Annotated in this window: 23 protein-coding genes and 1 pseudogene; 4 read left to right on the forward strand and 20 right to left on the reverse strand. The window is 71.4% G+C overall.

Going from position 1 to position 54,240, the window contains the following annotated elements:
* Positions 1–8,036, reverse strand: an 8,036-nt coding sequence (locus EAO72_RS16060; protein ID WP_148018024.1) for a non-ribosomal peptide synthetase, incomplete at its 3' end; no start/stop codon positions are given.
* Between the two features lie 21 nt (positions 8,037–8,057).
* On the opposite strand from EAO72_RS16060, the pseudogene EAO72_RS16065 reads away from it, so the two are divergent.
* Positions 8,058–8,453 (forward strand): annotated as a pseudogene (locus EAO72_RS16065) (recombinase RecA); the annotation flags it as partial.
* Between the two features lie 54 nt (positions 8,454–8,507).
* On the opposite strand, the gene EAO72_RS16070 reads toward EAO72_RS16065, so the two are convergent.
* Complete coding sequence (locus tag EAO72_RS16070; protein ID WP_148018025.1) at positions 8,508–9,833, reverse strand: PP2C family protein-serine/threonine phosphatase; 1,326 nt, start codon at positions 9,831–9,833, stop codon at positions 8,508–8,510.
* A gap of 368 nt (positions 9,834–10,201) precedes the next feature.
* Positions 10,202–10,567, reverse strand: coding sequence for an ArsR/SmtB family transcription factor (locus EAO72_RS16075; RefSeq protein WP_148018026.1), 366 nt, complete (start codon positions 10,565–10,567; stop codon positions 10,202–10,204).
* Between the two features lie 93 nt (positions 10,568–10,660).
* Here EAO72_RS16075 and EAO72_RS16080 point away from each other — a divergent pair, with 93 nt between their 5' ends.
* The 3 genes from EAO72_RS16080 (at position 10,661) to EAO72_RS16090 (ending at position 13,470) form a co-directional block, all read left to right on the forward strand.
* Positions 10,661–12,646: a heavy metal translocating P-type ATPase gene (locus EAO72_RS16080; protein WP_148018027.1), complete on the forward strand. Its 1,986-nt coding sequence runs from the start codon at positions 10,661–10,663 to the stop codon at positions 12,644–12,646.
* Between the two features lie 172 nt (positions 12,647–12,818).
* Positions 12,819–13,184, forward strand: a complete 366-nt coding sequence (locus tag EAO72_RS16085) for a VOC family protein (protein ID WP_148018028.1) — start codon at positions 12,819–12,821, stop codon at positions 13,182–13,184.
* Positions 13,185–13,200: 16 nt separating this feature from the next.
* Positions 13,201–13,470: a DUF1905 domain-containing protein gene (locus tag EAO72_RS16090; protein WP_261991507.1), complete on the forward strand. Its 270-nt coding sequence runs from the start codon at positions 13,201–13,203 to the stop codon at positions 13,468–13,470.
* 344 nt (positions 13,471–13,814) lie between these two features.
* Here EAO72_RS16090 and EAO72_RS16095 read toward each other — a convergent pair whose 3' ends face one another.
* From EAO72_RS16095 to EAO72_RS16175, 17 genes are all read right to left on the reverse strand, one after another.
* A complete protein-coding gene (locus EAO72_RS16095) occupies positions 13,815–14,030 on the reverse strand; it encodes a hypothetical protein (RefSeq protein ID WP_187285068.1) in 216 nt (71 codons plus the stop codon).
* Positions 14,030–14,323 (reverse strand): hypothetical protein, encoded by a 294-nt coding sequence (locus tag EAO72_RS42495; RefSeq protein ID WP_222724093.1) that lies wholly within the window; start codon positions 14,321–14,323, stop codon positions 14,030–14,032. The genes EAO72_RS16095 and EAO72_RS42495 overlap by 1 nt, the downstream gene beginning before the upstream one ends.
* 1,014 nt (positions 14,324–15,337) lie before the next feature.
* Positions 15,338–16,312: a ParB/RepB/Spo0J family partition protein gene (locus EAO72_RS16105; RefSeq protein ID WP_148018030.1), complete on the reverse strand. Its 975-nt coding sequence runs from the start codon at positions 16,310–16,312 to the stop codon at positions 15,338–15,340.
* 599 nt (positions 16,313–16,911) lie between these two features.
* The gene (gene dpgC / locus EAO72_RS16110) at positions 16,912–18,198 is read right to left on the reverse strand and encodes a (3,5-dihydroxyphenyl)acetyl-CoA 1,2-dioxygenase DpgC (RefSeq protein ID WP_148018056.1); all 1,287 of its coding nucleotides are present in this window, start codon (positions 18,196–18,198) and stop codon (positions 16,912–16,914) included.
* 47 nt (positions 18,199–18,245) lie between these two features.
* Positions 18,246–18,962, reverse strand: coding sequence for an enoyl-CoA-hydratase DpgB (dpgB, locus tag EAO72_RS16115; RefSeq protein WP_148018031.1), 717 nt, complete (start codon positions 18,960–18,962; stop codon positions 18,246–18,248).
* An 11-nt stretch (positions 18,963–18,973) separates the two neighbouring features.
* Positions 18,974–20,122 (reverse strand): 3,5-dihydroxyphenylacetyl-CoA synthase DpgA, encoded by a 1,149-nt coding sequence (gene dpgA, locus EAO72_RS16120; RefSeq protein ID WP_148018032.1) that lies wholly within the window; start codon positions 20,120–20,122, stop codon positions 18,974–18,976.
* 123 nt (positions 20,123–20,245) lie between these two features.
* On the reverse strand, positions 20,246–22,672 hold the full coding sequence (locus tag EAO72_RS16125; protein WP_261991501.1) for an aminotransferase class I/II-fold pyridoxal phosphate-dependent enzyme: 2,427 nt from the start codon (positions 22,670–22,672) through the stop codon (positions 20,246–20,248).
* Positions 22,669–23,694 carry a 4-hydroxyphenylpyruvate dioxygenase gene (gene hppD / locus EAO72_RS16130; protein WP_148018033.1) on the reverse strand — a complete coding sequence of 342 codons (1,026 nt, stop codon included), beginning with the start codon at positions 23,692–23,694 and terminating at the stop codon, positions 22,669–22,671. Before hppD ends, EAO72_RS16125 begins: the two co-directional genes overlap by 4 nt.
* 40 nt (positions 23,695–23,734) lie before the next feature.
* The gene (locus EAO72_RS16135) at positions 23,735–25,315 is read right to left on the reverse strand and encodes an MBL fold metallo-hydrolase (RefSeq protein WP_148018034.1); all 1,581 of its coding nucleotides are present in this window, start codon (positions 25,313–25,315) and stop codon (positions 23,735–23,737) included.
* Positions 25,316–25,420: 105 nt separating this feature from the next.
* On the reverse strand, positions 25,421–26,377 hold the full coding sequence (locus EAO72_RS16140; protein ID WP_148018035.1) for an ornithine carbamoyltransferase: 957 nt from the start codon (positions 26,375–26,377) through the stop codon (positions 25,421–25,423).
* A complete protein-coding gene (locus tag EAO72_RS16145) occupies positions 26,374–27,390 on the reverse strand; it encodes a pyridoxal-phosphate dependent enzyme (RefSeq protein ID WP_148018036.1) in 1,017 nt (338 codons plus the stop codon). The genes EAO72_RS16140 and EAO72_RS16145 overlap by 4 nt, the downstream gene beginning before the upstream one ends.
* A 22-nt stretch (positions 27,391–27,412) precedes the next feature.
* Positions 27,413–27,745 carry an MbtH domain protein gene (locus EAO72_RS16150; protein WP_148018037.1) on the reverse strand — a complete coding sequence of 111 codons (333 nt, stop codon included), beginning with the start codon at positions 27,743–27,745 and terminating at the stop codon, positions 27,413–27,415.
* Positions 27,746–27,774: 29 nt separating this feature from the next.
* The gene (locus EAO72_RS16155) at positions 27,775–28,185 is read right to left on the reverse strand and encodes a hypothetical protein (RefSeq protein ID WP_148018038.1); all 411 of its coding nucleotides are present in this window, start codon (positions 28,183–28,185) and stop codon (positions 27,775–27,777) included.
* Positions 28,186–28,231: 46 nt separating this feature from the next.
* Positions 28,232–29,008, reverse strand: a complete 777-nt coding sequence (locus EAO72_RS16160; protein WP_148018039.1) for an ABC transporter permease subunit — start codon at positions 29,006–29,008, stop codon at positions 28,232–28,234.
* The gene (locus EAO72_RS16165; RefSeq protein ID WP_148018040.1) at positions 29,005–30,555 is read right to left on the reverse strand and encodes an ABC transporter permease subunit; all 1,551 of its coding nucleotides are present in this window, start codon (positions 30,553–30,555) and stop codon (positions 29,005–29,007) included. Before EAO72_RS16165 ends, EAO72_RS16160 begins: the two co-directional genes overlap by 4 nt.
* Complete coding sequence (locus tag EAO72_RS16170) at positions 30,552–31,505, reverse strand: ATP-binding cassette domain-containing protein (protein ID WP_148018041.1); 954 nt, start codon at positions 31,503–31,505, stop codon at positions 30,552–30,554. Before EAO72_RS16170 ends, EAO72_RS16165 begins: the two co-directional genes overlap by 4 nt.
* A 143-nt stretch (positions 31,506–31,648) precedes the next feature.
* Positions 31,649–54,238: a non-ribosomal peptide synthetase gene (locus EAO72_RS16175; RefSeq protein ID WP_261991503.1), complete on the reverse strand. Its 22,590-nt coding sequence runs from the start codon at positions 54,236–54,238 to the stop codon at positions 31,649–31,651.
* Positions 54,239–54,240: the final 2 nt, after the last annotated feature.

Consider the following 54,240-nt stretch of genomic DNA (forward strand, 5'->3'; position numbering starts at 1 on the left):
CCGGAGGGGATCATGTAGGCGGGCAGTCGGCTGCCGGCGTACGCGCGGAGGTCGGCGACGGTCGGGGTGCCGGCCGTCTGATCGGCGGGGACCAGGTACGCGACGAGGCGGCGGTCCTCGACATCGCCGAAAGCGGCGACGACGGAGGTACGGATCCGGGGGTGGCCGGTCAGGACCGCCTCGATCTCGCCCGGCTCGATACGGAAACCGCGCACCTTCACCTGGCCGTCGGCCCGGCCGACGAAGTCGAGCTGCCCGTCCGCCAGCCAGCGGGCACGGTCACCCGAGCGGTACATGCGGGTGCCGTCGGCGGCGATCGGGTCGGCCACGAACCGCTCCGCCGTCAGGCCAGGGCGACCACGGTAGCCACGCGCGACCTGCGGACCGGCGATGTACACCTCACCGGCCACACCCACGGGGACCGGGTTCAGCCGGTCGTCCAGGACGTACAGACGCGCGTTGGCGACAGGCGCACCGATCGCGGGCGCACCGGTGAGACGGCCCCGGTCCACGACACCCGTCGTCACCATGACGGTCGACTCGGTCGGACCGTACGTGTTCACCAGCCGACGACCGGCCGACCAAGCACGGGCCACCGGCTCCGTCAGGCGCTCCGCACCCAGCAGCAGGGTCTCCACACCGGACACTTCCTCCGGGTCAAGGACGCCCAACAGCGACGGGACCACACTCGCCGCGACCACGGCCTCGGCCCGCAGCATTGAGGTCAGCAGGCCGGACTCCGCCCGCTCCTCGGACGTCGCCACGACGAGGACGCCTCCGGAAGCGAGGGTCACCGCCACGTCGAGGACGGCCGCGTCGAAGCTGAACGACGCGAACTGCAGCATCCGCACGCCCGGGCCCGCTTCGAGGACCGGAGCCAGCGCCGACACCATGCCGACCACGCTGCCGTGCGCGACCTGCACGCCCTTGGGCCGCCCGGTCGACCCCGACGTGTAGATCACGTACGCCAACTGATCGGCGGCGCGAACAACCTCAGGCGGTTCCGAAGACAGGCCCGCGAGGGTGCCCCGTACGGCGGGGTCGTCCAGCCACACACCCTGCTCGACCGGCAGACCGGCCACCAGGGCCCGCTCGCCCACCACGACCTGCACCCCCGCATCCGCGAGCATGAACTCCAGCCGGTCGACCGGGTATTCGGGGTCCAGCGGCAGATACGCACCACCCGCCTGCCACACGCCGACCATGGCCGCCACCATGTCCACGCCACGCGGCAGACACAGACCGACCACCGACTCCGCACCCACACCCATCCCACGCAGGTGATGCGCCAGACGGTTCGCCCGCGCCATCAATCCGCCGTACGTCACCGACTCCGAGCCTGCCACCACAGCCACCGCGTCCGGAGCCGACACCGCCCGCTCCGCGATCAGCTCCTGCACACCACGCACCGCCGGCAGCTCCACCGACGCCGCGTTCCAGCCCTCCAGCACCAGGTCGCGCTCACCCGCCGACAGCACCGGCAGCTCACCGACCCGGCAGTCGCCCTCCTCGGCAACCGCCTGCAGCACGGTGGCCAGGTGACCCGCCAGTCGCTCGACCGTCGCCGCGTCGTACTGGGACTTCTCGTACGACATCTTGATCTTGAGTCGGCGACCGGCGCCCGCGGTCACGCTCAGCGGGTAACTCGCCTGCTGCCGGACGTGGTTGAGGTCGGTCTCCAGACCGCTCTCGGAGGAAAGTTCCCGGCCTTCGACCAGCGCCTGGTCCGGGTAGTTCTCGAAGACGAAGAGAGTGTTGAACAGCGCTTGACCCGCCGGGAGTTCGCTGCAGTCAGTGATCGTGACCAGTGGTGTGTGCTCGAAGCGGCGGGCCCGTACCTGCTCGTCCTGCAGCCCCGCCAGCCACTCCGCGACCGGCCGGTCACGCTCCACCCGCACCCGCACCGGCGTGGTGTTCAGCAGCAGGCCGACCATCTCATCCATGCCGTCGATCTGACCGCCGCGACCCGATGACGTCACACCGAACACGACATCGTCCGAACCCGCATACAACGCCAGCACCAGCGCCCACGCGCCCTGCACCACCGTGTTCAACGTCAACCGATGACGCCGCGCGAACCCGGCAAGACCCTCACCCGCCACCGTCGCCGGCAACCGCAGATGCAGCTCCTCCAGACCCTCCTCGCCCGTCGCCCGCTCCACGCCCAGCGACGTCACCTCACCGAACCCGGCCAACCGCCCGGCCCAGTACTCCCGCGCAGCCTCCTCGTCCTGACCCGCAACCCACGCCGCGAACTCCCGGAACGACGCCCGCACACCCAACTCCGGGCGCCGGCCCGCACGGAACGCGTGATACGCCTCCAGGACCTCACCCAGGACGATGGGCACACTCCACCCGTCCAACAGCAGGTGGTGATAGCTCCACACCAACTGATGCCGACCCTCGGCCAGACGCACCAACGCCAGACGAACCAGCGTGGAGGCCGTGAAGTCCGCACCACGCGCCCAGTCCTCGGTGAGGAACTGCTCGTAGGCCACCTGCCGCCGCTCTTCGTCGAGGTGCGCGAAGTCCACCAACCGCAGGGGCAGCGGCACGGACCGCGACACCACGACGAGGGGTTCGGCCACTCCCTCCCACACCACGGCGGTGCGCAGCACCTCGTGCCGGGAGAACACCAGCTCCCACGCCAGCGTGAGGGCGTCGAGGTCCAGTTCGCCTTCCAGCAACAGGCCGTTCTGGACCCAGTACATGCCGGAGTCCTCGGACAGCTGCCCGTGGAAGAGCATGCCCTTCTGCAGAGCCGTGAGCGGATAGATGTCCTCGATCTCGGTCGGGAAGCGGCCCGCGATGCGATCCAGCGCGGCCTGGTCGATCGGCGCCGCGAGCGGGAAGTCGGACGGCGTGTGGCCGCCGGTCTCCGGGCGGCAGCAGTACTCGATCAGGTCAGCCAGCACCTCGACGTACCGCTCGGCGAGGCGTGCGATCGTCGCCTCGTCGTGCACCTCGGCGCCGTACGTCCACACCATCTCCAGGCGGCCGTCGGCCACTTGGCTGTTGACAGCGATGAGGTGGGGACGCTCGCCCTCGGCCGACTGTGCCGCACCGAGCGGGTCGCCGGACGGCCTGAAGCGGACACGGCTGCTGTCCTGGGCGGCAGCGCCGGCCGTGTCGGGTCGGCGGCCGGACTGGCCGAGGTAGTTGAAGCCGACCTCGGCTTGCCCCTGCGGCGTCCAGTCGGTGAGATGGCGCAGGAGACCATAGCCCAGACCCTTGCGCGGAACACCGCGCAGGTACTCCTTCGTACGGCGCAGAAGCGCACCCAGGTCACCGTCGACCAGAGCGGTGAGCTCCACCGGGTACACGCTCGTGAACCAGCCGACCGTGCGCGACACGTCGATATCCGCCCCGACGTCCTCACGGCCGTGACCTTCGACATCCACCACAACAGACCGCGTACCGGTCCACTCGGTGAACACCGCCCCCAGCACGCTCAGCAGCACGTCATCGATCCGCGTACGAAACGCCGCCGGCACCTCACGCAGCAACCGCTCCGTCAGCCCGGCCTCCAGGGACACCGACACCCGCCGCGCCCCCGACACCCGGTTCGCACCACCCTCGATGACGCGCGGCAACGGCTCCACCGCCGCCTCCGCAGCCCGCCAGAACTCCGCCTCCSCCACAACCTCCGMCGAAGCCGACAACTCCTCCAGACGCTCCGCCCACGCCACGAACGACGACGTCTTCGCCACCAGCTCCACRCYGCCGACACCCAGCTCCACCTGCGCATACGCCGACGCCAGRTCCTCCAGCAACACCGGCCAGGACACCGCGTCCACCACCAGGTGATGGACCACMACGAGAAGCAACTGGCCGCGGKCACCGCGCTCGAACAGCGCAAAGCGCACCAGMGGCCCCTCRYTCAGGTCGAGACCGGCCTGGATCTCGGTGGCCCGCGCCTCAAGGAACTCCGCCTCGTCCTCACCCACSACGCCCGCCGCGTCGACGACCGTGACCAGATCCCCCGTCTCAGCAGCCAGCACATGACCGACCCACGCCCCGTCACGACGCACGAACCGCGAACGCAGCACATCATGCTGCTCGACCAGCGCACCCACCGCCGACCGCAACAACTCGACATCAACCCACCCGTCGACCTCCAGAACCGTCGACTGATTGAAATGCCCCGCCCGCGGCAACTCCCGCCCCAGGAACCACCGCTGGATCGGAGTCAGCGGAAACTCACCCACCACCACACCCTGCTCCGCAACAACCCCACTCTCGGACGACGCCACCGACGCCAGGCCCGCCACCGTCTGATGATCGAAGAGCTGCGCCACCGTCACATGAACACCCAGCTCACGCGCCCGAGCCACCACCCGGATACTCACRATCGAGTCGCCACCGAGCTCGAARAAGTTGTCCTCGACCCCGACCCGCTCCACACCCAGAACCTGAGCCCACACCCCCGCCAGGACCCGCTCCACCTCGGAACGCGGCGCGACGAACTCCCCCGCCACCCCCGCCCACACACCCTCAGGATCAGGCAGAGCCCCACGATCCAGCTTCCCGTTCGGCGTCAGCGGCAACACCGCCAACTCCACGAACACCGAAGGAATCATGAAGGCGGGCAGAGACTGCTGCAGGTGGTCCCGCAGATCGCCGACCGCGGGGATGCCTTCGGCCTGGGACTCGGGGACGACGTACGCGACGAGACGCTGCTCGTTCCCGGCCCCGAAGGGGGTCACCGCGGCGGTGCGTACGGCAGGGTGGGTGGCCAGCGCCGAGACGATCTCGCCGGGCTCGATCCGGAAGCCGCGCACCTTGGCCTGGTCGTCCGCCCGGCCCAGGAACTCCAACTCCCCGTCCGGCAGCGAGCGCACGCGGTCGCCCGACCGGTACATGCGGCTGCCGTCCCCGGCGAAGGGGTCGGCGAGGAAGTGCTCGGCGCTGAGCGCGGACCGGTCGAGGTAGCCGCGGGCGACACCCGCGCCGGCGATGTACAGCTCACCGGCCACGCCGACCGGCACGGGGCGCAGCTGGTTGTCCAGGACGTACGCCCGGGTGTTGGCCATCGGCGCACCGATCGGCGGAACGCCCTCCCCCTCCGGGGCGAGGACGGCGATGCTCGCGCAGACCGTCGCCTCCGTCGGACCGTACGCGTTGAGAAGGCGGTACCGGCCACGCCAGCGGGCCGCCGCGGCCTCCTCCAACCGCTCGCCCGCCGTCACCAACGTCCGCAGACCCGCCAGATCAGCCGGCTCAAGAACGGCCAGGAGCGACGGCGGCAGCGTCGCCACCCGCACGTCCTTCTCCCGCACGAGCGCGGCCAGCGCACGCGGCTCGCCCCGCTCCACCGCCGTCGCCACCACCAGACGACCACCCGCCGCCAGCGTCACCGCAACCTCGGACACGGCCGCGTCGAAACCGAACGGCGCGAACTGCAGCACCCCGTCACCCTCGCCGACCCCGAACGCACGCGCCTGCGCCAACGCAAGGTTCACCACACCCCGATGCGCGACCTGCACACCCTTCGGACGACCCGTCGAACCCGACGTATAGATCACGTACGCGAGCTGGTCGGGGGCCGTCGTCACGTCGGGGGCGCTCGCCGGGAGCCCTGCCAGCGCGTCCGCGACCGCCGACTCGTCCAGCCTGATCACGGTCTCCGCCGCCAGGCCGGCAGCCGTCGCGCCCGCGCAGACGAGCACCTTGGCGCCGCTGTCCGCGAGCATGAACTCCAGGCGCTCGGCGGGGTATTCGGGGTCGAGCGGCAGGTAGGCGGCGCCCGCCTGCCAGGCCGCGAGCGCCGCCACGACCATGTCGATGCCGCGCGGCAGGCACAGGGCCACCACGGTGTCCGCACCGGCACCCGCATCGCGCAGGTGGTGGGCCAGGCGGTTGGCGCGCGCCACGAGGTCCCCGTACTCCAGGGAGTCGTCGCCGCACACCACTGCCACGGCGTCCGGGCGTGCGGCGGCGCGGGCCGCGATCAGTTCGTGCACGCCGCCCACCGCGGGCAGCGGCTCGGCCGTGTCGTTGCGCTCGTGCAGCAGGCGGGACCGCTCGGCCTCGGTCAGCACCGGCAGGTCGTCGATCGGCCGGCCCGCGTCCTCGGCGAGGGCGTCGAGGAGGGTGACGAGGTGGCCTGCCATCCGCTCGATCGTGGTCGGGTCGAACAGCTCGCTGCTGTACTGGAACTCGCCCGAAAGCTCGTCCCCCGACGCTCCCAGCGTGAGCACCAGGTCGAACCGCACCGGCAGCGCGTCCGGCGCCGGACCCTGGGGCTCGGCAGAGTTCTCGGGCTCTCGCGCGGCTTCGGGCTCGCCGACGTCGCCGGACTGGCCGTTGTCGTAGTCGAACAGGACCTGGAAGAGCGGGCTCCGCGAACGGTCGCGCTCCGTCACGAGCTCGTCGACCAACTCCTCGAACGGCACGTCCTGGTGCGCGTACGCACCGAGCGCCGTCTCCCGGACGCGGCCGAGGAGTTCGGCAAATGTCGGGTCGCCGGACAGGTCGGTGCGCATGACGAGGGTGTTGACGAAGAAGCCGATGAGGTTCTCGGTCTCGGCCCGGTTGCGGTTCGCGATCGGCGTTCCGACGACGACGTCGTCGGTGCCCGCGTAGCGACCCAGCAGCACGTTGAAGGCCGCGAGCAGGGTCATCGACATGGTGGCGCCGGCCTCGCGGGAGACGGCCCGCAGCCGCTGCGCCGTCTGCGCCGGCACACGGAACTCGGCGAAACCGCCGTCGGTGGAGCGGATCGCGGGGCGCGGGCGGTCGGTGGGCAGTTCGAGGGCCGGCAGGCCGCCGAGGCGGTCGCGCCAGTACGAGAGCTGCGCGTCGAGCACGTCGCCGGTCAGCCACTCCCGCTGCCAGACCGCGAAGTCCGCATACTGCACGGTCAGCGGCGGCAGCGGGTCCGGGTCCCCGCTCCGGAAAGCGTCGTACAGCGCCATCAGCTCGCGCCGCAGGATCCGGCCCGACCACTCGTCCGACACCACGTGGTGCATCGACAGCGCCAGGACGTGCTCCTGCGTCGACACCTTCACGAGCGTCGCGCGCAGCAGCGGCCCGCGCGCCAGGTCGAACGGGGTCTGTGCCTCCGCGGCCACGACGGCCCGTACGGCGGCGTCCGGGTCCGATCCCGCCGGCACCGACACGATCCGGAGGTCGAACGGCGCGGGCTCGTCGATGACCTGGTGCGCGACACCGTCCGCGTCCGCGACCAGACGCGTCCGCAGCACCTCGTGCCGCGCGACCACGCCGCCCAGCGCCGCACGCAGCGCCGCCACGTCGACGTCGTCGTCCCAGCGGACGGACGTCGCCAGGTTGTACTCGGACGATCCCGGTTCCAGCTGGTCGAGGAACCACAGGCGCTGCTGGCCGAAGGAGAGCGGCAGGGCCTGGTCACGGCCGACGGCCACGACCGGAGGGGCGACGGCGGCGGTGCCGGCGCCCTCGATCACGGCGGCGAACTGCCGCACGGTCGGCTCGTCGAAGAGCGCCGACAGCAGCACCTCGACGCCGAACACCTCACGGACGCGGGAGATCACCTGGGTAGCGAGGAGCGAGTGGCCGCCGAGCTCGAAGAAGTTGTCCTCCGCGCCTATCTCGTCGATGCCCAGAACCTGCGCCCACACCTCGGCCAGGATCTGCTCCACCTCGGTCCGCGGCGCGGCGAAGCCCGTCTGGTCCTGGAGCACGCTGTCGGGGGCCGGCAGTGCGGCGTGGTTGAGCTTGCCGTTCGCGGTGAGCGGGAGTTCGCTCAGCTCGACAAAAACGGACGGGACCATGTATTCCGGCAGCCGGTCACCGAGGAATCCGCGCAATTCCCCGACCGCGGGAATCCCGATCTCCGCATCTGCCGGAACCAGATAGGCCACGAGTCGACGTTCCGCCCCCACACCATGGGCCGTCACCACAGCGGAAGCGATCTGCGCGTGACCGAGCAGCGCGGCCTCGATCTCGCCCGGCTCGATCCGATACCCACGCACCTTGATCTGACCGTCCGCACGGCCCACGAAATCCAACCGGCCATCCCCCAGCCAGCGAACCCGGTCACCCGTCCGATACATCCGCCCACCATCACCAGCGAAATCGAGACGCTGAAGGACGGTACCGACGCGGTCGGTAACCGCACCCGCGTCAAGGTCGTCAAGAACAAGGTCGCGCCGCCGTTCAAGCAGGCCGAGTTCGACATCCTCTACGGCCAGGGCATCAGCCGCGAGGGCGGCCTGATCGACATGGGCGTGGAGCACGGCTTCGTCCGCAAGGCCGGCGCCTGGTACACGTACGAGGGCGACCAGCTCGGCCAGGGCAAGGAGAACGCCCGCAACTTCCTCAAGGACAACCCCGACCTCGCCAACGAGATCGAGAAGAAGATCCTCGAGAAGCTCGGGATCGGGGTATCGGCGACGGCCTCGGTCGCCGAGGACGCAGACACCGCCCCTGTTCGTGGCGCCGGCCGTGCCCCGGAGAAGAACGCCGCCTGACAAGCGTGGGCGCCCACCCGCCGCCCAGCCTGCCGCCGCAACCGGGCCGGCAGGTCAGCGGGGCGTACGGAGGGCGAGGAGGGCGATGTCGTCGGTGCTTCCGGTGCCGAAGTCGGCGAGGACCTCGTCGCAGAAGGTGTCGAGGGGCTCGCGTGCCAGTGCGGCGGCCTCTTCCCGGAGCCGGCGCAGCCGGTGTCCGACGCTCTCGCCCGGGCGTTCGATCAGGCCGTCGGTGTAGAGGAGGAGGGTTGCCGCGGGTGGCAGGAGCGCTTGGCAGTCGGGACGTTCCTGCGTGGGGTCCACGCCCAGGAGAAGGCCGTGGGAGTCGTCGAGGTAGTGGGTGTCGCCATCGTGTTCGACGAGCAGGGGCGGCGGATGCCCGGCGTTGGAGAAACGCAGGCACCAGTGGTGTGGGCCGGCGGGTTCGAGGCATGCGTAGATGCAGCTGGCCATGTACGCCGGGTAGAGGGCCTCGGTGATGACATCGAGGCGGTGCATGATGTCGCTGGGTGGTTCTCGCCGGTCGCAGGCCAGAGCACGGAGCATGTTGCGCAACTGGCTCATCGTGACGGCGGCCTGTACGTCATGACCGATCACGTCCCCGATGATCAGGGCGCTCGCACGGCTGGGCAACGGGAAGTGGTCGTACCAGTCTCCGCCGACCTCTGCGGCTGTGGGGGCGGGCACATACCGCGCGGTGACCTGGTAGGGACGGCTGACCGGCAGGGGTGGCAGCAGTGAACGCTGGAAGCGTTCGGCGACATGCTGCACGGAGGCGAAGAGGTTGCTGTTGTCCACGGCCAGGGCGGTGCGGTGGGCAAGCTCTTCGAGAAGGGCGACATCCTCGTCGGCCAGGGCCGGCCGCGAGGTGCCCCGGGCGACGGTCAGAGCACCGACCACGTGTCTGCGGGTGCGCAGCGGGGCGATGATGGCGCTGTGGGCGCCGAGCCTGTCGAAGAGTTCCCTCTGTACGGAGTGGAAGGCCTCGCCGTCGCCTTCTCGAAGGTCGTCGCGTTCAAGAAGCTCGTCGTTTTCTCGAAGGTCGTCGCCCTTGAGAAGAAGTGGGCCGACTCCCCGCAGCACCCGCGCCAGGGGGTCGGCGGACTCCTCGGGAGGCGGCGGGAGCGTGCCCTCCAGCCGCCCGGTCGGCAGCTCACGCTCGTCATGATGCGCCACCACGACGCGCCGGGCCGCCTCATGGTCGCTCAGCAGGTCGATCGCGCACCAGTCCCCGAGCTGTGGCAGTACCACGTCGCACAGGCGCCTCAGCGCTTCCTCGAGGTCGAGTGTGCCGGCCAGGGCGCTACTCGCATCGGCCAGTAGCGCGAGGCGCTCAAGTGCTTGTTCGAGCGCGGTATCGACGATTTCCGTTTCCGCCATGCCTGGCTCCTCTCACATCAGCGAACGCGGCTGCCGTGGTCGGGCGGCGTCCGGACACCGGAGCAGGGAGCTGATTCCGTCGACGGGCCTGCTCGGCGCGGGGCTTGTGGCGACGAGGTGGGGCACGGGGCGGGTGGCGCGGAGCCAGCACTTGTGCAGGTGAGCGCGGAGAACTCCCCAAGCCGGAGGGCCGCCCGCTCGCGCCTGCCCTGCGTCTGTGCGTCTGTGCGTCTGTGCGTCTGTGCGTCTGTGCGTCTGTGCGTCTGTCTACATTCTCGGCCTGTTCCCCGTCGGCAGCGATGGCTCGGCATCCCCGTGGGCCGGTTTCCGAGGCGGCGTGCGACCGGCTCCGCCGGCGCTTTTCTTACTCACGCCTCCAGCGGTGCGTCGCGCAGGCCGAGCCTCAGGTGCTCGACGTGGAAGAGTGCTTGGTCGAGAAGTTCGGCGACGTGGTGGTCGTAGAGGGCATAGACGATCGAGCGCCCCTTGCGCTCCCCCGCGACCAGTCCCAGATTGCGCAGCAGCCGCAGCTGATGCGAACAGGCCGACTGTTCCATGCCCACCGCTTCGGCGAGCTCCCCGACCGAGCAGGGGCCTTCCTGGAGGCGCGCGAGGATCCACAACCGGGAAGGCGTGGCCAACGCCTGGAGGGTCGCGGCGACGTCGGCGGCACCCACGACGTCAAGCCGTTCGCGTGTGGTGGCGGTGCTCTTGTCGTCGGCTCCATGACCCATGGGCCCATCGTAGTCACGACAAATGAAGACCTGTTCATGTGTTCCTGTATCGTGAACCTCGCCCGATCCATGCCCCCGAAGGGTTGCTCCCGCATGCCGTCTGCCGTGATGCAGCACAAGGAACCGGTGCCCGCCCCGCAGTCGGCCCGTCCCCCCAGGCGCACCCGCGTACTCGCACTTGCCGAGGCACGGTGGGCCGCTGTCGCCACGGCCGCCTTTCTGGTGGCGCTGCCGCTTCAGCTGGCTTCCGTCCCGGCATGGATCTGGGGTCCGCTTTACGCCGTGTCGTACGTGACAGGCGGCTGGGAGCCTGCCTGGGCGGGCCTGCAGGCCCTCAGGGGCAAGACCCTCGACGTCGACCTGCTGATGATCGTTGCCGCCATCGGAGCCGTCTCGATCGGCCAGGTGATGGACGGAGCCCTGCTGATCGTCATCTTCGCCACCTCCGGCGCCCTGGAAGCCCTGGCCACGGCCCGGACCCAGGATTCGGTACGCGGCCTCCTCGACCTCGCACCCTCCACGGCCACCCGGCTGCGGGACGGCACCGACGAGGAAACAGTGCCGACCGCGCACCTGGTCACCGGGGACACGGTCCTGGTCCGGCCCGGCGAACGCATCGGAGCGGACGGCCGCGTGCTGGCCGGGCACAGCGACGTCGACCAGGCCACCATCACCGGCGAGTCGCTGCCGACGGCCAAGCAGCCCGGGGACGCGGTCTTCGCCGGCACGTTGAACGGCACCGGCGCCCTGCGCGTCGAGGTCGAGCGGGACGCGTCGGACTCCGTGATCGCGCGGATCGTGGCGATGGTCGAGGAAGCATCCGAGACCAAGGCACCGACTCAGCTCTTCATCGAGAAGGTCGAGCAGCGCTACTCCCTCGGCCTCGTGGTCGCGACCCTTGCCGTGTTCGGCATCCCCTTGGCCTTCGGCTCGGACCTGACCGATTCCCTTCTGCGAGCGATGACTTTCATGATCGTCGCTTCTCCGTGCGCGGTGGTGCTGGCGACGATGCCGCCGCTGCTCTCCGCCATCGCCAACGCCGGACGCCACGGAGTACTGGTCAAGTCCGCCGTGGTGATGGAGCGCCTGGGCCAGGTCGACACCGTCGCACTCGACAAGACCGGCACCCTGACCGAAGGCACGCCCCGCGTCACCGCCGTCCGCCCGCTCACCGGCAGCGGTCTGTCCGAGGACGCACTCCTGACCCTGGCAGCGGCGGCGGAACACCCGAGCGAACACCCGCTGGCCCGCGCCGTCGTGGATGCCGCCCAGAAGCGAGGCCTCCGCATCCCCGCCGCCGAGAACTTCACCTCCGCCCCCGGCGTCGGGGTAGCCGCGACCGTCGAAGGAACCGCGGTCTCCGTCAGCGCCCCCGGTCGCCTCCCCGCCCACGCAGACGTACGCGCGGCGGTCTCCGCACTCGAAGAGGGCGGCCACACCACGGCAGTGGTCCTGATCGACGACCGGCCCATGGGTGTCCTCGGCATCGCCGACCGGCTCCGCCCCGATGCCTCCGCAACCGTCTGCGCCCTCACCGCGCTCACCGGCAGCGCCCCGCTGCTGATGACCGGCGACAACCCGCGTGCCGCCGCCCGCCTGGCGGCCGAGGTCGGGATCACCGACGTACGGGCCGGACTGTTGCCGCAGGACAAGGCCGCAGCCGTACGGGAAAAGGAGGCGGCCGGGCGGAAGGTGCTGGTGATCGGCGACGGCGTGAACGACGCCCCCGCCCTCGCCGCCGCACACACCGGCATCGCCATGGGCCGGGCGGGCTCCGACCTCGCCCTGGAAACCGCGGACGCCGTCATCGTGCGCGACGAACTCGCCACCGTGCCCCAGGTCATCCGGCTCTCCCGGCGGGCCCGCGGACTGGTGGTGCAGAACCTCGCGATCGCCGGACTCTTCATCTCCGTCCTGGTCGTCTGGGACCTCGCCGGGCACCTGCCGCTTCCCTTGGGCGTCCTGGGCCACGAGGGCTCCACGGTCGTCGTCGGCCTCAACGGACTGCGACTGCTGCGTGAGTCCGCCTGGACACGCTCCCCCGCTGGGCGGAGGAGGGCAGGCCGCGCCACCCTGTGAGAACGACGCCGTTCGCACCGACCGGCACGCCCGGCCCGAACCCGAGGCCGATCCCGGCCTCGGTCGACGGCGTCCGACGGCCGGCACTGCCGGTGGAACTCCGCGGGCAGCGATGAGTTTCCCGGTCCGCTCCCGTCCTACCTGGTGTACGCCGCGGAATCGGAGGCAGGCAATGAGCAGGACAGCCCACATCACACAGGTCGCCACGATCGGGGTCCGCGTCACCGATCAGCAGAAGGCGATCGACTTCTACGTCGGTGCGCTCGGCTTCGAAGTACGCCGGGACGTGCCCTTCGGCGACGGGCGCTGGATCGAGGTGGCACCGCCTGGGGCAGCGACGACGATCGCGCTCGTTCCCGAAGGGATCCCGACCGGAATCCGTCTGTCGACCCGGGACGCCGACGCCGACCACGCGGCCCTGCGCGCACACGGCGTCGACGCCGATGCGGAGGTCCTGCGGATGGGGTCCGCAGTGCCGCCCATGTTCGGTGTGCGTGACCCGGACGGCAACAGCCTGTTTGTCATCGGAAGCTCCTGAAGAGGTGGTACCCGTGCTGGACCAACAGTTCACCGCAACCTTGCGGAAGAGCCCGAACAAGGGCGGCTGGACCTACGTGGTGTGGCCCGAGTCGGCCGCGTTCTTCGGCACCCGCGGCCTGGTGAAGGTCCGGGGCACGATTGACGGTCATCCGTTCCAGAGTTCGTTCATGGCCTTGGGAGACGGTACGCACAAGCTGCCGGTGAAGGCGGACCTGCGCAGGGCGATCGGCAAAGAGGAAGGGGACACCGTGACCATCCGGCTGGATGAGCGCGTGGACGCCTGACGCCCGCAAGCGCGTAGCCACCTCGGTACCGGAGGCGGCGCGACCGGCTGTGCCGCATGCTGCCGAACCCGTTCAGCGAGCGCGGCCGCGGACTCTGTCCGCTGCGAAGAACCGCCGCCCGACTCGGCGGGAAACCACTCCTGCGGTGGCGGCGGACGCGGCACTGCCCGAGGACCGGCAGCCGCACCTCACGGTGGTGATGCGCGAGGTTCGTGCCCACGCAACTCCGTCAAGGCAACCCACCACGAGGGCTCACGGCTTGACCGGACGGAACAGGCTGGACACTCCGGAAAGGGCGCCGTCGACGAGGGCGGTGCGGAGGTCCGCGCCGATGTGCCGGGCGATCACCGTGCGGGAGGACTCGTACGCGTCGGACGCCTCCTCGGAGAGCCGGTGCTTCCCCGGTGGATGTTCGCGCCGTTGGACTCGTAGTAGCCGCAGACGGCCCGGATGACCGAGCGTGGCTTCAGCGTCGTGGCCCCGTTGACCAGGTACGAGAGCGCGCGTCCGTCGATCTCCCGGCCCAGCGCCGGGAAGTCGTCCCGACTGGGTTCCTTCATCACCATGCGCCTTCCGCGGAGAGGTGGGACACGCACGCCTGGAACTTGCCGCTGCGTTCGCACGCGAGGTAGTCGACGGCATCGACCCGGACCGGGTTCGGCTCCAGGGCATCGGGCAGGCGGGCTTCCATCCCCGACGCGTCCCCGGCCTGTTCGGCGGGGTTGGCGCGATAGCGGAAGGTGCAGGCACCCGTCGTGTCCTGTTCCAGCTTGTAGAGGTCCATCCAGGGCGCGTCGCCGACCGCCGCGTCCACGGCGCCCGGCGAGACGAGGCGGCCGCCCCGCGGGCGCACCGCCTCGTGGCCCTGCCCTCGATCCGCACCACCGGCAGGTCACTGCCGCAGTCGCACGCGTCCCCCAGCGGGGTGAAGTAGTCCCCGGTGGCGTACCGGATGCGCGGCACGAGCGTGTCGTCCAGCGTGGAGACGTACAGCTCGCCCATGGTGCCCGGCTCGACGGGCCGGCCGTCCCGGACGAACTCCGGGTAGAAGTCCTGGTCGTTGATGTGCCGGCGGCCCTGGTGGCACTCGAACCCCAGGTACCCCAGCTCGGACATGCCGATCATGTCGCCGACGGGCATGTCCGCGCCCATGAACGCGTCGATCTCCCGCCGCGCCACCCGCGTCATGAGGGTGTAGCCGCTCACCATGTGCAGCGTGCGCGGAGAGGCGATCCGCCGCCCGAGCCGCCGCGCCCACCTGACCAGGGAGGCGAAGTGCGTGGAGTCCACCAGCAGCAGGTCCGGCTCGCAGATCTCCGGTTCGTCCAGCGCCTTGACGCTCTGCCACTCCGGCGTCGCCATCAGGTCGTGGGCGCCGGACAGCACCACGGTGCCGTCCGGCGGCGTCCGGTCCTCCAGGGTCGACAGGCCCGTCGCGCACTCCACGTCCGAGCAGTTCGGCGGGGCGAACCCGCACGTCCTGGGCCGGCTGCCGGGGCGCCAGAGGTCGTCGAACCGGCGGTTGACCGCGAGGGCCGTCGCCTGCCGCCGCGCCAGGTCGTACGAGAGGATGGATGGCGCTGTTGAGGCGGTCTCCGGACGTCCCCGAGCTCTGGAAGCGCATCACGTGGGGCGAGTTGAGGGTGTACCCCTTGGCGAGCACCCCCGCAGGGAAGTGGCGCCGGTAGTCCCGCTTCGAGGTGGGCGGAATACGCAGGAAGTCGTCCGCGTCCTTGATATCGCCGGGGCGGAGACCGTTGTCCTCCATGTGTTTCCGAAAGAAGGCTGTATTTTCGAACATGTGCGCGATTTCCTGGCGCGCGGCCTCAAATGCCGCCGACCCGGTCACGCTTCGGCCGTCAGCATGTCACTCACCGGATCCGCGCTCGTTCTCCTGGCGCACCCGCTTGTCGAGCTGCTTCGCGAAGTCCGTCCAGGTTCCCGCGTAGTACCGGGCCAGGTCCAGTACGAGGCTGCCGCAGTGGCTCGGCACGGCCTCCATGAGCTCCTCGCCGGCGCGCGTCGCCACCGCGTTCTGCTGCTGCAGCAGCCGCAGCAGCTGCCGGCCGCCCTCCTTGTGCCGGAGCGAGGGGTCCCGCAGCAGCTTCTCCAGCAGGGCTGCGGCGGGGTCCGCCGGGAGCTGGTTCCGCTTGGGCTCGACGCGCCGGTCGGCGCCGTCGGCGGCCGCGGGCGGGTCCGCGGGGGCGTCGGCGGGAGCCTCGGGGGCGCGGGCCGGCTCGACCACCGGGGCCAGGCCCGACTCGAGCCGCTTGCGGACGTCGCTGACGGTCGCGGGCGAGATACCGGCGAGGCGCGCCACCTCGCGCAGTGACGCCTCCGGGCGTTCGGCGATCAGTTCGGCGGCTCTCAGGCGCCCGTCGACGCTGCTGAGCGGACGCGTCTTGCCGTCCCTGCCGATGCGGGCACTGAGCTGGGGCAGCGCGTCGGCCGCGCGGCGCCGGATCGCCGCGACCGCCTTGGCGCCGAGGCCGGCCGCCCGGGCGATCGCCCGGTCCGACATCTGCGGGTGGGAGGCGATGATGCGGCCGGCGGCGGCCCGTCGGTCGGCCAGGGTCAGCGGGAGGCCGTGGGAGACGTTCACCTCGACCGCACGCAGGAACGCTTCTTCCGGCGTTCCGTCGAACAGCTCGACCTCGATCAGCTCATGGCCCCGCAGCTTCGCGGCCATGAGGCGGTGCATGCCGTCGATCACCCGCATGGTGCGGCGGTCCACAAGAATCGCGGGAGTCTGTGTGTCGATCTCCGCGAGTCTCGCTATGTGTTCCTCGTCCAGACCCTCCGAACGCGGAGACTCTCCCGGAAGAAGTAACTCGATCGACATCAGGGAGACATTCCCGTGCCGATCAGAGGGATTCCACGGCCCCCTGTCGCCCTCGTCGGCAACTTTGTCCGAATAGGATTTGAGCATGCGAACTGACTGAATCAAGGCATTCACCTAATCCGGTTCCGATTCGGAGTGCGCCATTCGAGTCGACTCGAATGGCGATCCGAATACTGTTCGCCGAGCACCTGACTTGCCGTTCCCGACCCCACCCCCGACGGTCCCAACGCGCTGGCGCCATCATGCGTCCTGGAACCTGCGGGAGGGCAGCAGAGCACCACGATCTCGGCCCCCCGTAACACTCCTGTCTGCCGTGCCGTTCGTTACCATCGTCACTTTGACGACCCCGCCGTGTCTACCGGACGATTCAACTTTCCCCAGCTGAACACGCGTCACATCAGTCACAGAAGTTGATGCCGWCCGGCCGGTACGCACCGACGTTCGTGCGGCGTTCAGGGCGGACTTCGAGGCGGCGTTCAGACGACGCTCGGACGACGTTCGGCCGGCGCCCGAGCGAAACCCGAGCGCCGGCACGATACCGGCCGGATGGCAAGAGTGTTCAACTGCTGCTTCGCGTCATGCGAGCACCACTCGGGCCATCAAGCGGAAGCAGCGAATCGCCCCACCTTGTCGATCACATCGGGGCTGTACAGCCGAAACGATTGCTGGAGCGCGAACTCTGCCATATAGGACTGGAACCCGGTCCGGGATTCCTCCGCGAGGTTCAGCATCCGGCGGTTGGCGAGGACCGCGGAACCCCGCATCCGTCCCAGCGCCGCCTCGACGGCCTCGTCCAGCTCCTCGCTCTCGTGCACCTCGTCGAACACCAGCCGGGCCTCCGGCTCGCTCGCCCGCAGCCGACGGCCGCCGAGAATGAGCTGCCGGGACAGACGCGGACCGACGGCCCTGCCCAGACGGAAGTTGGACGCCCCCGGGATGATTCCCTCCTTGGCGGCCGGAACGCTGAAGTACGCGTCCGAGGCGGCGAGCACACAGTCGAACACCAGCAGGATCTGAGCACCACCACCGATCGCGAAGGTGTCCACCGCCGCCACCCACGGCTTCTCCACCGTGGCCGGCAGCCCTCCCGGGGCGTCCCCGGTCAGCACGCCGCGAAGAATCTTGTGAATGTACCCGAGCTCCCGACGCAGCAGGAAGTCGACGAGCGAGATCCCGCCACCGTGCAGCGTCTTGAGGTTCACGCCCGCGCTGAAGACCCGCCGGCCCCGGTACCGGGGATGCGTCATCTCCCCGCCCCGCAGCAGACAGACCTCCACCGCCGGGTCGAGCAGCGCGAGATCGACCGCCGTCTCCATGTCGTCGATCTGCTGGTCGTCCTCGGCGTTCAGACAGTCGTCACGACACATCGTCAGACGCGCGGCCCCCTCCGTCCGCTCCAGGCGCACCGATCCCAGGTCCGCCTTGCCGGTGCGCAGGAACTCCGGCAGCAGCCCGAGCGCTCTCGGTGTGGGCCGCAGCATCGCGTCGAGCAGATGCGCCCCCGCGGCCGGCGAGCGCAGGACCGCCCGGAAGAAGAGGCCCTGGTCGATCTCGTCCCCTTCCTTCTCCGCCTGCGGACGCGAGCGTTCCGTCGCCAGTCGCTCGGGGGTCGGCACGAGACCGGGGAAGGCCGTCGCGGCGCCGTCGGCCAGCTCGGCGACCCGCAGGTAGCGCGTGCGGCCGGCGGTCAGCTCGTCGTACACGGCGTCGGCGTGCTCGCCCAGGAACGCGGCGCGCAGCTCCCGCGCCCCGGCCCGGGCCGCGGCGGCCGCCTCGCGCTGGTCGGGTGAGCGGCGTGCCGGTTCGGGCAGAGCCGCGATGACCTCGTCGGCGCGGGCGGCGGCCTTCGCGAGGGCCACACGCGCCTGCGCGAGTTCGCCGCACACGGCCCGGAGTTCGTCCAGTGCGCCGTCCGGCACGGGTTCGGTGCGGTTCACGACCGGCCTCCCGCCGCCGCGGCGCGGCGCAGCGTGCGGTCGCACGCCGCGAGGTGGACGCCGAGGGCTTCCTCGAAGCTCGTCGTGGGAGCGTCGAGGAGCAGCTGGCGCCGGATGGCCAGTTCGGTCCCGGCGACGGCGCCCGACCGCTCCACGGCGACGGCCACGGCCTTAGCCGGGTCGTCGACGACCTCGTCCACGAGGTTCAGGGCCAGCCCGTCGGCCGCCTCGACGGGCGTGCCGAAGAGCACGGCCCGGCGGATCACGGCCGCGTTCGAGCCGTGCTTCGCGAGCCGGAAGAGCGCCATGCCCGGCCAGGTCACCCCGTCCTCCACCGGCACCGTCAGGCGGGCCGAGCGGGTCGCGATGCGGTAGTCCGCGGCGAGGAAGGCGTCCAGGGCCAGTCCCCCGCAGTCGCCCGTGGCGACGGCGATGGTGGCCGCGGGCAGCCGCTCCAGACGGCGCAGCACCTGCTCCCATTTGTTGACCAGTGACACGGTCAGGTCGCGGGCCCGGGGTCCCTCGGGCGAGCCGGACACCTGCACGACCACCGTGGCGCGTCCGTCCTGGTCCTCCGCCTGGTCGCAGGCAGCGGCGACGGCCGCGACGATCTCCGCGGAGATCGTCTGCCGGCCGTCGACGCGCAGCAGGACGTGGTCCCCCGCGTCGGCGAGGTCGGCTGGGAGGGCGGGGTCCCGCGTCGCGTCTGTCATCTTCTTCTCCGTCACCACTGCACCAGCGCAGCCTCGATGGTCGAACCGGGTCCCATGACCATGAGGACGCCGTAGTCCCCGGATCGGGTCACTCGTTCCTGGAGCAGCCGTTCGTAGGAGAACAGGAACGAGCCGCTCGACAGGTTGCCGTAGTCGCGCAGGACATCGACCGTGTGGCGCACGTCGTGCCGGGTCAGGCCCAGGTTGACCCGGACCGCGTCGATGACCTTCTTGCCGCCCGAGTGGACCAGCCAGTGGCTGATGTCGCTGCGGCGCAGTCCCGCGCCGTCCAGCAGGCGGCCGATGATCTGCTCCGCGTTCGCGCCCACCACGTACGGGACCTGGGGGTCCAGGAAGAAGCTGAACTTGCCCTGGGAGTCGTCCCAGTCGAAGCGCATGGCGTCGATCGCGTCGGTGATGAGGTGGCTGGCGAAGGAGAGGACGCGCGGGCTGCCGGACTCGGTCTCCGCGTCGGGGGTGCCGTGGGCGGTGTCCTCGGTGTCGGTGATCAGGGCGACCGCGGCAGCGCCGTCCCCGAAGAGGCTGTTCACCACGGCGGTGCGCAGGGTCGAGTCGATGACGTACGCGGCGGAGCACGCCTCCACGCAGAGCATGACGGCGACCTTGCCGGGGTTGGCGACGGACCAGCCGTTCACGGCGTTCAGCGCGTTGAGGCCGGCGTTGCAGCCCATGCCCACCACGTCGACCCGGCTGGTGCGCGGCGAGATGCCCATCTCGCGGATGAGCAGGGCGCTCAGTCCCGGGGTGAGGAATCCGGTGGTGGTCACGCAGCACAGGTAGTCGATGTCCGCCAGCTCGAGGCCCGAGTCCTCCAGGCAGGCGCGTACGGCACGGGCGCCCATCTCGAGCGCCATCCGCTTGTGCTTGGCGAGCAGTTCACCCTGGCTCTCCTCGATCAGGGCGCCTTCGGCGTCCAGTTCGGGGAGGGCGAGGTGGCGCCGGTCTATGGCGCTGTTGAGGAAGACGGAACGGACCTTGGGGTCCTCGATGGCAAAGTGGTCGAGCAACTCCTGCTGGGTGTAGGAGTGTTCGCTGTTCGCCGTGCCGACACCGACGATCCGGGCCTTGGTGGTGGTCTTGGTCCGGGAGGCGCGGGCCTCCGTGACGTCGGCGTCGGGCGCGATGGTCAATGCGGTCATCGGAACGTCCACCCCCACATACGGGTTCTGCTGCGGATGAGAATCTTTGCTGCCAGCACCGCTCGTCCTTCCGTGCGTTGATCGGGAATCAGGCTTGTGAAGCAGGGCCGTGAAGCAGACAGATCAGTCGGTTCGGTGCGCCTGCGCCCGGACGAAGCGGGCCAGCCGGTCGACGCCGTCCACGATCTCCTCGTGGCTGAGGTAGCTGACGGACAGCCGCAGGCTCGTCTCGCCGCCGCCGTGCGGATAGAAGTACGACATCGGCGTCCAGATGACGCCGAACTCCTCCGCGCAGCGCTCCAGCGCGGCGTTGTCCGCGCGGAACGGGACGTTCACGGCGAGGAAGAAGCCGCCGGCGGGCTCGTTCCAGTCGATGCCGAGCGCGCCGCGCTCGTCCTCGGGGAAGCGCCGGTCGAGCTCCCGGAGGGTGGCCCGCATGGCGTCGCCGTAGTACGCGGCGGTGCGGGTGTTCAACTCCGAGGTACGCCCGTCGACGGAGAGCAGCATGCCGGCGGTGACCGCCTGGCTCACCGGAGAGGTGTTGACGGTCAGCATGCTCTTGATGCGGGCGAGTTCGTCCGCGAGCAGTCCGGTGTGGCCCGCGTCGTCGACGACCGTCTGGTCCGCGACCACGAAGCCCACCCGGGTGCCGGGGAAGAGCGTCTTGGAGTACGAGCCCAGGTGCACGACCCGGTGCCCGCGGTCCAGGGACTTGAGCGTCGGCAGCTGCTCGCCGGGGCTGACCATCCGGTACGGGCTGTCCTCCAGGATCAGGATGTCGTGCCGCTCCGCCAGGTCGAGCAGTTCCAGGCGGGCGGGCAGCGTCATCGACGTGCCGGAGGGGTTGGAGTGGTCGGGGATCACGTAGAACGCGCGCGGGCGCCGGCCCCGGGCCCGCTCGGCGAGGATCGCGGTTTCCAGGACGGCGCAGTCGAAGCCCTTCTCGCCCTCCTCGACGGTGCCCACCTCGACGTCGAGGAGCCGTGCGGCGCCGGTGATGCCCACGTAGCAGGGGCTGGAGACGAGCAGCACGTCGTCGGGGCCGGAGATGAGGGCCCGCACCGCGAGGAACATCGCCTCCTGGCAGCCCACGGTCACGACCACCGACGCCGGCGGGACGTCGATCCCCTCGTCCTTGCGCAGCGAGTCCGCGACGAGCTCCCGGATCTGCCCGGCGGTCGGCCCGTACTGGAAGATCGCGGAACGGACCTGCTCGGGGCTCGCGCCCTCCGCCGCCAGGTGGTCCAGGTAGCCGCGCAGGTACCGGAAGACGTCCTCGGTGTCGAAGAAGCCGTCGTACGGGCGCCCCGGCGCGAACGACACCGCGTCCGGGTAGCGGTGGGTGACCTCGTTGAGGAAGTTCATCGTGTCCAGGACCGGGGCGGAGACGCTGCCGTGCAGCTCCTCCTTGCGGAGCCCGCGGGCGGCGGACCGCTCCCGCGGCGGTACGGGAAGCCGGTTGCCGGGCTCCTCCGGCCCGCCGACGAGTGGCGGGCCCGCCCGGTCGACGGACGGCGTGCCCGTGAACGTCATCGTCTCCACCAGCTCGTCGACGACCGTACCGAGCACCCGCTCGACGCCCGCCTCGCCGCCGGCCGCGAGGCCGTGCAGTACCGGACGTCCCAGGAGCACGGCGTCGGCGCCGAGCGCGAGCGCGGCCAGCACGTCCGAGCCGCGCCGCACACCGCCGTCGACGAGCACGGGGCAGGCGCCCCGGACCGCGTCCGCGATCTCCGGCAGGACGTCGAGCGTCGCGGGGACGGCGTCCAGCTGGCGGCCGCCGTGGTTGGACACGACGATGCCGGCGGCCCCGGCCGCGACCGCCTGCCGTGCGTCGGCGGGCGTCAGGACGCCCTTGACCAGGACCGGCAGCGAGCTGGTCTCCCGCAGCCAGGCGACCGCCCGCCAGTCCAGGGCGTCGTCGAACTCGGCCAGCGCGTGGTCCGCGGGCGAGTCGAAACCGGCGCCGGTGAGGTTGGCGGGCACGATGCCGTCCGGCAGCCGGAAGCCGTTGCGCAGGTCGCGCAGCCGGCGGCCGAGCCGGGGCGCGTCCGCCGTGAGGACCAGCGCCTCGAAGCCGGCCCGCGCGGCACGCTCGACGAGGGACCGGGTCGTGTCGCGGTCCCGGAAGCAGTAGACCTGCAGCCAGAGCGGCGCCGTGGCGGCCCGCCCGATGTCCTCGAAGGTCCGCCCCGCGAAGGTGCTCACCACGAGGGGCAGGCCGGCCCGGCCGGCGGCCGAGGCCGTGGCGACCTCGCCCGCCGGGTCCGCCAGGGTGTGGTACGCCAGGGGGGCGACGCCGACGGGCGCCGCCCAGGTCCGGCCCAGGATCCGGGTCGTGGTGTCCGGTCGCCCCACGCCCGTGAGCACCCGCGGGCGGAAGCGCACGCGGTCGTACGCCTCCACGTTGGCCGCGAGGGTCCGCTCCTCCCCCGCGCCGCCCGCGCAGAAGTCCCAGACGCTCGGCTCCATGCCCGCGCGGGCCAGGTCCGACCAGTCCGCGAGGGTGTAGGGGCCCGGCGCGCCGCCGTCCGCCGCCGCGCCGCTCACCCCGCGGCCAGCCGGTCTCGCTCGACCGCCTCGTACAGGGCCCGTATGTTCGCGCTGCCGAAGCCGCGCGAGCCCTGACGCTGGATGAGCTCGAAGAACAGGGTGTTGCGCTCGTACGGCGAGCGGCTGAACAGCTGCAGCAGGTAGCCCCACTCGTCGCGGTCGGCGAGCACCTGGACGGCTCGCAGCTCCGCGACCTCCTCGCGCATGCCGCTGATCCGCTCGGCGAGCACGTCGTAGTACGAGTCGGGCGTGGCGAGGAACTCGGTGCCGGCCTCGCTCATCCGCCGCACCGCGGGGATGATCTCGTCCACCAGGAAGGCGAGGTGCTGGACGCCGGGTCCGCCGTTGCGGTCGAGGAAGGCGTCGAGCTGCCCCCGCTCCTTCGACGGGTCCGGGGCGACCAGGGTGAAGGTGACCCGCCCGGAGTCGCTGCGGACGACGATCGAGTCCATCGCCTGGTCGCCGACAGCCACGTACTCGGAGGAGTAGCGGGACATCCCGAACGCGGCCTCGTAGAAGTCCGCGTACTCGGTGAGGCGGTGCCCCTCCAGGCACACCGCGATGTGGTCGAGCAGCCGGACCGGACCCTCCTGCGCGGGGTCCGGCACCGGCGTGGTCGGCACCCAGTTGCGGCCCGGCGGCAGCTCGGCGGTCGCCGCCGTGGCGTGCGGCAGCAGCGTGTGCGCGACGTCGCCGAAACCGGAGACGACCGGGTGGCCGTGCGCCAGGCCCAGGGACCGGGCGCCGGCGGCCACCGCCGCGTCGTGCGTCGCCGCCACGTCGTCGCAGCTGAACGCGATGTCCGCGATGCCGTCGCCGTGCCGGTCGAGGAAGCGGGTGGTGCCCGGGCCCGACGTCACGATCAGCCGGGTCTCCCCCTGACGCAGCAGAATGGAACTCCGGTCGGTCTCCACGGAATCGGCGATGCGGGTGAAGCCCATGCCCGAGACGAAGTAGTCGACGGCCGTCGGCGCGTGCCGGGTGTAGAGCTCGACGTACAACAGGTCCTGCACTGTCATGTCTGTCTCCTCAAGAGCCGTTGAGTTGCCGGACGTCCGCCTACCAGCGCCATTCCTGCTGGCCGTACAGGTGGCCCGCCTTGATGCCGTGGTCCTTGCACCAGTTCATGAACTCGTCGATCTGCTTGATCTGGTACGTGTCCTCGGTGTACGTCGTCGCCATGACGTGGCCGAGCCAGGGCTCCTCGCCCATCGCGTAGACGTACGCCTCCTTGGCCCCGAGCTCGACCATGATGTCGGCGGCCTGGGCGGCGTTGGAGCCGGACAGCTTGCGGGAGTTGCTCATCTTCTTGGTGACCGGCTTGGTCAGCAGCGCCTGATAGAGCCAGGTGAGCGGGGCGCCGTCGCACTCCATGCCGAGGAAGGCGAGGTCGGCGGTGCCCAGGTGCTGCCGGACGTAGCGGTACAGCACCGGGTCGATGCCGGAGGAGTCCGCGCCGATGTAGACCTTCTTGCCCGCGAACTCGGCCCAGTACGTGGACTTTCCGCGGATGTCGAGGTCGCAGTGCTCGCCGAGGAACGGCGTCGCGGTGATCTTGCCGCCGGGGAACTCGACCTCGTCGAAGTCGTCGACCTCGGTCACCGGGAAGCCCTGGTGCTTGAGCATGAGCGCCATGGACGGGTCGGCGAGGTTGCCGCGCGAGGAGCGCGGGACGACGATCTGGCCGACCCGGCCGCGCAGTTGGAGCAGGGTCTCCAGGACGATGTGGTCCTGGTGGCCGTGCGTGATCAGCACGAGGTCGATGTAGTCGGGCAGGTCGTCGAGGGTGTAGCGGTCGCCGGCGGTGTTGTCGGCGCTGATGAACGGGTCGGTGACGACGGCCGCCTCGGGCGACTGGAGGACCAGGCAGGCGTGGCCGAAGTAGCGGATGCGGCCGCCGGCGTCGATGTGCCGGTCCTCGGCCAGGCTCGGCCGCTCGCTGAGCATGCCGGACAGCCGCTGGGTCCGGGCGTCGTCGAGTTCGAGGGCCTCGCGGAGCTTCGCGAGCGTCGTGGGCTGCACCCGGGCCTTGAACAGCGCCTCGAGTCCGGCGTGGCGGAGCGGGATGTCCAGCTCCAGCACGTCGGGCGAGGGCAGGCGCGGCGTGCTGAGGATGAACGGCCGCTCGATGCCGGTCTCAAAGGAGAGCTGCACCGACTGGCGGGCCTCCTGGTAGATGTCGCTGTGGTAGGCCAGCGGCTCCATGAAGCGCATCTGAGCCTGGTTGTCGGTGTCGTACGCCAGCTCGACGAGGCCGGCGAGCTCCTTGGGCAGCTTGGGGTACAGCGGGGTCAGGTCGAACCCGGTGGCGTTGGCGCGGAGCAGCTCCTGGCCCTCGGCGATCGCCTCGGCGAAGCGGAGCATGGCGGCCCGCTCGCGCTTGATGGTGGCCAGCAGGTCGCGCACCTCGTCGGCGCGCTCCTCGGCGATGTTGATGAAGTAGCCGCCGCGCAGCTCGGGGTTGACGCTGGCCGCCACGTGGACTTTCGGGGACTGGAGATAGGACTCGAGGAGCGGTACCTGCAGGAAGGCGAGGTTCATCGCGGCCTGGACGGGCGCCAGGGTGTGCGGCCAGACATAGAACCGGTCCACCAGTGGTTCCACGATGACCTTGGATCGCAAGTACAGCTCGTCAGACATGGGTGCTCGTCCTCCAGAGAATTGCCTGAATCAATGCCGAATGGTCAAAAAGGCCGCGGACGGCGAACAGGCCCGCGCAGGAGGGCGGCCGTCCGCGGCGGTTCGTCAACTGCGCTTGGTCGCCGGCTCGTCGCCGGCCACGACCCATTCCAGTACGGCCATGGCACTGGTCAGCTTCATCTCCGCCTGCTGCCAGGCGATCGAGCGCGGGCCGTCGAGGACCGCGCCGGAGACCTCCTCGCCGCGGTGCGCGGGCAGGTCGTGCATGAACGTGGCGTCCGGCCAGCGGGCGAGGAACCGCTCGTCGATGTGGAACGGGCGGAACCGCTCCCGCCAGTCGGGGTCGGCCTTGACGGTGCCGGTCGTCTGCCAGCGCGTCGTGTAGACGACGTCCACGTCGGCCGGCAGGTCGTCGGTGTCGTGGACCTCACGGACGCTGCCGCCCGCCGCGGCCGCCCGCTTCGCGGCCGCGTCCAGCACCTGCGGGTCCAGTCCGTAGCCGGACGGGGTGGCGAAGGTGACGCGGCTGCGCGGGATGTGGGAGAGGCCGTGGGCGAGAGCGGAGGCCGTGTTGTTGCCCTCGCCGAGGTAGAGCACGGAGATGCCCTCGAGCGAACCGAACCGCATGAGCATCGTCGCCAGGTCGCACACTCCCTGGGTCGGGTGTTCCTCGGCGGCCATGGCGTTGACGACGGGCAGCCGCCCGGCGCCGGCCATCTCCCGCAGGTCGTCCAGCGGTCCGGACGTCCTCGCGACGAGCGCGTCCAGCATGGAGCCGAGGATGCGGCCAGTGTCCTTGATCGACTCACCGGTCGCCGTCTGCAGGTCGTTGGGCCCGTACGTGACGGGGAACCCGCCCAGCCGTACGACGCCGCTGGTGAAGGCGGTCCTGGTGCGCGTCGACGTCTTGGCGAAGAGCAGGCCGATCAACTTGTTGCGCAGCGGCCTGTCGTGCGCCGTCCGGTCGAGGAAGAGCTCGCGGGACCTGGCGACCAGGCCCTGCAGTTCCTCCCGGGTCAGTTCGGACAGCGTCAGCAGCCCGCGTGTCTCGATGGACATCATTCTCCGCTCTCGCCCAGGGCGCGGTAGACGACGGCGCCGCCCGTCCCGGCAGTGGTGATTCCCTGGGCGATCCGCCAGTCGGCGTGGTAGATGGTCATCCGGTAGCGGTCCGCCCCGTCGGGGCAGAGGCACACGAGCTCCTCGACCGCCGGGTCCTGCCGGAACATCCGCAGCGCGGCGGCCACGGTCGCCCCGGAGCTGCCGCCGACGCCGATGCCGGCCTCCTCGGACAGCCACAGGCAGGCCGCCACCGCCTCGGCGACGTCGACGTACTGCACGGTCGCGGTGGCGGGGTCCAGGAAGCTCGACGGGCAGCTCGCCCCGATCCCGGACAGCAACCGCCGGCCGGACGTGGGGCCGAGCGCCGCGGAGCCGTGCACGTCGACACCGACGAGGTGCCAGTCCGTGCCGGTCGCCTCGACGAACCGGGTCAGCCCGGCGAGCGTGCCGCCCGTGGAGACGGGGACCAGGACCGTCGCCGGACCGGGCACCTGCCGCAGGAGTTCGGGCGCCGTGCTCTCGAAATGGGCGTTCGGGTTCGCCTCGCTCCGGTACTGATTCGTCCAGACAAGGCCGGGGCGGAGCTCCAGCTGTTCCTTGACGTACCGAATGCGGTTGAGCAGATATCCGCCGGCGGCATCCGGTTCGTCGATCACCCGCACCTCGGCCCCGAGGCCGCGCATACGATCGACGAAGAATGTGCTGGTGCGCAGATCGACGACAGCGGTGAACGGGATTCCACGTGCGGCACATTCGGCCGACATGGCAATCCCGAGATTTCCCGAAGTCGACTCGATGACGCCGAATTCCTTGTCGATACGGTCGGCCACATGGTCGATCAGGGAGACGGCGATACGGTCCTTCAGCGAACCGAAGGGATTCTTGGATTCCAGCTTGAGTCGCAGTCTCCGCGGCGTACCGTACACGTCCAGGGAAACATCCACCATCGGGGTGTTCCCGACCGGAGAGCGGACCGGGTCCGCGGATCTCACAGCACTCGTCATCGACGTCATCCGATATTCGGATGGGAAGCCGTCAGGCGTCGGCCGTCTCCGCAAGCGCCAGTCGACCGACTCCCTTCAGGGTGGCCAGGTCGATGTCGGCGACGCAGCGCACACGGTCGCCGTTGAGCGTCAGGGTGCCCTCGACGTGGACCGTGCCGGTCCGGGCGTCGAAGTCGGCGCCGCCGAGGTCCGTGGCCTCCCGGTCCAGGCGTATGCCCAGGTCGGTGCCACCTCTGGTCTCGGTGAACTTCACGAAGACGGTCCCGATGTCCGTCAGCCGCGTGTGCAGCTCCTCGAGCGTGGGCTCGGGTCCGCCGACCTCCACACTCTGTTCGACGCTCAGGCGCTCGGTCAGTTCATCCATGGTTCTTCTCTCCCATCGAAACGGCCGGCTCAGGACTGCTCGGACTCCACGTAGGCGAATGCCAGGTCGTCCGGGATGCTGAATTTAAGAGTGGACTCGCAGAATTCATGCCACTCAGGGGTGTCCTCGGTGAAGAGCCGCTTGTCCTTGTCCACACCGACAGGGCTCAGCATGACCGTGAATTCATCGCAGAGGAACACCGTGGTGTCGTCGGCGAGTTCGCGCTCCTCGGGCTGCGCGCCGGCCGCCCAGCCGGGAAAGCCGCGCAATTCACCCAGTGGGTACGATTTGCAGTACTTCCTCACCCGAACCTCCGAAAGCTGCGCAACTGCAATTTGGGCGCCCTCAGCGTACGACGAGAGGTGCCTGACCATCCACAGGCGCAGGAACAGAGAAACGGCGGTCTCGTGTTCAACCAGCGCCTTCGCGCAGTTGAACACGAGACCGCCTTACCCGCCCGGGGGTTTAGCGGGTAGCCTGGGCTGTTTATACGTCGCGCAGGCGCAGCATCGCGCCGCCGACGGTGAGCGCTCCGGTGGCCCACAGGGCCACCACACCGAGACCTTCCCAAGGACCGATCGGGAGCTGCTCGATGCCGATCGTCGTCTGGACCGACAGGCCGGCCGTCATGGGGGCGATCTGCTGGAGCAGCTTCTGCCAGTCCGGGTCGGTGATCACCTGGGTGAGGATCGGGAAGAAGAACAGCAGCCCCAGCACGATCCCGATCGCCGTCGCCGAACTCCGCACGATCAACGCGATACCGAGGCTCAACAGCCCGATCAGGGCGAGGTAGAGGACGGACCCCACGGCCGCCCGCAGCGTCTCCGAGTCGGCCAGCGACATCGCCTCGTAGCCGTGCGCCTTCGTGAAGCCCCGGCCCGGCTGGACCAGCCCGCCGATCAGCAGCGACCCGACGACGGCGATGGCACCCGCCGCCACGATCACCGCGCTGAGCACGGCCGCCTTCGAGAACAGGACGGTCAGCCTGCGCGGCACCGCGGCGACCGTGCTCTGCATCATGCCGGTGCTGTACTCGTTGCCGACCATCAGCACCGCGACGATCGCGACCACGACCTGACCGACCATCACACCCGTGAGGCTGAGCTTCGTGGCGTCCTCGCCGCAGCCCATCGAGTCACACCGGGAGGTCATGGCCACCGCCGCGCCGACCGTCAGGGTCAGCGCCGCCGCACCGAACAGCAGCCAGACGTTGGCGGCGTCCGTCCGCAGCTTCGTCCACTCCGCGCGTCCCGCGAACCTCATGCGTCCCTCCGGCGGATCAGGACCAGGGCGCCGGCGAAGGCGGCCGCGGCATAGGCGCACAGGACGGCGAGGCCCGCCCACGGCGCCAACGGGAAGTAACCGTGCATCGGCGAGTACACCGTGACGACCTGGTCGTAGTGCGTGACGGTCTGCTGGATGGCGAACCCGGCGGCCGGTGTGACCTTCAGGAGCCAGTCCGAGGCCGTGGGCGGCAGAACGGACGCGGTGGCGAGCAGGTACGGCAGCACCATGCCGACGACCACCACCGTGATCGTCACGGCGCTGCGCCGCAGGAGCACACCGACCGACAGGGCGAACACACTCGCCACCGCCAGCAGCAGGCCCGTGCCCACGATGGCCCGCAGCTCCGTCGCCGACGGCACCGTCAGGACCGGGAAGCCGTTCGCCAGGGACCGTGACGCGCCGAACGGCAGCATGAGGGCGGCGGCGATCGTCCCCGCGAGGAAGGCCGCGCAGCCCACCACGAGGGCCTTCGCCACCAGCACCCGCCCGCGGCTCGGACTGGCCGCGAACGTCACGCCGATCAGACCGCGCCGGTACTCGACGGTCATGTAGCCCGCGGCCACGACGACCATCATGATCAGCCCGGCGAACGCGCCGACGAGGAAGTTCGACAGGATGCGCACGCCACTGGCGGCCGGCCCGCCGACCACCGGCGCGATGTCACCGGCGCCCGTGATGCGGTAGCCCCCGTCGGCGCGGACCGCGTCGCCCTTCGTCGACTGGCTGTAACTGCCGCTCGTACCGGCGCCGTCGGAGACCTGCTGGTCCTCCCAGGCGTCGCCGCTCCACCCACCGCTCAGGGTGGGCGCGCCGAACGTGCCGGTGGCGACCGCCGGGTTGAAGCCCGTTCCGGTACCGGTGTCCTCCGTCGCCGAAGGCGAGGTCACGAACAGCCCGACCTGCGACGACTCCGACAGCCCCTTCAGGCGGGCGCTACCCACCTCGGTCCACTTGCTGCCGTCCGTCGACTGGAAGCCGGTCACCGTCTCGCCGGAGCGCTCGAGGCGCAGCCACCGCGGCGCCTCCGCCGACGCCGCGCCGGGCAGCCCCGCCGTGTCGTGCGTGAAGTCGTATTGCATCCGCACGCCGTGCGTCCCGGTGACCATCATCGCCGCGTACGAGGACCCCGGCTCGAGGGACTCCTTCACGATGATGCCGGCCTTCGCCCAGGGCGCCAGACCGGGCTTGTTCTCCGTCGGCGACGCCGCGACCTGACCGGTCAGCGAGGACACCGACACCGTGATGCCGCCGTCGCCCTTCAGCGGCTGGTGCAGGAAGTAGAAGGCGTCGTTGACCGCGTCGCCCGACGGACCCACGGGCAGCTTCGCCGCGTTGGCACCGCCGTCGTTGCTCTGGGCCGTGGCGAGCAGACCGACCAGACAGGTCACCACGAGCGCGCCGATGGTGCTCAGCACCCAGCCGCGCACGGTCCGGAACTTGGTCCACTCCGCGCGCAGGACGCGTCCGAAGCCGCCTCGGTCCTGCCGCCGCGCGGCGGGCGGCGGCGAGAGGGTCGTGGTCATCGGCCGGCCTCCCCGGTGACGACCCCGCGGTACTGCACGGAGTCCCGGGTGAGCTCCATGTACGCCTCTTCCAGGGACGCACGGTGCGAGGACACCTCGGAGAACGGCACCGCGTGCGCACCGAGCACCGACACCACGTGCTCGGCCGGCAGGTCGGTGACACTGATCGTGTCCGTGCCCGTCGAACTCACCGTCGCACCGGCCCGCGCCAGCACGTCCATCGCCTGCGTACGAGCCGACGTGCGCAGCGTGACGCGCCCCTCGGACACCGACGCGAGCAGGTCCCGCACGCTCGTGTCGGCGACGACCTTGCCGCGCCCGACGACCACCACGTGGTCGGCCGAGTCCTGCAGCTCGCTCATCAGGTGACTGGACACCAGAACGGCACGCCCCTGCTCCGCGAGCGACGCGAGGAAGCCCCGCATCCACCTGAAGCCCTCGGGGTCCAGGCCGTTGAACGGCTCGTCCAGCATGAGCATCGGCGGGTCACCGAGCAGCGCCGCCGCGATGCCCAGCCGCTGCCGCATGCCCAGGGAGAACCCGCCGGCCTTGCGCCCCGCCACGTCCTGGAGGCCGACCCTGCGGATCGCCTCGTCCACCGCGGCGGCGCCGAGGCCCTGCGAGTGCGCCAGCCACAGCAGGTGATGGCGAGCCGTCCGGCTCGGCTGCACGGCGGAGGCGTCCAGCAGCGCGCCGACGTGCTTCAGCGGCGTGCGCAGCGTCTGGTACGGCTGCCCGCCGACCAGCGCGCTGCCCTTGTCCGGCTTGTCCAGGCCGAGGATGACACGCATCGTCGTCGACTTGCCGGCGCCGTTCGGACCGACGAAGCCGGTGATCTGCCCCGGCCTGACGGAGAACGACATGCCGTCCAGTGCCTTTGTGCTGCCGAAACGTTTGTAGACGTCCCTGACCTCGATCACGGCCTGTGACCCATCGATCGTCTTGTCCATGAAGGAAAGGCTAGGAAAAAACAGGGGTCCGAGTCGTCACGGAAAAGAGCGAAGTTGCAGAGCGCACACGTGGGGGACGCAAGAGACCGCCCCTCCCTCGTAGGAGGGAGGGGCGGTCTCCTACCTGAGGATGAGGCGACCGATCAGAGGTCGAACTCCTCGTACTCCGTGTCCTCGGCGCCCTCCACGCCCGCCGCCTCCGCGCCGCTTCCGACGACCGCGGCGATGGCCGCGACGGTCGGCCGGTCGAAGACCGAGGCGAGCGGAAGATCGACCCCGAACACCGCCCTCACCCGCGAGACCACCTGCGTGGCGAGCAGCGAGTGACCACCCAGGTCGAAGAAGTTGTCCTCGACCCCCACCCGCTCCACACCGAGCAGCTCGGCCCACATCTCTGCGAGGACGCGTTCCGTCTCGCTCCGGGGCGCGACATGAGCCTGCCCCGTTCCGGCCACGGTCACGCCGTCGAGCGCCCGGAGCACCGCCCGGTCGACCTTGCCGTTCGGCGTGAGGGGCAGCGCGGCCAGCTCCACGAACACGGAGGGAACCATGAACCCGGGCAGCCGCTCCCCCAGGAAGGCGCGGAGTTCGCCGACCGCCGGAAGCCCCTCTTCCTGGTCCGCCGGCACGACGTGTGCCACCAGTCGGCGATCCTGCTCCGCACCGTCGAGGGTCACGACCGCCGTGCGTACGGCCGCGTGCGCGGTGAGGGCGGCTTCGATCTCGCCGGGTTCGATGCGGAAGCCCCGGATCTTCACCTGGTGGTCGACCCGGCCGACGAACTCAAGCCGACCGTCCGGCAGCCAGCGCACCTGGTCACCCGAGCGGTACATGCGGCTGCCGTCGGCGGCGAAGGGGTCGGCCGTGAACCGCTCGGCGGTCAGGTCCGGGCGGCCCAGGTAACCGCGGGCCACGCCGGTGCCGGCGATGTACAGCTCACCCGTCATCCCGACATGGACGGGGCGCAGCCGGTCGTCCAGGACGTAGACCCGGGTGTTGCCCATCGGGGCACCGATCGGCGGGACACCGTCACCGTCCGGGTCGAGGACGGCGATGCTCGCGCAGACCGTCGCCTCCGTCGGACCGTACGCGTTGAGGAGGCGGTACTCGCCGCGCCAGCGCGCCGCCGCGGCCTCCTCCAGCCGTTCACCGGCCGTGACAAGGGTCCGCAGGCCGGCGAGGTCGGCGGGCTCGAGGACGGCCAGGAGCGACGGCGGCAGCGTCGCCACCCGCACGTCCTTCTCCCGGACGAGCGCGGCCAGGGCGCGCGGCTCACCGCGCTCCTCCGCCGTCGCCACGACCAACCGGCCACCGGCCGCCAGCGTCACCACGACCTCGGACACGGCCGCGTCGAAACCGAACGGCGCGAACTGCAGCACCCCGTCACCCTCGCCGACCCCGAACGCACGCGCCTGCGCCTGCGCCAGGTTCACCACACCCCGGTGCGCGACCTGCACGCCCTTCGGACGACCCGTCGAACCCGACGTGTAGATCACGTACGCCAGCTGGTCCGGTGCCGTCGTCACCTCGGGCGCAGCCGACGGAAGCTCCGCCAGCGCGGCAGCGACCGCCGGGGCATCGACGACCACCGTCCGCAGACGTCCCACGGGCAGCTCGTCCACCAGCTCCTCGGTACCGACCAGCACCGTCGCCCGGCTGTCCCGCAGCATGAAGCCCAGCCGGTCCACCGGGTACTCCGGATCCAGCGGCAGATACGCACCACCGGCCTGCCACACGCCGAGCATCGCCACGACCATGTCGATCCCGCGTGGCAGGCACAGCGCCACCACCGAGTCCGAGCCCACACCCACCGACCGCAGGTAGTGGGCCAGACGGTTCGCCCGACCCATCAACTCCGCGTATTCGACGGAGGCTTCGCCGCACACGACCGCCACCGCATCGGGAGAAGCACTCGCCCGCCCGGCGATCAGCTCATGCACGCCACCGACCGCCGGCACCGGCTCCGCCGTCGCGTTCCACTCCCGTACGACCTGATCGTGCTCGGCCGCCGTCAGCATCGGCAGCTCGCCGAGGCTTCGGTGCGCGTCCGCGGTCAGATTGTCGAGGAGGGCGACGAAGTGCCCGGCCATCCGCTCGATCGTGCTCGCGTCGAACAGCGCGGTGCTGTACTCGATCGCTCCGGACATCGCGTCCCCGCCGTCCGTGAGCACGAGGCGCACGTCGAAGCGGTTGGTCATGGTGGTTCCGGAGTCGTCCGGGAACGACTCGGGGTCGAGGCGGTCGTCGTCGGCGGGAGCGTCGGCGGACCGGCCGTCCTCGGTGAAGTAGTTGAACAGCACCTGGAACAGCGGGCTGCGCGACCGGTCCCGCTCCGTCACCAGTTCGTCCACCAACTGTTCGAACGGCAGGTCCTGGTGCGCGTACGCGTCCAGGGCCACCTTCCGTACCCGGCCGAGGAGTTCGGCGAACGTCGGGTCGCCGGACAGGTCCGTGCGCATCACGAGCGTGTTGACGAAGAACCCGATGAGGTCCTCGGTCTCGGCCCGGTTCCGGTTCGCAACCGGCGTGCCCACGACCACGTCGTCCGAGCCCGCGTACCGGCCGAGCAGCACGTCGAAGGCGGCCAGCAGCGTCATGAACATGGTCGTGCCGTGCTCGCGGGACAGGGCCCTGAGCGCGGTCATCGTCGGCTCGGGGACCTCGAACCGCGCCGTCGCACCGGCCGGCGACCAGAGCGCCGGCCGCGGCCGGTCGGTGGGCAGCTCAAGCGTCGGAGCGCCGGTCAACTGCTCCTTCCAGTAGTCGCGTTGCGCGTCGAGCACCTCGCCGGTCAGCCACTGCCGCTGCCAGAGAGCGAAGTCCGCGTACTGCACGGGCAGAGCCGGCAGCGACGGCTCGCCGCCCTGACGCAACACGTCGTACAGGTACATCAGTTCACGCTGGAAGATGCGCGTCGACCACTCGTCCGAGACCACGTGGTGCATCGAGAGGGCCAGGACGTGCTCGTCGGCCGCCACCCGGATCAGCATGGCGCGGATCAGCGGGCCCGCGGAGAGGTCGAACGGGGTCGCCTCGTCCGCCGCGACGAGCTTCTCGGCCACGAGGAACGGAGCGCCTTCCGCCGACACGTCGATCAGCGGCAGTACGAAGGTCGTCGGCGGGGCGATGACCTGGTGCGGCACACCGTCCGCGTCCGCGACCAGGCGCGTCCGCAGCACCTCGTGCCGTGCCACGATCGCGGTCAGCGCCCCCTGGAGGGCGGCGATGTCGAGGTCGCTGCCCATCCGGACCCGCATCGGCAAGTTGTACTCCAGCGATCCGGGCTCCAGCCGGTCCAGGAACCACAGCCGCTGCTGCGCGAACGACAGCGGCAGCATCCGGTCCCGGCCGACGGGCGTCACCGGCCGGAGATCCGGCCGGTCGGCCGTCTCCGCGAGGGTCGCGGCCAGGCCGCGGACCGTCGGCTGGTCGAAGAGCGCCGCCAGCGGGACCTCGGCGCCSAGGACGTTCCGCATCCGGGAAATCACCTGGGTGGCGAGCAGCGAGTGTCCGCCCAGTTCGAAGAAGTTGTCCTCGGCGCCGACCCGGTCGATGCCCAGAACACTGGACCAGATGCCCGCGAGCAGCTCCTCGACGGCACCCGTGGGGGCCACGGAGGTGTCCGCGTCGGTGCGGCCGAGCTCCGGCTCGGGCAGCGCCGCCCGGTCCAGTTTGCCGTTGGGTGCCAGCGGCAGGTCGGCCAGTTCGACGAAGACGGACGGGACCATGAACTCGGGGACGCTGCGCCGCAGATGCTCGCGCAGCTCGGCCACCGCGGGCATCCCGTCGGCGTGGTCGGCCGGCACCAGGTAGGCCACCAGGCGGCGGTCCTCGTCCTCGCCCCAGGCGGTGACGACCGCGGACCGGACCTGGGGATGGGCGGCGAGCGCTTCCTCGATCTCCCCCGGCTCGATGCGGAATCCGCGCACCTTCACCTGCTGGTCGATGCGACTGAGGAACTCCAGGCGCCCGTCGGCGCGCCAGCGCACCTGGTCGCCGGACCGGTAGGCGCGGGAGCCGTCGCCCGCGTACGGATCGGCCACGAACCGCTCCGCGGTCAGCGCGGGCCGGTGCCCGTAGGCCCGGGCGAGGCTCGCGCCGGCGATGTACAGCTCGCCCGCGATGCCGACCGGCACCGGGTTCAGCCGCTCGTCCAGGACCATCAGCCGTACGTTGGACAGCGGCAGGCCGATCGGGACGAGGCCGCCGGGCGACCAGTCCGTCGTGCCGTCGGTACGCGGGCACACCGTGCTCGCCGCGTCGATGGTGTTCTCGGTCGGGCCGTACAGGTTCGCCACGAGCGCCGTGGCGTTCCTGGCGTAGAAGCGGGTCACGTCGGCCGCCGAGAGCGCCTCACCGCCACAGAAGACCATCCGCAGCGCGGACAGCGACGACGGCCAGGCGTGCGAGACGAACAGCTTGAACAGCGACGGCACGAACTGCACGACCGTCACCCGCCGGGACTCGACGAGCTCCACCAGGTAGTCCAGGTCGCCCTGCCGCCCGGGAGCGGCGAGGACGAGCTCGGCGCCGTTCGACAGCGGCCACAGGAGCTCCCAGACCGAGGCGTCGAACGTGAGCGGCGTCTTGTGGAGCACGCGGTCCGCCGCGGTCAGCTGGTGCTGGTCCTGCATCCACGAGATGCGGTTCATGACACCGCCGTGGGTGATCTGCACCCCCTTCGGGCGGCCGGTCGAACCCGAGGTGTAGATGACGTACGCGAGCTGCTGCGGGTGGACCGCCACCCCGGGCGACGTGTCCGGCCGGGCCGCGAGGGCGGGACGGGTGTCGGGGTCGTCCAGCCACACCACCGTGTCCAGCTCGCCTCCCGCCGCCACGTCCGCGGCGACGGCGCGGTGGCCGACCAGGACGGCGGCGCCGCTGTCCGCGAGCATGAACGCCAGGCGGTCCGCCGGATAGCCCGGGTCGAGCGGGACGTACGCCGCCCCGGCCTGCCAGACAGCGAGGACCGCGGCGACCATGTCCGGGCCGCGCTCCAGGCACAGCGCCACCGGGCACTCGGTACCCACGCCGAGGTCGCGCAGGTGGTGCGCGAGGCGGTTGGCGCGGGACATCAACGCGCCGTAGGTGACGGTCTCTTCGCCCGACACGACGGCGACCGCGTCCGGCGTCGCGAGGGCCCGCCCGACGATCAGCTCGTGCATCCCGCTGACCAGCGGCAGGGGGGCCGCGTTGTCGGTCCACTCGTGCAGGAGCCGGTCGCCCTCGGCCGAGGTCAGCAGCGGCAGATCGCCGATCCGCCGGTCCGCGTCGTCGCCGGCGACGGCCGCGAGGAGGGTGACCAGGTGCCCGGCCATCCGCTCCGCGGTCGTGGCGTCGAAGAGTGCGGTGCTGTACTGGATCTCGCCGGCGAGCGAGCCGTCGTCCTCGCCTTCGCCCAGGGTGACCATGAGGTCGAACTTGACGGGCAGCGACTCCGGTACGAACCCGGAGCCGTCGGACTCCCGCGGAGAGGCGACGGTCGGTTCGTCGTCGTGGGTTCCGGTGTCCCGAAGGTCCTCGGCGCCGTAGCTGAAGAGCGTCTGGAAGAGCGGGGTACGGGACCGGTCCCGCTCCGTGACGAGGTCGTCCACCAGCTGCTCGAACGGCAGGTCCTGGTGCGCGTACGCACCGAGGGCGGTCTCGCGGACCCGGCCGAGGAGTTCGGCGAACGTCGGGTCGCCGGACAGGTCCGTACGCATCACGAGCGTGTTGACGAAGACGCCGATCAGGTTCTCGGTCTCGGCCCGGTTCCGGTTCGCGACCGGGGTGCCGACGGCGATGTCGTCGGTGCCGGCGTAGCGGCCCATGAGAACGTCGAAGGCGGCGAGCAGCGTCATGAACATCGTCGTGCCGTGGGCGCGGGAGAGCACGCGCAGCGCCCGGACCGTCTCGGCGGGAACGGCGAACCGGCTCACCGCACCGGCGGTGGAGCGCACCGCCGGCCGCGGCCGGTCGGTCGGCAGGTCGAGCGTCGGCACGGCGGCCAACGTACGCCGCCAGTAGTCGAGTTGGCCATCGAGCACGTCGCCGGTCAGCCACTGCCGCTGCCAGGCGACGACATCCGCGTACTGGAAGGCCAGCGACGGCAGCGGGTTCGACTCGCCGGCGCGGAACGCCTCGTAGAGGGCGAGGAGTTCGCGTCGGAGGATCCGGTCCGACCATTCGTCGGACACCACGTGGTGCATCAGCAGCGCGAGCACGTGCTCGTCGCTCCCCAGCCGGATGAGCGTGGCCCGGATCAGGGGCCCGTTCGCCAGGTCGAAGGGGACCGTGCCCAGCTCCGCGACCAGACGGGCGGCGGCGTCCTGCGGGTCCGCACTCCCGGAGAGGTCGAGGACGGGGAGAGGCAGGGAGCCGGCCGGGTCGACAACCTGGTACGCGACGCCGTCGGCGCCGGCGACCAGACGGGTACGGAGGACCTCGTGCCGGGCGACGACGGCGTCCAGTGCGGCGCTCAGAGCGACGAGGTCCACGGTCCCGGGCAGGCGCAGACGGGTCGACATGTTGTACTCCGTCGAGCCCGGCTCCAGCTGGTCCAGGAACCACAGGCGCTGCTGGGCGAAGGAGAGCGGAAGCGGCTGGGCGCGGTCCGCCAGGGCGACCGGCGGCGCCGCATCACCCTCAGCGCTCTCGATCGCCGCCGCCAAGCCGCGCACGGTCGGCCGGTCGAAGAGCGCCGACAACGGGACCTCGGCCCCGAACGCCTCCCGTATCCGCGAGATCACCTGCGTCGCGAGCAGCGAGTGACCGCCCAGATCGAAGAAGGAGTCGGTGACACCGACCCGGTCCACACCGAGCACCTGCGACCAGATACCGGCGAGCAACTCCTCCGAGACCGTAGCCGGAGGAACGTACAGACCCTCCAGCGCACCGAAGGACCCATCGGGTTCGGGCAGGGCCTTGCGGTCGATCTTGCCGTTCGGGGTCAGCGGCAGCGCCGCCAGCTCGACGAACACCGACGGAACCATGTACTCCGGCAGCCCGGCACGCAGCCAATCGCGCAGCTCACCGGCCAACGGAGCCCCGCCCGCCTGGTCGGCGGGAACCACGTACGCCACCAGGCGACGCTCCACACCCTGCCCGTGACCCACGACCACCGCCGAGCCGACGGCCGGATGCCCGACCAGAGCCGTTTCGATCTCACCCGGCTCAATCCGGAAACCACGCACCTTCAGCTGCTCATCCGCACGGCCCAGGAACTCCAGCCGACCATCGGACATCCACCGCACCCGGTCGCCCGTCCGGTACATCCGCGAACCGTCCGCCGCGAACAGATCGGCGACGAACCGCTCCGCCGACAGCCCCGCACGGCCGAGGTAGCCACGGGTCACCCCGGCACCGCCGATGAACAGCTCACCCGCCACACCCACCGGCACCGGCTCCAGACGGCCGTCCAGCACGTACACCCGGGTGTTCGCCACCGGCGACCCGATCCCCAACACCCCGTCCGAGGTGACCTGCTCGCACGTCGACCAGATCGTCGTCTCCGTCGGCCCGTACATGTTCCAGACGCCCGCCACGCGCTCCACCAGCGCACGTGCCAAGCCGTCCGGAAGTGCCTCACCACCGGCCAGGGCCACGAGATCCGGCGATCCCGCCCACCCATCGGCGATCAGCATCTGCCACGTCACCGGCGTCGCCTGCATCACCGACGCACCCGAGCTCTCCAACTCACGCGCCAGCGCGCCCGGGTCAGCCGCGACCTCACGACCGGCCACCACGACACGGCCACCCACCACCAGCGGAAGCCACAGCTCCAGACCCGCGATGTCGAAACCCCACGTCGTCACCGCCAACAGCACATCGTCCGAGTCGAGCCCCGGACGTTGTGCCATACCGGCCAGGAAGTTCACCAGGCTTCTCTGGCCCACCAGGACACCCTTCGGGCGACCGGTCGACCCGGATGTGTACAGCACATACGCCAAATGATCGGCAGCACAGGACACATCGAGGGGCGAGGGCGAGAGACCCTCAAGCGTCCCCCGCGTCTCTGCGTCGTCCAGCCAGACCACCGACCCCACAGAGTCCAGCGGCAACCCGCCCGCCACGGACCGGTGCCCCACCAGCACACCCGCACCACTGTCGGCGAGCATGAACTCCAGCCGGTCCGACGGGAACTCCGGATCCAGCGGCAGATACGCACCCCCCGCCAGCCACACCGCAAGCCCCACCACAACCATGTCCACGCCGCGCTCCACACACACCGCGACAACAGACTCCGCACCCACACCCACCGACCGCAGATGACGCGCCAGACGGTTCGCCCGACCCATCAGCCCGCCGTACGTGACCGACTCCCCACCGGCCACCACAGCCACCACATCCGGAGCCGACCCCGCCCGCTCAGCAATCAGCCCCTGCACCCCACCGACCCCGGACACCTCCACATCCGTGTCGTTCCAGCCCCGCACCACGACGTCCCGCTCACCCGCGGTCAGCACCGGAAGCTCGTCAACCATCCGGTCCGCGTCCGCCGCGACAGCGTCCAGCAGCGTGACCAGATGCCCCGCCATCCGCTCCACCGTCGCCGCGTCGAACAACGCGGTGCTGTACTGGATCTCCGCGGCCAGCGCGCCCTCGGCGTCCGCCAGGGCCAGCGCCAGGTCGTACTTCACCGGGACGGGGCCGCTGTGCGCGGCCGCGTCGGCGGCCGACCTGCTCGCGGGGGCGGCTCCGGTGTCGGCTCCGCTGTCACCGGATTCCTGCTGCGGCTCGCTCGGGTCCCCCGCGACGTAGCTGAAGAGCGTCTGGAAGAGCGGGCTGCGCGAGCGGTCCCGCTCGACGTCCATCGCGTCCACGAGCTGCTCGAACGGCAGGTCCTGGTGCGCGTACGCACCGAGGGCCGTCTCGCGCACCCGTCCGAGGAGCTCGGCGAAGGTGGGCGCGCCGGACAGGTCCGTGCGCAGCACGAGCGTGTTGACGAAGAACCCGATCAGGTCCTCGGTCTCGGCACGGTTCCGGTTGGCCACCGGCGTGCCCACGACCACGTCGTCCGCCTCCGCGTACCTCCCCAGCAGGACGTTGAAGACCGCCAGCAGCGTCATGAACATCGTCGTGCCACGCTCACGGGACAGGGCGCGCAGCGCCCGTACCGTCTCGGCCGGAACGACGAACCGGGCCACCGCACCCTCGGTGGAGCGCACCGCCGGCCGGGGCCGGTCGGTCGGCAGGTCGAGCGTCGGCAGATCCCCCAGCGCACGCTGCCAGTAGCCCAGCTGGCCGTCGAGCACATCGCCGGTCAGCCACTGCCGCTGCCAGGCGACGACATCCGCGTACTGGAAGGCCAGCGGCGGCAGCGGGTTCGGCTCGCCCGCGCGGAACGCCTCGTACAGGGCGGCCAGCTCGCGCTGGAGCACACGGTCCGACCACTCGTCGAAGACGACGTGGTGGATGACGAGCGACAGCACGTGCTCGTCCGCAGCGATCCGTACGAGCACGGCCCGCACCAGAGGCCCGTTCGCCAGGTCGAACGGCGTCAGGATGTCCTTGGCGAACAGGTCGTCGGCGACACCCTCCGGGTCCCTGGTCCCGGACACGTCCACGAGCGGAAGGGGCAGGGCGGCCGGCGCGTCGATGACCTGGTACGCCACGCCGTCCGCGCCCGCGACCAGGCGGGTCCGCAGGACCTCGTGGCGGTCGACGATCGCGTCCAGAGCGGCGCTCAGGGCCACCACGTCCATGGCCCCGGTCAGGCGCAGACGGGTCGACATGGTGTACTCCGTCGAGCCCGGCTCCAGCTGGTCCAGGAACCACAGGCGCTGCTGGGCGAAGGAGAGCGGAAGCGGCTGCGTACGGTCCGCCAGGACGACCGGCGGCGCCGCAACACCCGCAGCGCTCTCGATCGCCGCCGCCAGACCACGCACGGTCGGCCCGTCGAAGAGCGCCGACAACGGGACCTCGGCCCCGAACGCCTCCCGGATCCGCGAGATCACCTGCGTCGCGAGCAGCGAGTGACCGCCCAGGTCGAAGAAGGGGTCCATGGCACCGACCCGGTCCACACCGAGCACCTGCGACCAGATCCCCGCCAGCAGTTCCTCCGAGACCGTGGCCGGAGCGACGAAGGCGGTGTCCAGTTCGCCGCGCAGCTCGGCCGGCTCGGGCAGGGCCTTGCGGTCGATCTTGCCGTTCGGGGTCAGCGGCAGCGCCGCCAGCTCGACGAACACCGACGGAACCATGTACTCCGGCAGCCCGGCACGCAGCCAATCGCGCAGCTCACCGGCCGACGGAGCCCCGTCCGCCTGGTCGGCGGGAACCACGTACGCCACCAGACGGCGCTCCACACCCTGTCCGTGACCCACGACCACCGCCGAGCCGACGGCCGGATGCCCGACCAGAGCCGTTTCGATCTCACCCGGCTCAATCCGGAAACCACGCACCTTCAGCTGCTCATCCGCACGGCCCAGGAACTCCAGCCGGCCACCGGACATCCACCGCACCCGGTCGCCCGTCCGGTACATCCGCGAACCGTCCGCCGCGAACAGATCGGCGACGAACCGCTCGGCCGACAGCCCTGCACGGCCGAGGTAGCCACGGGTCACCCCGGCACCGCCGATGAACAGCTCACCCGCCACACCCACCGGCACCGGCTCCAGACGGCCGTCCAGCACGTACACCTGGGTGTTCGCCACCGGCGAGCCGATCCCCAACGCCCCGCCCGGGATGACCTGCTCGCACGCGGACCAGATCGTCGTCTCCGTCGGCCCGTACATGTTCCAGACCTCGGCCAGCCGCCGCACCAGGGCCGCGGCCAGCCCGCCCGGCAGCGCCTCGCCTCCGCACAACGCCCGCAGCCCAGGCCGCCCGGTCCAGCCGTCGGCGATCAGCATCTGCCAGGTCACCGGTGTCGCCTGCATCACCGAGACGCCCCAGCGCTCCAGCTCGCCGGCCAGCGCGCCCGGATCGCCCACCACCTCGCGGTCGGCGACCACGACGCGGCCGCCCACCACCAGCGGAAGCCACAGCTCCAGACCCGCGATGTCGAAGCCCCACGTCGTCACCGCCAACAGCACATCGTCCGAGTCGAGCCCCGGACGTTGTGCCATACCGGCCAGGAAGTTCACCAGGCTCACCTGGCCCACCAGGACACCCTTCGGGCGACCGGTCGACCCGGACGTGTACAGCACGTAGGCCAACTGGTCCTCGGCACACGGCACATCGAGGGCCGCGGACGGGAGGCTCTCCAGTGCCGACCGCGTCTCCGCGTCGTCGAGCCAGACCACCGAGGCGACCGAGTCCAGCGGCAACCCGCCCGCCACCGATCGGTGACCCACCAGCACACCCGCGCCACTGTCGGCGAGCATGAACTCCAGCCGGTCCGACGGGAACTCCGGATCCAGCGGCAGGTACGCACCCCCCGCCAGCCACACCGCAAGCCCCACCACAACCATGTCCACGCCGCGCTCCACACACACCGCGACCACGGACTCCGCACCCACACCCACCGAACGCAGATGACGCGCCAGACGGTTCGCCCGACCCATCAGCCCGCCGTACGTGACCGACTCCCCGCCGGCCACCACAGCCACCGCATCCGGAGCCGAGGCGGCCCGCTCAGCGATCAGCCCCTGCACCCCACCGACCCCGGACACCTCCACATCCGTGTCGTTCCAGCCCCGCACCACGACGTCCCGCTCACCCACGGTCAGCACCGGAAGCTCACCCACGCGCCGGCCCTCGTCGGCCGCGAGGGCGTCCAGGAGGGTGGCCAGGTGGCCGGTCATGCGCTCGACCGTCTCGGCGTCGAAGTGGGCGCGGTCGTAGGAGAGCTTGATCCTGACGTCGCGGCCCGCGCCGGCGGTGATGTGGAGCGGGTAGTTGACCTGCTCGCGGCCGTAGTTGAGGTCGGCCTGCAGGCCGTTGGAGGCGGAGGTCTCCCGGCCCTCGGTCAGGGTCTGGTCCGGGAAGTTCTCGAAGACGAAGAGGCTGTTGAACAGCGCCTGTCCGGCGGGCAGTTCGCTGCACTCACCGATGGTCACCAGCGGAACCTGCTCGTACTGGCGGGCCAGCACCTGCTCGTCCTGCAGCCCGACCAGCCAGTCCACGACCGCCTGTTCGCGGTCGACGCGGATGCGCGTCGGGGTCGTGTTGATCAGGAGGCCGACCATGGAGTCCATGCCCTCGACCTGGCCGCCGCGCCCGGACGACGTCACGCCGAACACCACGTCGTCCGTGCCGGAGTACAGGGCGAGGAGCAGCGCCCACGCGCCCTGGACGACGGTGTTCACCGTCAGCCGGTGACGGCGGGCGAAGTCGGCGAGGCCGGACTCGGCGGTCGTGCGCGACAGCGCCACCTGGGCCTCGGCGCGGCCCTGGTCACCGGTGGCCCGCTCCACGCCGAGCGTGGTGGGTTCGGTGATCCCGGCCAGGCGCTCGCGCCAGTACGCGCGCGCCTGGTCCAGGTCCTGGCCGTGGACCCAGGCGACGAAATCCCGGAAGGGCGCGCGCGGGGTCAGGTCGGGCCGGGCCCGGCCGGTGCGGAAGGCGTCGTACGCCTCCAGCAGCTCGCCCATGACGATGGGGAGGCTCCAGCCGTCGAGGAGCAGGTGGTGGTAGCTCCAGACGAGCTGGTGACGGTCGTCGGCGAGGCTGATGACGGTGATCCGCATCAGGGTGGGCGCGGAGAAGTCGGCGCCCTGCTCCCAGTCGGCCTCCAGGTGCTCGCGGATCGCCCGCTGCTGTGCCTCCTCGTCCAGGTGCGAGACGTCACGGACGTCCAGGGGCAGCGGGACGGAGCGGGAGACGACGGCCAGCGGCTCGGGCACGCCGTCCCAGACGACGGCGGTGCGCAGCACCTCGTGCCGGGAGACGATCAGTTCCCATGCCTGCTCCAGGGCGTCGAAGTCGAGCTCGCCCTCCAGGGAGAGCCCGTTCTGCACCCAGTACATGCCGGGGTCGCCGGAGAGCCGCGTGTGAAAGAGCATGCCCTGCTGGAGGGCGGTCAGCGGGTAGATGTCCTCGATCCGGGTGGGCAGGCCGCGCGTGACACGGTCGAGCGCGGCCTGGTCGAGCCGCGGCGCGAGCGGGAAGTCGGACGGCGTGCTGCCACCCGTCTCCGGCCGGCAGCAGTACTCGATCAGCTCGGCGAGCACCTCGACGTACCGCTCCGCGAGGCGCGCGACGGTCGCCTCGTCGTGCACCTCGGCGCCGTACGCCCACACCATCTCCAACTGCCCGTCCGCCACACGGCAGTTGACGTCGAGCAGGTGTGTGCGGTCACCTTCCGTCGACCAGGCGCGGCCGAGCGAGCCCTTGCCCGGGCGGAGCCGGCCCGCCCCGCCGCGCGTGGTGGCGGGCGTACGGTCGCCGGTCCGCGCGGCGTTCTGGCTCAGGTAGTTGAAGCTGACCTCGGCGTGCCCCTGCGGGCTCCAGTCCGTGAGGTGGCGCAGCAGGCCGTAGCCCAGGCCCTTGCGCGGGACGCCGCGCAGGTTCTCCTTCGTACGGCGCAGCAGCGCGCCCAGGTCGCCGTCGGCGGCTCCGGTGAGCACCACCGGGTAGACGCTGGTGAACCAGCCGACCGTCCGGGACACGTCGATGTCGGCGCCGACGTCCTCGCGGCCGTGGCCCTCCAGGTCGACGACGACGGACGGAGCGCCGGCCCAGGAGGTCAGGGTCGTGCCGAGCGCGGCGAGGAGGACGTCGTTGATCTGGGTACGGAAGGCGCTCGGCACCTCGCGCAGGAGGCGTTCGGTGAGGTCCGCGTCGAGCGTGGCCACGACCTCGCCGGCGGTGGTCGCGCGGTTGTTCCCGGCGCGGTCGCGCGGCAGGGGTGCGGCGCCGGCCTCGGCAGCACGCCAGTACGGGGCTTCCGCGGCCAGCTCGGGCGAGTCGGCCAGTTCGGCGAGCCGCTGGGTCCACCGTGGGAAGGACGTCGTCTTCGCGGGCAGCTCCACCGTCGCGGCGCCCGCTTCGGCCTGCGCGTAGGCGGAGATCAGGTCCTCCATCAGCACCGGCCAGGAGACCGCGTCGACCACGAGGTGGTGTGCCACCACGAGGACCAGCGGGTCCCGGTCGTCGCCGCGCTCGAAGACGGCGACCCGGAACAGCGGCCCCCGCTCCAGGTCGAGGCTCGCCTGTACCTCCGTGGCGCGTGTCTCCAGGTACGCGGCCTCGTCCAGGGCGTCGTCCACGGCGGAGACGTCGATCACGGACACCGGGTCGGCGGTCTCGGCGGCCACCAGGCGGCCGGCCCACTCCCCGTTCGCCTCCCGCACGAAGCGGGAGCGCAGCACGTCGTGCTGCTCGGCGAGCGCGCGCACCGCGACCCGCAGCAGGGCGTGGTCGACGGAGCCGTCGGCCTCCAGGACCGTGGACTGGTTGAAGTGCGCCGCCTGCGGCAGCTCGCGGCCGAGGAACCACCGCTGGATCGGCGAGAGAGTGAAGTCGCCCGTCACGACGCCCTGTTCGGCGTCGGCAGTGCTCTCGCTCGCCGCCACGGTGGCGAGTCCGGCCACCGTCTGGTGATCGAAGAGCTGCGCCGCCGTCACGTGCACGCCGAAGTCCCGGGCGCGGGCGACGACGCGGATGCTGATGATGGAGTCGCCGCCGAGGTCGAAGAAGTTGTCCTCGATCCCGACCCGGTCCACGCCCAGGACCTCGGCCCACGCCTCGGCGAGGACCCGCTCCACCTCGGTGCGCGGCGCGACGTACGTGTCCGCCGACGCCGCCGCGCTCGCCCCGTCCGGCGCCGGCAGGGCGCCGCGGTCGATCTTGCCGCTCCTGGTGAGCGGCATTCCGGCCATCTCGGTGAAGAGCGCCGGAATCATGAACGTGGGGAGACGTTCGCCGACGTGGGCGCGCAGCTCGGCGACGGGCGGGATGCCCTCGGCCATGTCCGCGGGCACCAGGTAGGCGACGAGCTTGCGCTCCGTACCGCTGCCGTACGCCGTCACGACGGCGGTCCTGACGCCCGGGTGGCCGGCGAGGACGACCTCGATCTCGCCGGGCTCGATGCGGAAGCCGCGCACCTTCACCTGGTTGTCCGCGCGGCCGACGAACTCGATGCGCCCGTCCGCGAGTCGGCGGGCCCGGTCGCCCGAGCGGTACATGCGGGTGCCGTCCGCGGCGAACGGGTCGGCGACGAAGCGCTCGGCGCTCAGCGCGCCCCGGCCGCCGTAGCCGCGGGTGACGCCGGCACCGGCGATGAACACCTCTCCGGCGACGCCCACCGGGGCGGGGTTGAGCGCCGGGTCGAGGATGTGGACCCGCTCGTCGAGGAACGGGGTGCCGATCGGCGGGGTGCCGTCCGCGGTGACCTGTCCGCCGGTCGTGGCGATGGTGGTCTCGGTCGGCCCGTACACGTTCAGCAGCTTCAGTCGCCGGCGCCACCGGGCGGTGAGCGCGGCCTCCACCCGCTCGCCGCCGACGAGTACCGCGGCGAGGTCGGGGAGGTCGTCCGGGGACAGCACCCCGAGCAGCGTGGGCGTCATGAAGGCGAGGCCCACGGCGGTCCGCCGCATCATCGAGGTCAGCCGCTCGGGCGGGGTGCGGTCCTGCCGCTCGGCGACGACCAGGGTCGCGCCGGTCGGTAGCGCCATCACCACCTCCCACACGGAGGCGTCGAAGCTGAACGAGGCGAACCCGAGGACGCGGTCGCCCGGGCCGGCCTGCAGCAGCGGGCGCATCGCCTCGGCGAGGGTCGTCACGCCGCGGTGCGGCACGTGGACGCCCTTCGGCCGGCCCGTCGAACCGGACGTGTAGATGATGTACGCCAGCTGGTCGGGCAGGGAGCGCACCCCGGGCGGCGTCGCGGGGAACGCGTCGAGCTCCGTCAGGGTCGCCGGGTCGTCCAGGAGCAGCACGGTCCCCACGGAGCCGTCGGCGGCGGGATCGGCGGCGAGGTCCGCGACGAGGTCGGCGGCCACCTCCTGGTGGGCGACGAGCACCGACGCGCCGGTGTCGCTCATCATGAACCGGCGCCGCTCCAGCGGGTAGGCGGGGTCGAGGGGCAGGTACGCCGCCCCGGCCTGCCAGGCCGCCAGCGAGGCGACCGCCATGTCGGCGGAGCGGTCCAGGCACAGCGCGACGACGGACTCCGGTCCCGCGCCGGCCAGGCGCAGGCGGTGGGCCAGCCGGTTCGCGCGGGCCATCAGCGCGCCGTACGTGAGGGACTGCTCGCCCGCCAGGACAGCCACGACGTCGGGCGTCGCGGCGGCCTGAGCGGCGATCAGCTCGTGCAGGCCGCCGGTGGACGGCAGATCGGCGGCGGTGTCGTTCCACTCCTCGACGAGCAGCCGGCGCTCGGCCTCGGGCAGCAGCGGCACCTCGGCCACGTGCTGTCCCGCGTCGGCGGCGATGCCTTCGAGGAGGGTGATCAGGTGCGCGGCCATTCGCTCGACAGTCGTGGCCTCGAACAGGGCGGTGCTGAACTGGAGTTCACCGGTCAGCGCGCCGTTGTCGTCGGCCAGGGTCAGAACCAGGTCGAACTTCACGGGGACGGGCTCGGGGCCGGTCCCGGTGACGGCCGTCCGCACCGGGACGGAGCCCTGGTCGCCGGGGTCGCCCGGCTCCCCCGGCACGTAGCTGAACATGACGTCGGTCAGCGGGTTGCGGGACCGGTCGCGTTCGGCGACGAGCGCGTCGACGAGCCGGTCGAAGGGCAGGTCCTGGTGCCGGTACGCGCCGAGGGCCATCTCCCGCACCCGACCGAGGAGATCGGCGAAGGACGGGTTGCCGGACAGGTCCGAGCGCATGACCAGCGTGTTGACGAAGAAGCCGATCAGGTCCTCGGTCTCGGCGAGCGAGCGGTTCGCGACCGGCGTGCCGATCGCGACGTCGTCCGTGTCGCCGTAGCGCCCGAGGAGGACGCTGAACGCGGCGAGCGTGGTCATGGACATCGTCGTGCCGCTCTCGCGGGACAGCGCGCGCAGCGCCTCCGCGGTGTCCGGCGCGATGCTGAAGCGGGTGACGGCACCCGCGGTGGAACGCACCTGGGGACGCGGCAGGTCGGTGGGCAGTTCGAGGACCGGCGTCCGGTCCAACTGGGTGCGCCAATAGTGGAGTTGTTCGTCGAGCACGTCACCGGTCAGCCACTGCCGCTGCCAGGCCGCGACGTCCGCGTACTGCGCGGCGAGCGGCGGCAGCGGGTCGGGCTCGCCGGCCCGGAACGCCTCGTACAGCGCGGCCAGTTCGCGCCGGACGATCCGGTCCGACCACTCGTCGAAGACGACGTGGTGCATGGCGAGGCTCAGGACGTGGTCGTCCGGCGCCAGGCGCAGCAGGGTGGCCCGTATGAGGGGTCCGTTCGCCAGGTCGAAGTGCGTCAGGCCGTCGGCGCCGATCAGCCGGTCGGCGGCGTCCTGCGGGTCGGCGGCACCGGAGACGTCCACGACCGGCAGCGGCAGGCCGGCCGCCGGGTCGACGACCTGCTGCGCCACCCCGTCCGCACCGGCGACGAGGCGGGTCCGCAGGACTTCGTGGCGGGCCACGAGCGCGTCCAGGGCGGCGCCCAGGGCGGCGGCGTCCAGCTCGCCGGCGAACCGCAGACGGGTGGACATGTTGTAGTCGACCGAGCCGGGCTCCAGCTGGTCCAGGAACCACAGGCGCTGCTGGGCGAACGACAGCGGCAGGGCCGCGTCCCGCGCGACGGGCGTCACCGGCGGCGCGGCGTCACGGGCGGCGCCGTCGACGAGCGCGGCCAGGCCCCGTACCGTCGGCCGGTCGAACAGGGCGGCCAGCGGAAGCTCCACCGAGAACATCTCGCGGACCCGGGAGACGACCTGGGAGGCCAGCAGGGAGTGGCCGCCCAGCTCGAAGAAGCCGTCGAGGACCCCCACCCGCTCCACGCCGAGCACGCGCGCCCACACGTCGGCGAGCAGTTCCTCGGTGGCCGTGGCGGGGGCGACGTACCGGCCGCCGCTCCCGGTCCGGAAGCCGGCGGGCTCAGGCAGCGCCGCCCGGTCGGTCTTGCCGTTCGGGGTCAGCGGCAGCCCGGCAAGCTCCGCGAACACCGACGGGACCATGAACTCGGGCAGCCGCTCGCCCGCGAAGGCGCGCAGCTCGGCGACGGGCGGCAAGCCCTTCGCGTGGTCGGCCGGGATGGCGTAGGCCACGAGCCGGCGGTCCGAGCCGTCCCCGAACGCGACGACGACGGCCGTCCGGACGCCCGGGTGCGCGATGAGCGCCGCCTCGATCTCCAGCGGCTCGATCCGGTAGCCGCGCACCTTCAGCTGGTCGTCGGCGCGGCCCAGGAACTCGAGCTGCCCGTCCGCCGACCACCGCACGCGGTCGCCGGTCCGGTACAGCCGGGAGCCGTCGGCGGCGAACGGGTCGGCCACGAACCGCTCGGCGGTCAGCGCCGGGCGCCCTCCGTAGCCGCGCGCCAACTGGGGGCCACCGACGAACAGTTCGCCGGGGACGCCGACCGGCACGCAGCGCATGGACGCGTCGAGGACGTACACGCCGGCGTTGAGGATCGGCGCACCGATCGGCGGCGCGCCCTTGACGGCCGGGTCCTCGACCTCGGCGACGCTCGCACAGACCGTGGTCTCGGTCGGCCCGTAGGCGTTGAACAGGCGGTGGCGCTGCCGCCACACGGCGGCCAGGCCGGCGTCGAGCCGCTCGCCCGCGGTGACCAGCGTGGTCACGCCGTCCAGGTCGCCCGGCGTGAGCGCCTCGAGCAGCGACGGCGGCACGGTCGCCACGCTCACCCCGCTGCGGGTGACCAGCGACGCGAGCCGGGCCGGGTCGGCCCGGTCCGGCGCCTCGGCCACAACCAGCGTCGCGCCGACGGCCAGCGCCATGACCAGCTCCCACACCGAGGCGTCGAAGCTGAACGGCGCGAACCCGAGCACGGTGTCGTCGCGGCCGGTCCCGAGCGCCGCCTGCTGCGCCGCGACGAGGTTCACCAGCCCGCGGTGGGAAAGGTGGACGCCCTTCGGCCGGCCGGTGGAACCGGAGGTGTAGATCACGTACGCGAGCTGGTCCGCCAGGACCGGCACGGACGGCGGGGCGGCGGGCAGCGCGGCGAGCGCCGTACGGGTGTCCGGGTCGTCCAGCCACACGACGGTGTCGAGACCGGCGGTCGCCGCGAGCTCGGACCCGACGGAGCGGTGGCCGACGAGCACGGTGGCGCCGCTGTCGGCAAGCATGAACTCCAGTCGCTCGGCCGGGTACTGCGGGTCCAGCGGAAGGTAGGCCGCCCCGGCCTGCCACACCGCGAGGACCATGACGGCCATGTCGGCCCCGCGCTCGGGGCACACGGCGACCACGGACTCGGCCCCCACACCCGCGTCCCGCAGATGACGGGCGAGGCGCGCGGCGCGGGCCGTCAACTCGGCGTAGCTCAGGGAGACTTCACCGGAGACGAGAGCGGTCGCGTCGGGGTCCGCCGCGGCTCGCTCGGCCACCAGCTCGTGGACTCCGGCCGCGGTGGAGACCGGTCCGGCGGTGTCGTTCCACTCCCGCACCAGCCGGTCCCGCTCGGCCTCGGTCAGGACGGGCAGGTCACCGAGCCGCTGCCCGGAGTCCTCGGCGACGGCCGTCAGGACCGTGGCCAGGTGGCCGGCCATCCGCTCCATGGTGGCGTCGTCGAAGTGCGCACGGTCGTACGACAGGCGCACCACCAGCTCCCGCGCGGAGGAGGCGATCACACCGAGGGGGTAATTCGACTGGTCGCGGCCGTAGTTGGCGCCGGCACGCAGCCCGTCTCCGTCCGTGTACCGCCCACCTTCGCCGCCCTCGACCCGTGCCTGGTCGGGGTAGTTCTCGAAGGCGTACAGCGTGTTGAAGAGCGCCTGCCCCGGGGCGAGCGCACTGCACTCGGTGATCGTGGTCAGCGGCGTCTGCTCGTACTTGCGGGCCCGCACCTGCTGGGCCTGCAGTGCGGCGAGCCACTCCACCACGGACCGGTCGCGTTCGATCCGGGCGCGCACGGGCGTGGTGTTGATCAGCAGACCGACCATGGAGTCCATACCGTCGATCTGTCCGCCACGACCGGACGACGTCGTGCCGAACACCACGTCGTCGGAGCCCGCGTACAGGCCCAGCACCAGCGACCAGGCGCCCTGCACCACGGTGTTGAGGGTGAGCCGGTGGCGGCGCGCGAAGTCGGCGAGGCCCGATTCGGCGACCTCGGCCGGCAGCGGCACCTGCCGCTCGTCCCGCCCCTGCTGCCCGGTGGCGTGCTCCACACCGAGGGCGACGGGCTCGGTGACCCCGGCGAGGTGGTCGCGCCAGTACGAGCGCGCCTCGTCCAGGTCCTGTCCGGCGACCCAGGAGACGAAGTCCCGGAACGGGGCGCGCGCGGCGAGCGCCGGCCGCTCCTCGCCAGCGCGGTAGGCGCGGTACGCCTCCAGGACCTCGCCCAGGACGATGGGGATGCTCCAGCCGTCGAGGAGCAGGTGGTGGTAGCTCCAGAGAAGCTGGTGCCGGTCTTCGGCGAGCCGGATCACCGAGATCCGCACGAGCGTGGGCAGGGTGAAGTCGGCGCCGCGCGCCCAGTCGGCCTCCAGGTACGCGGAGATCGCGTGGCGCCGCTCCTCCTCGTCGAGCGCAGAGAGGTCCAGCAACTCCAAGGGGACGGGGACGGCGCGGGAGACGACCGCGAGCGGCTGCGGCACGCCCTCGGAGACGACGGCGGTGCGCAGCACCTCGTGCCGCGAGAACACCAGCTCCCACGCCAGCGTGAGGGCGTCGAGGTCCAGTTCGCCTTCCAGCAGCAGGCCGTTCTGGGCCCAGTACATGCCGGGGTCGGAGGACAGGCTGGTGTGGAAGAGCATGCCCTGCTGGAGGGCGGTGAGCGGATAGATGTCCTCGATCTCGGTCGGCAGGCTCCGCGCGACACGGTCGAGCGTGGCCTGGTCGAGCTGCGTCGCGAGGGGGAAATCGGACGGCGTGTGGCCTCCGGTGCCGGGGCGGCAGCAGTACGCGATGAGATCGGCCAGCACGTCGACGTAGCGCTGCGCGAGGCGCCCGACGGTCGCCTCGTCGTGCACCTCGGCGCCGTACGTCCACTCCATCTCCAGGCGGCCGTCGGCGACCTGGCTGTTGACCTCGATCAGGTACGCGCGGATGCCGTCCTGGGACTGGGACTCGCCGAGCGAGCGGCCGGTAGGGCGGAAGCGCAGGGCGGGAACCCCGTGGGCGGCTTCGGTGGCCTCGGTGGTACCGGCGTCGGGGCGGCGGCCCGACTGTCCGAGGTAGTTGAAGCTGACCTCGGTGCGCTCCTGCGGCGTCCAGTCGGTGAGGCGGCGCAGGAGGCCGTAGCCCAGGCCCTTGCGCGGGACGCCCCGCAGGTACTCCTTCGTACGGCGCAGCAACGCACCCAGGTCGCCGTCGGTTGCCGGCCCGGTGAGTTCCACCGGGTGGACGCTGGTGAACCAGCCGACGGTCCGGGACACGTCGATGTCGGCGCCGACGTCCTCGCGGCCGTGGCCTTCGACGTCCACGACGACGGACCGCGTGCCGGTCCACTCGGTGAACACCGCGCCCAGCACGCTCAGCAGCACGTCATTGATGTGCGTCCGGTACGCCGCCGGGACCTCGCGCAGCAGCCGCTCGGTCAGCTCGGCGTCCAGGGACAGGCGCAGGTTGCGCACCGAAGCGTTCCGGTTCGGACCGTCGTGGTCGCGGGGCAGCGGGACGACCGCTGCTTCCGCCTGCCGCCAGTGGGGGGCTTCGAGCGCGAGCTCCGGCGACGCCGCCAGCTCTGCCAGGCGCTGCGACCAGTGCCGGAACGACGTGGTCTTGGCGGGCAGCTCCACGACGCCGGCACCCTGCTCGACCTGCCGATACGCCGCCTCGAGGTCCTCAAGGAGCACGGGCCAGGAGACCGTGTCCACGACGAGGTGGTGGACGACGAGCAGCAGCAGCTCGTTGCGATCGCCGCGGTCGAAGAGGGCCGCGCGCAGGAGGGGGCCGTCGGTCAGATCGAGGCCGGCCTGGATCTCGGTGGCGCGGGCGTCCAGGAGGTGCCGGTCGGCGTCGGCGGTCAGGTGGGAGACGTCGACGGCGGCGAGCAGGTCGGCCGGCTCGGCGGCCAGGATCCGGCCGGTCCACCGGCCTTCCTCCCGCACGAACCGGGCACGCAGCGCGTCGTGCTGCTCGACCAGCGCACCCAGGGCCCGGCGCAGGACGTCGGGATCGACGGGCCCGGTGGCCTCCAGGACGACCGACTGGTTGAAGTGCGACGGCCGGGGCATGTCGCGGTCGAGGAAGTCCTGCTGGATCGGCGTAAGCGCGAAGTCGCCGACGACGAGCCCCTGTTCGGCGTCAGCCAGGCTCTCGCTCGTGGCGACCGAGGCCAGGGCGGCGACGGTCTGGTGGCTGAACAGCTGTGCCACCGTCACGTGGACCCCGAGCTCGCGGCACTTCGCGGCGACGCGGATGCTGATGATGGAGTCGCCGCCTAGCTCGAAGAAGTTGTCCTCGATCCCGACCCGCTCCACGCCCAGGACCTCGGCCCACACCTCGGCCAGGATCCGCTCCACGTCGGAACGCGGCGCCACGAACTCGCCCGCCGCACCCGTCCACGCGCTGTCCGGGTCGGGCAGGGCGGCGCGGTCGAGCTTGCCGTTGGGGCTCAGCGGGAGGGCCGCGAGTTCCACGAACCCGGAGGGGATCATGTAGGCGGGCAGTCGGCTGCCGGCGTACGCGCGGAGGTCGGCGACGGTCGGGGTGCCGGCCGTCTGATCGGCGGGGACCAGGTACGCGACGAGGCGGCGGTCCTCGACATCGCCGAAAGCGGCGACGACGGAGGTACGGATCCGGGGGTGGCCGGTCAGGACCGCCTCGATCT

The organism is Streptomyces sp. OR43 (genome assembly GCF_008042275.1).
Taxonomy (GTDB): Bacteria; Actinomycetota; Actinomycetes; order Streptomycetales; family Streptomycetaceae; genus Streptomyces.

Coding starts and splice junctions, on each gene's coding strand:
- EAO72_RS16140 (WP_148018035.1), bottom strand. CDS start 26,377: ATGATGTCCATCGAGACACGCGGGCTGCTGACGCTGTCCGAACTGACC.
- dpgB (WP_148018031.1), bottom strand. CDS start 18,962: ATGACAGACGCGACGCGGGACCCCGCCCTCCCAGCCGACCTCGCCGAC.
- EAO72_RS16145 (WP_148018036.1), bottom strand. CDS start 27,390: ATGACGTCGATGACGAGTGCTGTGAGATCCGCGGACCCGGTCCGCTCT.
- EAO72_RS16105 (WP_148018030.1), bottom strand. CDS start 16,312: ATGTCGATCGAGTTACTTCTTCCGGGAGAGTCTCCGCGTTCGGAGGGT.
- EAO72_RS16150 (WP_148018037.1), bottom strand. CDS start 27,745: ATGGATGAACTGACCGAGCGCCTGAGCGTCGAACAGAGTGTGGAGGTC.
- EAO72_RS16080 (WP_148018027.1), top strand. CDS start 10,661: ATGCCGTCTGCCGTGATGCAGCACAAGGAACCGGTGCCCGCCCCGCAG.
- EAO72_RS16075 (WP_148018026.1), bottom strand. CDS start 10,567: ATGGGTCATGGAGCCGACGACAAGAGCACCGCCACCACACGCGAACGG.
- EAO72_RS16160 (WP_148018039.1), bottom strand. CDS start 29,008: ATGAGGTTCGCGGGACGCGCGGAGTGGACGAAGCTGCGGACGGACGCC.
- EAO72_RS16135 (WP_148018034.1), bottom strand. CDS start 25,315: ATGTCTGACGAGCTGTACTTGCGATCCAAGGTCATCGTGGAACCACTG.
- EAO72_RS16070 (WP_148018025.1), bottom strand. CDS start 9,833: ATGGCGGAAACGGAAATCGTCGATACCGCGCTCGAACAAGCACTTGAG.
- dpgA (WP_148018032.1), bottom strand. CDS start 20,122: ATGACCGCATTGACCATCGCGCCCGACGCCGACGTCACGGAGGCCCGC.
- hppD (WP_148018033.1), bottom strand. CDS start 23,694: ATGACAGTGCAGGACCTGTTGTACGTCGAGCTCTACACCCGGCACGCG.
- EAO72_RS16170 (WP_148018041.1), bottom strand. CDS start 31,505: ATGGACAAGACGATCGATGGGTCACAGGCCGTGATCGAGGTCAGGGAC.
- EAO72_RS16095 (WP_187285068.1), bottom strand. CDS start 14,030: ATGAAGGAACCCAGTCGGGACGACTTCCCGGCGCTGGGCCGGGAGATC.
- EAO72_RS16165 (WP_148018040.1), bottom strand. CDS start 30,555: ATGACCACGACCCTCTCGCCGCCGCCCGCCGCGCGGCGGCAGGACCGA.
- EAO72_RS16085 (WP_148018028.1), top strand. CDS start 12,819: ATGAGCAGGACAGCCCACATCACACAGGTCGCCACGATCGGGGTCCGC.